This is a genomic window from Streptomyces sp. NPDC014861, assembly GCF_043081625.1.
Taxonomy (GTDB): domain Bacteria; phylum Actinomycetota; class Actinomycetes; order Streptomycetales; family Streptomycetaceae; genus Streptomyces.
Window position 1 is genome coordinate 115,343 of the sequence record NZ_JBIBWV010000009.1, and the last position, 57,671, is coordinate 173,013.

General features: G+C 72.0%; 44 protein-coding genes (1 of these 44 cut by a window edge). 15 read left to right on the forward strand and 29 right to left on the reverse strand.

The genetic code is table 11. The annotated features are described in order from the left end of the window. The 6 genes from ACF1BN_RS20525 to ACF1BN_RS20550 all read left to right on the forward strand — a co-directional run. Positions 1-882, forward strand: partial view of a hypothetical protein gene (locus tag ACF1BN_RS20525; RefSeq protein WP_392332995.1) — the 3' portion only. The gene continues 768 nt to the left of window position 1, outside the view; only the last 882 of its 1,650 coding nucleotides appear in the window; its start codon lies beyond the left edge, outside the window; the stop codon is at positions 880-882. A gap of 16 nt (positions 883-898) precedes the next feature. Continuing rightward, complete coding sequence (locus ACF1BN_RS20530) at positions 899-4,321, forward strand: right-handed parallel beta-helix repeat-containing protein (protein ID WP_392332996.1); 3,423 nt, start codon at positions 899-901, stop codon at positions 4,319-4,321. Next, a complete protein-coding gene (locus ACF1BN_RS20535) occupies positions 4,318-5,823 on the forward strand; it encodes a S8 family serine peptidase (protein ID WP_392332997.1) in 1,506 nt (501 codons plus the stop codon). Before ACF1BN_RS20530 ends, ACF1BN_RS20535 begins: the two co-directional genes overlap by 4 nt. Before the next feature lie 184 nt (positions 5,824-6,007). Continuing rightward, a complete protein-coding gene (locus ACF1BN_RS20540; RefSeq protein WP_392332998.1) occupies positions 6,008-6,601 on the forward strand; it encodes a sigma-70 family RNA polymerase sigma factor in 594 nt (197 codons plus the stop codon). Positions 6,602-7,261: 660 nt separating this feature from the next. Continuing rightward, a complete protein-coding gene (locus tag ACF1BN_RS20545; protein WP_392332999.1) occupies positions 7,262-7,993 on the forward strand; it encodes a MinD/ParA family protein in 732 nt (243 codons plus the stop codon). A 60-nt stretch (positions 7,994-8,053) separates the two neighbouring features. Next, complete coding sequence (locus ACF1BN_RS20550) at positions 8,054-8,626, forward strand: hypothetical protein (protein ID WP_392333000.1); 573 nt, start codon at positions 8,054-8,056, stop codon at positions 8,624-8,626. Between the two features lie 359 nt (positions 8,627-8,985). Here the strand turns inward: ACF1BN_RS20550 and ACF1BN_RS20555 are convergent, their stop codons facing one another. Beyond that, on the reverse strand, positions 8,986-10,344 hold the full coding sequence (locus tag ACF1BN_RS20555; RefSeq protein WP_392333001.1) for a serine/threonine-protein kinase: 1,359 nt from the start codon (positions 10,342-10,344) through the stop codon (positions 8,986-8,988). 329 nt (positions 10,345-10,673) lie between these two features. On the opposite strand from ACF1BN_RS20555, the gene ACF1BN_RS20560 reads away from it, so the two are divergent. The 4 genes from ACF1BN_RS20560 (at position 10,674) to ACF1BN_RS20575 (ending at position 13,774) form a co-directional block, all read left to right on the forward strand. Beyond that, positions 10,674-11,249: a hypothetical protein gene (locus ACF1BN_RS20560; protein ID WP_392333002.1), complete on the forward strand. Its 576-nt coding sequence runs from the start codon at positions 10,674-10,676 to the stop codon at positions 11,247-11,249. Beyond that, positions 11,246-11,374 (forward strand): hypothetical protein, encoded by a 129-nt coding sequence (locus tag ACF1BN_RS20565; RefSeq protein ID WP_392333003.1) that lies wholly within the window; start codon positions 11,246-11,248, stop codon positions 11,372-11,374. The genes ACF1BN_RS20560 and ACF1BN_RS20565 overlap by 4 nt, the downstream gene beginning before the upstream one ends. An 81-nt stretch (positions 11,375-11,455) precedes the next feature. Then, positions 11,456-11,965, forward strand: a complete 510-nt coding sequence (locus tag ACF1BN_RS20570) for a M23 family metallopeptidase (RefSeq protein WP_392333098.1) — start codon at positions 11,456-11,458, stop codon at positions 11,963-11,965. A 651-nt stretch (positions 11,966-12,616) separates the two neighbouring features. Beyond that, complete coding sequence (locus tag ACF1BN_RS20575; protein WP_392333004.1) at positions 12,617-13,774, forward strand: tyrosinase family protein; 1,158 nt, start codon at positions 12,617-12,619, stop codon at positions 13,772-13,774. Positions 13,775-14,314: 540 nt separating this feature from the next. On the opposite strand, the gene ACF1BN_RS20580 is transcribed toward ACF1BN_RS20575, so the two are convergent. After that, positions 14,315-14,584 (reverse strand): hypothetical protein, encoded by a 270-nt coding sequence (locus ACF1BN_RS20580; RefSeq protein WP_392333005.1) that lies wholly within the window; start codon positions 14,582-14,584, stop codon positions 14,315-14,317. Further along, positions 14,568-14,783 carry a hypothetical protein gene (locus tag ACF1BN_RS20585; RefSeq protein WP_392333006.1) on the reverse strand — a complete coding sequence of 72 codons (216 nt, stop codon included), beginning with the start codon at positions 14,781-14,783 and terminating at the stop codon, positions 14,568-14,570. The genes ACF1BN_RS20580 and ACF1BN_RS20585 overlap by 17 nt, the downstream gene beginning before the upstream one ends. A 442-nt stretch (positions 14,784-15,225) precedes the next feature. Here ACF1BN_RS20585 and ACF1BN_RS20590 point away from each other — a divergent pair, with 442 nt between their 5' ends. After that, complete coding sequence (locus tag ACF1BN_RS20590; protein ID WP_392333007.1) at positions 15,226-15,792, forward strand: RICIN domain-containing protein; 567 nt, start codon at positions 15,226-15,228, stop codon at positions 15,790-15,792. A 560-nt stretch (positions 15,793-16,352) separates the two neighbouring features. On the opposite strand, the gene ACF1BN_RS20595 is transcribed toward ACF1BN_RS20590, so the two are convergent. Beyond that, complete coding sequence (locus ACF1BN_RS20595; RefSeq protein ID WP_392333008.1) at positions 16,353-17,294, reverse strand: LysR substrate-binding domain-containing protein; 942 nt, start codon at positions 17,292-17,294, stop codon at positions 16,353-16,355. Positions 17,295-17,373: 79 nt separating this feature from the next. Between ACF1BN_RS20595 and ACF1BN_RS20600 the strand changes: the two genes are divergently transcribed. Then, on the forward strand, positions 17,374-18,111 hold the full coding sequence (locus ACF1BN_RS20600) for a hypothetical protein (protein ID WP_392333009.1): 738 nt from the start codon (positions 17,374-17,376) through the stop codon (positions 18,109-18,111). A gap of 516 nt (positions 18,112-18,627) precedes the next feature. Here the strand turns inward: ACF1BN_RS20600 and ACF1BN_RS20605 are convergent. Further along, complete coding sequence (locus ACF1BN_RS20605; protein ID WP_392333010.1) at positions 18,628-18,930, reverse strand: hypothetical protein; 303 nt, start codon at positions 18,928-18,930, stop codon at positions 18,628-18,630. Positions 18,931-19,623: 693 nt separating this feature from the next. Between ACF1BN_RS20605 and ACF1BN_RS20610 the strand changes: the two genes are divergently transcribed. Next, positions 19,624-20,289, forward strand: a complete 666-nt coding sequence (locus ACF1BN_RS20610) for a response regulator (protein ID WP_392333011.1) — start codon at positions 19,624-19,626, stop codon at positions 20,287-20,289. A 9-nt stretch (positions 20,290-20,298) separates the two neighbouring features. Here ACF1BN_RS20610 and ACF1BN_RS20615 read toward each other — a convergent pair whose 3' ends face one another. From ACF1BN_RS20615 to ACF1BN_RS20630, 4 genes are all read right to left on the reverse strand, one after another. After that, the gene (locus tag ACF1BN_RS20615) at positions 20,299-21,531 is read right to left on the reverse strand and encodes a sensor histidine kinase (RefSeq protein ID WP_392333012.1); all 1,233 of its coding nucleotides are present in this window, start codon (positions 21,529-21,531) and stop codon (positions 20,299-20,301) included. Between the two features lie 217 nt (positions 21,532-21,748). Then, on the reverse strand, positions 21,749-23,119 hold the full coding sequence (locus ACF1BN_RS20620) for an FtsX-like permease family protein (RefSeq protein WP_392333013.1): 1,371 nt from the start codon (positions 23,117-23,119) through the stop codon (positions 21,749-21,751). Between the two features lie 5 nt (positions 23,120-23,124). Then, positions 23,125-23,877 carry an ABC transporter ATP-binding protein gene (locus ACF1BN_RS20625; protein ID WP_392333014.1) on the reverse strand — a complete coding sequence of 251 codons (753 nt, stop codon included), beginning with the start codon at positions 23,875-23,877 and terminating at the stop codon, positions 23,125-23,127. A gap of 391 nt (positions 23,878-24,268) precedes the next feature. Beyond that, positions 24,269-25,867, reverse strand: a complete 1,599-nt coding sequence (locus ACF1BN_RS20630) for a TIGR03086 family metal-binding protein (protein WP_392333015.1) — start codon at positions 25,865-25,867, stop codon at positions 24,269-24,271. Positions 25,868-26,283: 416 nt separating this feature from the next. Here ACF1BN_RS20630 and ACF1BN_RS20635 point away from each other — a divergent pair, with 416 nt between their 5' ends. Continuing rightward, positions 26,284-26,955, forward strand: a complete 672-nt coding sequence (locus tag ACF1BN_RS20635) for a hypothetical protein (protein WP_392333016.1) — start codon at positions 26,284-26,286, stop codon at positions 26,953-26,955. A gap of 394 nt (positions 26,956-27,349) precedes the next feature. On the opposite strand, the gene ACF1BN_RS20640 is transcribed toward ACF1BN_RS20635, so the two are convergent. The 20 genes from ACF1BN_RS20640 to ACF1BN_RS20735 form a co-directional block, all read right to left on the reverse strand. After that, positions 27,350-29,491 (reverse strand): hypothetical protein, encoded by a 2,142-nt coding sequence (locus tag ACF1BN_RS20640; protein WP_392333017.1) that lies wholly within the window; start codon positions 29,489-29,491, stop codon positions 27,350-27,352. 29 nt (positions 29,492-29,520) lie between these two features. Next, positions 29,521-30,096, reverse strand: coding sequence for a hypothetical protein (locus ACF1BN_RS20645; protein ID WP_392333018.1), 576 nt, complete (start codon positions 30,094-30,096; stop codon positions 29,521-29,523). Then, positions 30,089-34,354 (reverse strand): LamG-like jellyroll fold domain-containing protein, encoded by a 4,266-nt coding sequence (locus ACF1BN_RS20650; protein WP_392333019.1) that lies wholly within the window; start codon positions 34,352-34,354, stop codon positions 30,089-30,091. The genes ACF1BN_RS20645 and ACF1BN_RS20650 overlap by 8 nt, the downstream gene beginning before the upstream one ends. Next, on the reverse strand, positions 34,351-35,676 hold the full coding sequence (locus ACF1BN_RS20655; RefSeq protein WP_392333020.1) for a baseplate J/gp47 family protein: 1,326 nt from the start codon (positions 35,674-35,676) through the stop codon (positions 34,351-34,353). The genes ACF1BN_RS20650 and ACF1BN_RS20655 overlap by 4 nt, the downstream gene beginning before the upstream one ends. Further along, a complete protein-coding gene (locus ACF1BN_RS20660) occupies positions 35,673-36,239 on the reverse strand; it encodes a hypothetical protein (protein ID WP_392333021.1) in 567 nt (188 codons plus the stop codon). The genes ACF1BN_RS20655 and ACF1BN_RS20660 overlap by 4 nt, the downstream gene beginning before the upstream one ends. Positions 36,240-36,367: 128 nt before the next feature. Further along, the gene (locus ACF1BN_RS20665; RefSeq protein WP_392333022.1) at positions 36,368-36,742 is read right to left on the reverse strand and encodes a hypothetical protein; all 375 of its coding nucleotides are present in this window, start codon (positions 36,740-36,742) and stop codon (positions 36,368-36,370) included. Beyond that, the gene (locus ACF1BN_RS20670; protein WP_392333023.1) at positions 36,742-38,490 is read right to left on the reverse strand and encodes a hypothetical protein; all 1,749 of its coding nucleotides are present in this window, start codon (positions 38,488-38,490) and stop codon (positions 36,742-36,744) included. Before ACF1BN_RS20670 ends, ACF1BN_RS20665 begins: the two co-directional genes overlap by 1 nt. Further along, positions 38,481-38,906, reverse strand: coding sequence for a hypothetical protein (locus ACF1BN_RS20675; RefSeq protein WP_392333024.1), 426 nt, complete (start codon positions 38,904-38,906; stop codon positions 38,481-38,483). The genes ACF1BN_RS20670 and ACF1BN_RS20675 overlap by 10 nt, the downstream gene beginning before the upstream one ends. Then, positions 38,903-39,412: a hypothetical protein gene (locus ACF1BN_RS20680; protein ID WP_392333025.1), complete on the reverse strand. Its 510-nt coding sequence runs from the start codon at positions 39,410-39,412 to the stop codon at positions 38,903-38,905. The genes ACF1BN_RS20675 and ACF1BN_RS20680 overlap by 4 nt, the downstream gene beginning before the upstream one ends. Positions 39,413-39,434: 22 nt before the next feature. Continuing rightward, entirely contained in the window at positions 39,435-43,739 is a 4,305-nt protein-coding gene (locus ACF1BN_RS20685) for an AHH domain-containing protein (protein ID WP_392333026.1), read from the reverse strand. Continuing rightward, positions 43,736-43,936, reverse strand: a complete 201-nt coding sequence (locus ACF1BN_RS20690; protein ID WP_392333027.1) for a hypothetical protein — start codon at positions 43,934-43,936, stop codon at positions 43,736-43,738. The genes ACF1BN_RS20685 and ACF1BN_RS20690 overlap by 4 nt, the downstream gene beginning before the upstream one ends. A 22-nt stretch (positions 43,937-43,958) precedes the next feature. Continuing rightward, positions 43,959-44,156, reverse strand: a complete 198-nt coding sequence (locus tag ACF1BN_RS20695) for a hypothetical protein (protein WP_392333028.1) — start codon at positions 44,154-44,156, stop codon at positions 43,959-43,961. Between the two features lie 18 nt (positions 44,157-44,174). Next, positions 44,175-44,573 carry a hypothetical protein gene (locus tag ACF1BN_RS20700; RefSeq protein ID WP_359533215.1) on the reverse strand — a complete coding sequence of 133 codons (399 nt, stop codon included), beginning with the start codon at positions 44,571-44,573 and terminating at the stop codon, positions 44,175-44,177. 11 nt (positions 44,574-44,584) lie between these two features. Further along, a complete protein-coding gene (locus ACF1BN_RS20705) occupies positions 44,585-45,904 on the reverse strand; it encodes a hypothetical protein (protein ID WP_392333029.1) in 1,320 nt (439 codons plus the stop codon). Positions 45,905-45,979: 75 nt separating this feature from the next. Then, complete coding sequence (locus ACF1BN_RS20710) at positions 45,980-46,741, reverse strand: hypothetical protein (protein ID WP_392333030.1); 762 nt, start codon at positions 46,739-46,741, stop codon at positions 45,980-45,982. A gap of 50 nt (positions 46,742-46,791) precedes the next feature. Further along, positions 46,792-49,569, reverse strand: coding sequence for a hypothetical protein (locus ACF1BN_RS20715; RefSeq protein ID WP_392333031.1), 2,778 nt, complete (start codon positions 49,567-49,569; stop codon positions 46,792-46,794). 71 nt (positions 49,570-49,640) lie between these two features. Next, positions 49,641-50,276 carry a hypothetical protein gene (locus ACF1BN_RS20720; RefSeq protein ID WP_392333032.1) on the reverse strand — a complete coding sequence of 212 codons (636 nt, stop codon included), beginning with the start codon at positions 50,274-50,276 and terminating at the stop codon, positions 49,641-49,643. 1,061 nt (positions 50,277-51,337) lie between these two features. Beyond that, complete coding sequence (locus tag ACF1BN_RS20725; protein ID WP_392333033.1) at positions 51,338-54,283, reverse strand: M48 family metalloprotease; 2,946 nt, start codon at positions 54,281-54,283, stop codon at positions 51,338-51,340. Continuing rightward, complete coding sequence (locus ACF1BN_RS20730) at positions 54,284-54,841, reverse strand: hypothetical protein (protein WP_392333034.1); 558 nt, start codon at positions 54,839-54,841, stop codon at positions 54,284-54,286. A gap of 274 nt (positions 54,842-55,115) precedes the next feature. Continuing rightward, positions 55,116-56,858, reverse strand: coding sequence for an RICIN domain-containing protein (locus tag ACF1BN_RS20735; protein ID WP_392333035.1), 1,743 nt, complete (start codon positions 56,856-56,858; stop codon positions 55,116-55,118). A 229-nt stretch (positions 56,859-57,087) separates the two neighbouring features. On the opposite strand from ACF1BN_RS20735, the gene ACF1BN_RS20740 reads away from it, so the two are divergent. Next, the gene (locus tag ACF1BN_RS20740) at positions 57,088-57,525 is read left to right on the forward strand and encodes a hypothetical protein (protein ID WP_392333036.1); all 438 of its coding nucleotides are present in this window, start codon (positions 57,088-57,090) and stop codon (positions 57,523-57,525) included. Positions 57,526-57,671 lie beyond the last annotated feature (146 nt).

Here is a 57,671-nt window from a genome sequence, read left to right on the forward strand (position 1 = left end):
GTCCTGCCCGGCAAGGGCCTCGCGCCGGGGACGACGAGCGCCCCCGGGAAGACGTCCCCGGTCGCCGGAAAAGCCCCCCTGGCCACGAGTGTCGCCGGGGTCGGTGTGGGGGTCGGCGCGGGCCCCGCGCCGACCTCCTCCGAGGCTCCCACCGACTCCCGGGCGCCTGCCTCCGCCGGGGCTCCCGGCTCCTCCCGGGCGCCCGCCTCCTCGCGGGCGCCCGGAGCCGGACAGAGCCCGCGCCCGACCTCCGCCGGCGGCGGATCCGCGCCCACCACGGCACCCGCCGCGCCCCGGGAGACCACCGCCCCGCCGCGGAAGCCGGCCACCCAGGCGCCCCCGCCCCCTCCGGCGAAGGAGCGGTACTCGGCCCTGGCGGGGCCGAACTGCGCCGGCGGCGGCGCGAGTTTCACGTACAGCGGCTGGTACACGGACGGCAAGGAGGGCTGGCAGAAGTACGGCTCCGGCGGCCACACGGGCGACGGCTGCGACGGCAGCTTCCTCTCGCTGCCGATGTCCGGAAAGGCGGGCTCGGACGCCGGGAACGCGCTGCGCTGGACCTTCCGCACCGGCGGCGTCACCTCCGGCACCTGCCAGGTCTCGGTGCACATCCCGAACAACGGCGACATCAAGGCGGTCGGCGGCAAGCCGGCGTACTACACGGTGCACGCGGGAGCCACGGGCAGCGATCCGATCCTGCGGTCCTTCAACGTCGACCAGCCGTCCCGGCGGGGCCAGTGGGTGAGCGCGGGCGATGTCCGCGTCACCGGCGGCGTGCTGACGGTGAAGCTGCACGACCGGGGCCTGGACTGGTCCGGTTCGCAGAAGACCTACGCCCATCACGCGGGCGACGCCGCCCGTGTCCAGTGCACCTCCGCCTGAAAGGGATCATCCACGCATGTCGCGCCATGTGCTGACCGTGAGCGCCGAGGCGCAGCACGACCGCCCGTCCGCGGACGGGCCGTACCGCACGATCGGAGCCGCCCTGGAGGCCGCGCGCAGCGGCGCGGTGATCTCGGTGCGTCCGGGCCGGTACGAGGAGAACCTGGTCGTCACGAAGATGGTGACGATCACCGCCGAGGACCCGAACGGGACTGTGCGGATCGTGCCGCCCCGGGGGACGGTGGTGCAGGTGGTGGCCGAGGCGGTGCAGCTGACGGGGCTGCTGCTCCAGGGCCTGGACGACGAGCTGCCCGTCGTGGACGTGCCGCGCGGGCAGGCGGCGCTCCAGGACTGCGAGGTGGTGGGGAACGCCTGGACGGCCCTGCTGACCCGGCAGCAGGGTTCGCTGGCGATGCGGGGGTGCCGGGTGACCAACCCGGGCGGGGCGGGGATCGTGGAGACGTCCACCGGCACCAGTGTGATCGACGGTTGCGTGGTGGAACACCTGGGGACTTCGGCGGTGGTCATCGGGGAGCGGGCCAATCCGACCTTCCGCAACTGCGTGCTGCGCGACGCCCGGGGCAACGGGGTGTGCGTGAACGGCGAGGGCCGGGGGCTGATCGAGGACTGCGAGATCTCGGCCACCGACAAGCCGGCGATCGCGCTGGAGCAGAACAGCGCCACCCGGGTGGTGCGGACCTCGGTGCGGGACTGCCTGCTCGGCGTGTACATCAGCTCCAAGGAGCGGGTGGTGCTGGAGGACTGCTCGGTGTCCGCGACGAAGGTGCACGGCATCGCGCTCGCCGAGGGCACCGATCCGGTGCTGAGCCGCTGCCGGGTCTCTCGGACCAAGGGCAACGGTGTCCATGTGACGGGGCGTTCGCGGGGCACGTTCGAGGAGTGCGAGGTCACCGCGGCCGAGGGCACCGGCATCTGGGTGGAGGAGTCCTCGGGCCCTTCGTTCAAGCGGTGCGCGGTGCGGGACGCGAAGGACGCCGGGGTCCAGCTGACCGGCGACAGCGCCCCGGATTTCGACCGGCTCACGGTGCGCGGCGGCGCGGCGGCGGGGGTGCGCGTGCTGGAGGGCGCGAACCCGATGCTGCGGCGTCTCGACGTGTCGGACGTGGCCGGGGCGGGGGTGGAGGTGACCCGGGGCGGCCGGGGCCGGCTGGAGGGTTCGGAGATCTCGGCCACCGGGCAGGCGGGTGTGCGGATCGCCGACGGCGGCGACGCGTACGTCGGCACCACCACGGTCCGGGACACCGGTGCGGCCGGCGTGTCGGTCGGCGGGGGCGGGGTGGCGACGCTGCGGGACTGCGAGATCGCCGACGCCCCGCAGGAAGGGGTGCTGGTCGAGGAGGGCGGCGAGCTGACCGCGGCCCGGACCCGGGCGCGGTCCTGCCGTCGGTACGGATTCCGGGTCGCGGCGGGCGGCCGGGCCGTGCTGAACCGCTGCGAGGCGGTGGACAACACCGGGGACGGCATCCGGGTGGACTCCACGGAGGCGGTACGCGTGCACGACTGCACGGTCTCCGGGAACGGCGGCTCGGGGCTGCGTCAGCTCGAACCGTCGACGCGGCTCGCGGTGGAGAACCTGACGAGCACGGAGAACGAGCTGCCGGACTCGTACGGGGAGTCGGCGGCCGGGGCCGGCGGGTCGGCGCCGACGGCCGACGGGCCTCGCGGGGCGGAGGCGCGCGAGGGCGCTCCGGACGGTTCCGCCCGCGAGGGCGGCCGGGCGACGGCACCCGCCGCGTCGTCGCGCAGGGGGGACGGGCCGCTGGAGGCACTGGACGCGCTGGTGGGCCTGGACGGGGTGAAGGAGCAGGTCGCCACCCTGGTCAACCTCAACAAGCTGGCCCGGCGACGGGAGCTGGCGGGGATGCCCGCGCTGCCGATGAGCCGCCACCTGATCTTCGCCGGGCCGCCCGGCACCGGCAAGACGACGGTGGCCCGGCTGTACGGTTCGATCCTCGCCGAGCTGGACGTCCTGCCGTCGGGCCATCTGGTGGAGGTGGCGCGCGCGGACCTGGTGGCGTCGATCATCGGCGGGACGGCGATCAAGACGACGGAGGTCTTCCAGCAGGCGCTGGGGGGCGTGCTGTTCATCGACGAGGCGTACACGCTGTCGCAGGGGACGGGTGGCAGCGGGCCGGACTTCGGCCGGGAGGCCATCGACACGCTGGTGAAGCTGATGGAGGACCACCGCGACGAGGTCGTGGTCATCGTCGCCGGGTACTCGGAGGAGATGCGGGGCTTCCTGGACTCCAACCCGGGCCTGGCGTCCCGGTTCAGCCGCACGGTGGAATTCGAGAACTACGCGGACGACGAGCTGACCACGATCGTGGCGATGTCCGCCGCCTCGCACGGCTACCGGCTCGCCGACGGCACCCGCGAGGCGCTGACACTGCACTTCGAGACCATGGCGAAGGGCGCCGACTTCGGCAACGGCCGGGCTGCGCGCAAGGTGTTCGAGGAGATGGTGGACCGGCAGGCGTCCCGGCTGGCCGCGCAGTCCGAGATCGGCAACGACGATCTGGCGCTGCTCACGCCCGAGGACGTGGGGGCGGAGGCGGCCCGGGCGGTCGCGGCGTCCGGCGCGCCGGCGGAGCGCAGGACGGAGCTCCTCGACGAGCTGCGGGCGATGATCGGTCTGCCCGCCGCCAAGCAGCAGGTCGAGGATCTGGTCCATCTGATCAAGCAGGTCGACCGGCGCAAGGAGGCCGGGCTCCCGACGGCCACGATCAGCCATCACGTGGTCTTCTCGGGCCCGCCGGGCACCGGAAAGACGACGGTGGCACGGCTGTACGGGCAGCTGCTCGCCGAGCTGGGCGTGCTGCCGGGCGGTCAGCTGGTGGAGACGGCGCGGGCGGATCTGGTGGGCCGGTTCGTGGGCCACACCGCGCAGCTGACGAAGGACGCCTTCGACCGGGCGCGCGGCGGCGTGCTGTTCATCGACGAGGCGTACACCCTGACGCCGCGCGGCGGCACGGGCAACGACTTCGGGCAGGAGGCGGTGGACACCCTCATGAAGCTGATGGAGGACCACCGCGACGAGGTCGTGGTCATCGTCGCCGGGTACGCCGACGAGATGCGGGGCTTCCTGGACTCCAACCCGGGCCTGGCGTCCCGCTTCTCCCGGTCTGTCGTCTTCGAGCACTACACCGACGAGGAATTGGTACGGATCGTGGAGGCGTTGTCCGACAAGGCGGGGTACGTGTGCCCGCCGGAGACGCTGGCGACGCTGGGCGAGCTGTTCGCGGCGGTACCGCGCGACCGGAACTTCGGCAACGGCCGCTTCGCCCGCCAGGTCCTGGAGACGATGATCACCCGGCAGGCGGGACGGCTCAGCCGGCTCGACGTCGACGACGTGGCCGAACTGAGCCTGCTGCTGCCCCAGGACGTGCCCGGGGACCGGGTGCCGGACGGTGTCGCGTGAGGCGGGGCACGTCGAGCGGGGCGGCGGTCCTGTCGACGGTCCTGCTGTCCGGGACCGTGGCCCTGCTGCCGGGGAGCGCGGTGGCCGTGCCGGGCCCGGACGGCGGGATCGGCGCCGGGGCGGTGCCCGGGGCGGTGAGCGCAGGGGCGGTGCCTGGGGCGGTGAGCGCAGGGGCGGTGCCCGGCGCGGTCGGCGCCGCAGTGGTGTCCGGTGCTGTCGGCGCAGAGGCGGTGTCCGGCACGGCGCGCCCCGAGGCGGTGCTCGGCACGGTCGGCACGGTCGGCACAGAGGCGGTGCCCGGCGCGGTCGGCACGGTCGGCGGAGAGGCGGTACCTGGCGCGGTCGGCGCCGATCCCGCCTCGCTGCCCGCCGTCACGCAGCGGCTCTCCGACGACTCCTGCCGCAAGGCGTCGGAGCGGAAGGTCGTCGGGCTCCCCTGGCCCCAGGCGCTGCTGCGTCCGGACATGGTCTGGCCGCTGTCCGACGGCGCCGGGGTGACGGTGGCCGTGGTGGGCTCGGGAGTGGACGACACCGCCGGGCTGCTGGGCGACCGGCTGCGGCGGACGCCGCGCCTCTTCGCCGGCGGCGGCCCGGCCGCGGACTGCGTCGGGCACGGCACCTTCACGGCCGGTCTGATCGCGGCGCCCCGCACCCCGGGCGCCGGGTTCGCGGGGATCGCGCCCGAGGCGCGGATCCTCGACGTGCCGGTCACCGACCGACGGGGGAACACCACCCCCGCGCTTCTCGCCCAGGGCATCCGGGCGGCCGTCGGCGGCGGTGCCCGGGTGATCGCCGTGGTGGCGGTGGCGGGCACGGACAGTCCGGCGCTGCGGAGCGCCGTGCGGTACGCGGTCGCCGAGGGCGCGGTCGTGATCGCTCCGGCCGCCCCGGACGGGGCGAAGGGCCCCGCGTATCCCGCGGCCCATCCGGAGGTGGTGGCGGTGGCGGCGACCGGGCCCGGCGGGAAGGCGTCGGGACAGGCCCCCGAGGGCCGGGTGGACCTCACGGCACCGGGCGAGGCCGTGATGGGCCCCGGGCCGGGCGGCCGGGGCAGTTTCACGGCCTCCGGGCCGAGCTACGCGGCCGCGCTGGTGGCCGGGACGGCCGCCCTCGTCCTGGACCGCCGACCGGAGTTGAGCGCCGAGGCCCTGGTCCACCGGCTCCGCGCCACCACCACGGAGCCGGGCCGGCCGATGCGGGACCGGACCCGGGGGTACGGCTCGGTCGACCCGATCGCCGCCGTCACCGCCGTGCTCCCCGAGGAGCGGGGCGGCGCGGCGGCCCGGGCGACCGCCCCCGGAGCGGTGATGCCGGCCGCCCCAGGTCCCTCCGCCGCCGGTTCCGCCGGATGGGTGGCGGCCGGTTGTCTGGCGGTGCTGGCAGGGGTGGCGGGGGCGGCCGCCGTGCTGCCACGGGGCCGCCGGCGGGGGTGGCGGCCTGGCGGCTATCGAGCCCCGGCGTCCGTGAGGGGCAGCGGCCCGGAGCCGCTCCCGCCTTCGTGAGGCCGTCGGGACATTAGGGGGGCGTTACCGGACGGCTCTCGATCACTCCTGAGCATTAGTCAAGCATTAGTCAAGATTGCCAAGGTCGTTCCCACCAGTCCGGCGTGCTCGGAGCCGTCGGCAGACCGGCGCCGCCGTCCGCCACGACCGAGTCGCCGACGCGCGGCAGGGAGGAACGACCGTGGTGACGACCCACGAAGACGGGGCCGACGGCGCCGTCCCCCCGGAGGCGCGGCCCCGCCCCACCATGGACCGCGACACGCTGGCGGAACTCCACCGCCTGCACGCCTCCGCCCTGTTGCGCGCACTGCTCCGCCTCACCAGCGGGGACCGGGGCAGGGCCGAGGACATGCTCCAGGAGACTTTCCTGCGCGCCTGGCAGAACCCCCAGGCGCTCGTCCGGGGTCCCGAGCACGGTCGGCCCTGGCTGTTCACCGTCGCCCGCCGGATCGCCATCGACCACTTCCGGGCGCAGTCCGCCCGGGTGAAGGAGCTGGGCGACGAGACACCGGAGGACCGTGCGGGCCCCGACGACCCCTACGAGGAGATCGTGATCGCGCACGCCGTCGGCGACGCGCTCGCCGAACTTCCCGACCACCAACGGGAGGTGCTGGTGGAACTCCACCTCAACGACCGTTCCACGGCGGACGCGGCGGCCGTGCTCGGCGTCCCGCCCGGCACCGTCAAGTCCCGCAACTTCTACGCGGTGCGGGCGCTGCGTTCCGTCCTCGAGCGGCACGGCCTCGCCCAGGCGGGCCGTCCGCTCCGCCCCGTCTGAACCGGCCGGGCCCGGCGGGCCGTTCTTCCGAGCGACCGACGAGAGGGGGCCGAGGTGGCCACCGTCGTAGCCAGGAACGACATGGACGCGCCCGACCACTGGGCGGACGCGCCGGACTACAGCCCCGGGCACTGGCGCGCGAGGCGGACCGAAGCCCCGCCGGCGGAACCGACCCTGGGGGCGGAGCCGTCACCGGAGCCGGAGTCCGCACCGACTGCCGCGCCCGCCACGGCGGAGCCCGTACCGGCAGAGCCCGCCGCAGCGGAGCCCGTACCGGGAGAGTCCGTATCGCGGGAGCTCCTACCGGCAGAGCCCGTACCGGCGAAGCCCGCCGCAGCGGAGCCTGTACCGGGGGATCCCGTACCGGGAGATCTCCTGTCGGCGGAGCCCGTACCGGCGGCAAAGACCCCGGAGCCCCCTCAGGAGCCGCAGGGGGAGCCCCTACGGGAGCAGTCGCTGGAGGCGGAGCAGATCGTGCCCCCCGCCGGCCCCGCCCCCATCCCCGTCCCTGCGGTGCCGGAGGTTCCGGCCGAGCCCGTGGCGGGGACGCGGCCGGAGCGGCGCGCGTCCCGGCCCCTCCTCCGGATCCGGAGGCGCGGGGGGTCGGGCCATGCCGCTGACGCCCTCCGGGCCCCGTTGCTGCGCAGCCATCGGATCGCGGTGATCGGTCTGAACGGCGGCGCAGGGAAGACGACCACCGCCCTGGCCCTCGGCGCGGTCCTGGCGCGGGAGCGGGCCGACCGGGTGGTCGCCGTGGACGCGAGCCCGGACTCGGGGGCCCTGGGCCGCCGTGTCCGGCGACAGTCGGGGGCCACGGTGCTCGACCTGGTGGCGGCGCTGCCCCGGCTGCGTACCTACATGGACATCCGGGCCTTCACCTCGCAGACGCCCAGCGGTCTGGAGGTCGTGGCGCACGACCCGCACCCAGCGGATCCGCGCGCTTTGGGCGAGCAGGAGTACCGGCAGGTCGTCGAGGCGCTCGCCGGCCAGTACCCGCTGGTCATCACCGATTCCGGGACCGGCATGCCGCACGACGTCCTGGGCGCGGTCCTGGACGTGTCGGACCAGCTGGTCGTCGCGGCCACACCGGGCGAGGACGGGATGAGCGGCGCCCATCTGCTCTTCGACCGACTGGCCGCCTTCGCCCACGAGGAGAAGGCGCGGGAGGCCGTGACCGTCATCTCCGGCGTGCGGTCGCCCTCGGGGCGGTCGGCCCTGGCGGACGAGGGCGTGGCCCGACTCCGGCAGCGGTGCCGGGCCGTCGTGACCGTCCCGTACGACTCCCGGCTGGCCCGGGGCGGCGAGGTGGACCCGGAGGCGATGCGGGGCCGGACCCGGGACGCGTTCCACGAACTCGCGACGCTCGTCGCAGGGAACTTCCCCCACCTCTGACACCACCCCTCCCCCGTCCTCCCTCCTCACACCCGTCCCCGAGCACACTGGAGAGCACCCATGGCCTGGTACGAGGGCCCCTGCCGGATCACCGTCATCGGCCTGGACGCCGACTGGCCGCAGCGCGCGGTGGTCACCGTGTCCGGTGCGCGCGGAGCGCGGATCGAGATCCCCGGCGAGGTGGGGACGGTCCGGCACGTGGACGCGCCGAGCTGGCACCTGGAGGTGGAGCACCTGTACGAAGGCCGGTGGCGGCCCAACGTCCGCGCGGTCAGGACTCGTTGGGAGACGGTGGACGGCGTCCGTACGCAGACGATCACCAGCAAGGACGTGGACTGGCCGGGGCGCGTCCGGCAGGAGCGCAATCTGGTGCTGCGCCTGGAGCGGCTCGGCGAGGTGGACGAGCAGCCGACCGAGGCGGGCAGGGAGGCACCGACCCGGTCGGCGACCCAGTCGACGGCGAGCACCCCGGTCCGCAGGACAGCTGCCGACCCCGTCTCGGTACGCACCGGGTCCGTCTCAGGTGGTCCCGCCCTCGGCACCCCGCCCACGACTTCCGGGGGCGCCTCCGCAGGCACTTCCCGCGGAACTTCCGGCGGCGTGACATCGACGAGCAGCAGCAGCCCCTGGTAACCCCCGGGCCACCTGGCCGGCGGCGCCCGACCCGGTCAAGTCACCGCTCGCGTCACCACGATCGCGGACACCGGCCTGATCCTCTACGCCGACAAGACGCCCGACGGCGGCACCGTCTTGCGACTGCCCTGCATCGAGCACCGCTACCAGCGGAACCCGGACAGCAGCCACTCCGTCTGAATGGCCCATCCCGACGGCGAGGCCACCCTCCCCCTCTGTCGCGGACGATCGGGGAGATCGGGCGCGGGTGAGGCGGGTGCTGGTCCGGGCGGCGCAGCCCAGCCACCGGCGTTGGACCACTTCCGCCGTGTCGTGCACGGTGCCTGTTCACCCTGCCGCACCGGTACTCCCCCCTCGGTTCAGCCGGATATTTCCGGTACGGCGCCGTCTTCGACCTGCCGCGTGTTCGCGCGTTGTCGAGTCAACAAGGCCGCGAGTACGGCCGCTTCCCCCGGCGTCAACTCCAAGTTCAGCCCCACGCGGTTTCCAGGGCGCAGTCGCAGCGGCTTGGGCTGGATCCCTGGATAGCCGGGCCGCATGGTCGCGACGAGCGACCAGGAGCCGTCGGTCGGTACGCGAGCGGCTACGGGCCTGACCAGTGCCACCCGGCTGAGTTCCTCCCACGGGTACGCGATCCGAACGAACCCGTACCGCATCTTCACGCCCCAATCGTTCACCGTGGCCTGCACAGTGATCCTCCGCAGACGGTGCAACCTCTCCATCACCCACACCGGCGGGATCATGCCGACGGCCAGAGCCGGCGGGATCAGCAGAGGCAACCCGTGGCGGAGGCAGGCGAACACGAGGAAGCCGCAGAAATAGCAGGTCAGCAGTAGGGTCAGGAGGCCGTAAGCGGGCCCCACTCGTGGATGGTGCCGACGAGTCTGGGTGAACTCCCCCGTTGCCGAGAGCAGGCTCAGAATGCCTTCAGGGGACGGCCGATTCTCAGGGGTTTTGTCCAGGCACGCCTCGATGAGGGCACGAAGACCGTCCGGGACGCCGTCCATGTCCGGAGTCTCGTAGGCCACCGCCAGCATCGCGGTGGCGCCCTCGCCGGGGAAGGCGAGATGCCCGGTCGCTGCGTAGACGAGGATGGCACCCAGGGAGAACACGTCGCTCGCCGGCGTCACCTCGAGCCCCTTCGCCTGTTCGGGCGACATGTACGCGGGGGTACCCATCGCCTGGGCCGACTTGGTGAGCACGGTGAAGTCGTTTCCCAAGGGCTTGGCGATCCCGAAGTCGATGACACGGGGGCCGACGTCGGTCATCAGGACATTGGAGGGCTTCAGATCACGGTGTATCAGGCCGACTCGGTGCAGGGAGACGAGCGCCATGGCGAGCGCGCCTGCGAGATCACGCAGGGCCAGCTCCTCCAAGGGTCCCGTACCGTCGGACACAAGCGCCTTAAGGTCCGTACCCTCCAGGTATACCGTCGCCAGCCACGGGTGCGCGGCCTCCGGGGCAGCGCCCACCACGGCAGGCGTGCAATCGCCGCTCACGGCACGCGCGGCCTGGACTTCCCGGCGGAACCGGGCCCGATAGACCGGGTCCGCGGCCAGGTCCGCCCGGATCCGCTTGACGACCACCAGGCCGTCTTGCTCGGAACTCGCCAGGAATGCCTCCCCCATCCCCCCGGCACCCAACTTCTTGATCACCTTGTAGGGCCCGATCGTCGAAGGCAGCCGCGTACCCTCGTCCCCGCCATCCGTACGATTCATCCCCCTGCACCCTCCCCGCTCGAGCGCCTCCCGTGGTCAAGCCTGCTGCTTCCGCATCCCCCGCAAACATCCTTTTGCGCATGGAGCACGAGCGCCCTTCGAGCTCCCGCCGCTCGGCGCGGTCCCGTCGACCGGCAGCCCGGCCCGTTCGTCCTCGACACTCCGCACAACCGCGTCCTCGCCGCCTGGCGGAAGGACCCTGGCGCGGGGCCGCCGCCGATCGTCGGCCTTGGACGTCAGCTCCGGCACCGGCACCGACGATGGGGTGGTATTCCCCGCGCGACCCCGCTGACGCCGTACGCGTCGCGTCAACGTACTGGAGGACTCCCGTGGACGGCCGCAGACGATTCCTCGCCGCAGGCTTCGCGCTCGGCGCCTTCACCACGCCCGTCACCCGCTGGCTCGCGAAGCCCGCCACCGCCGCCACCCCGCCCGCCTCGCCCGTCGGCTCCGACGCGGGCCGGGTGGGACGCGCGGACCTGGAGGGGCTGTGGGCCGCGTCGGAAGAGGCCCGCGTGCGGGCCGCCCGACCCGGCGGCGGTCACTGGCAGAACAGCTCGGTCACCCTCTGCGTCCAGACCCAGGCTGCCCCGATGCTCCGCGGCACCTACACCGAGACGGTGGGCCGCGAACTGTTCGCCGCCACCGCCGAACTCGCCCGCGTCGTCGGCTGGGCCGCTTTCGACGCCGGCAACCACGACGTGGGCCCAGCGCCAACCATGCTCCGGGGCTTCCCCGAACAGGCCGCCGACATGGCCGAAGGCGCCTACGAACGCGGCCGAGGCCACGCAGCACCCCGCGTCCTGGCCTTCGCCAAACTCTCGCCGGCAGTCACCTCCACACCGGCGACCTCGACCGCGGCCTCACCGCAGCCGACCACGCCCTCACCATCCTCAGCACCGTGAAGTCCGCCCGCGCCCACACCTACCTCCACGCCGTCACCGCCGACCTCCAGCGATGGCGCCGCGACCCCCGCGTGAGGGACTACGCCGCACGCATGCACGCCCAGGCCGGGTCACGGCAGGCATAGAGCCGCCTGCACCCAAAGAAGCCAATCGCCAGGTCATCGGGGAGGACTTCCGACGTCGTCGAGCCGGGCCAGATACTGCGGATCCAGAAACCCCGCGCAGCCTCCGGACCAGAGAGCACGCCACCCGTCTCGGGCACTGCCCCCGCCGCGTCGGCCGCATACACCCTCGGCTACCAAACCGGAACCGACTTCGCCGCCCCGGCCGGAACACCTGTCACGGCCGTAACCGCCGGCACTGTCGTCGAGAGCGGCGCTTCGTCCGCGTACGGAACCAACGTTCAGATCCGACACGACGACGGAACGTACACGCTCTATGCCCAACTCTCGGGCAAGACCGTCGGGGCGGGAGAGCGCGTGGCAATCGGTGGTCTCATCGGCTACGTCGGATCGACGTGTACGAGTAGCGGCCCTCATCTCCATCTGGAGGGACGCACCACCCCCACTCTCGCGGATGGCAACTTCTTCGACGTAGTGCCGTGGCTTCGTGGGCCATGGGGTGTGGGTCTGACGATGATTCACATCGTCGGTGAGTCACTCAGGAAGCCTGTACGGAACGCGTACGCGGCCACCGGTCCCGAAGCGGGTCGATGACCAGGCCGGCTTCCGAGCGAGCCGAACCGATGCGTCGGGGAGCCGGCGGACGCTTGGTGATGTCACTCATCCTACGGCGAGCCGAAGGACCCTGCTCGGCGATCTCTGGAGACAGGCATCGCTTGCCTGCCGGGCGGGAGAGATGGCGCGTCCACTGTGTCCGGAGAGGCTCAGCCTGCATGGGAGTTGGAGGGCCTGCCTGAAACGGCGGCGCGACAGCCCCGTCCGCAGACCCGGCCGGCGCATCTCTCACTCCCTCGTTCCAGGACGAAGGTGACACAACGCGGTCGGCCGAGGAGCAGCATGGAATCACGAACCAACTGGCCGGCAGCACTCCCTTTGGGTCACTGTCGCGCCTGGGCGTTGAGTGCCGGGCCTCAGCACGGGATCCGGGGCGGTCTCACCTGCGGGGAACAGACCCGGATCCGCCGCGAGATACAAGCACGCCCTTCAGCCGTCTGACTTTCCCTCAGCCAGTTCTTCCGTCGGCGGTGGGCACGCTCCGGAGCCGTCCCCCTGTCGCCGGACCGTCGGTAGCGGTCTCGGGGCAGGTTCACCCATATGGCCTACTCCGGGTGGCGCCGAGCTCGCTGCGATCCGACGTTTAGGAAGGGGCGTTCACCCATCCGGCCTAATCGATCGAGGCGCGCCATGGCTCAGCTTGTCCGCAGAAATCAGGCCCTGCTGTCCGAGGAAGAGAAGAAACAGCTCGTCGCGGCGATCTGGCAGGTGAAGTCCCGGGGCTCCTACGACGACTTCGTCAAATCTCACGTGACCGGCGCGGACGCCTACCACCACGTCCCCACCTTCCTGCCCTGGCACCGGGAGTTCACCCGGCTCTTCGAGGTGGCGCTGCCCACCTCGTCCGGCACGCAGCTCGCCCTTCCGTACTGGGACTGGACGGGCAGCGACAATCCCTGGTCCGAATCCTTCATGGGCGGCAACGGCAGGGAGGAGGACGATCGGGTGATGAGCGGCCCGTTCGCCATAGCCAACGGGTGGAACTGCGTCGATCCCAGCCGGGAGATCCCTTCGTACCTCAGGCGGCAGTTCGGTGCCGGGGCCCCTCACCTGCCCACCGCGACCGACGTGTCCACGTGCCTCGCCATGACGCCGTACGACAGCGAGCCCTGGGAGGGGGTGAGCCAGAGCTTCCGCAAGTCTATGGAAGGCGTGATCACGCCGAACATCCACAACATGGTCCATCGGTGGATCGGCGGCAACATGGATCTCGCCAGCTCGCCCAACGACCCCGTCTTCTGGCTGCATCACGCCAACGTCGACCGGCTCTGGGCCCAGTGGCAGCGGCAGCACCCGGACCAGACGTACCTCCCGCAGAGCGGCGGCCCGCCGGGACAGAACGTCGGCGACCTGATGCCGCCGTGGTCGGGCGTGCGAGTCAGCGCGGTGCTCGACCACCACCGCCTGGGCTACGTCTACGACACCGAGAACCCCACGGCCCAGGGTGACCGCATGTGTCCCGGGGACACCCTGCGCGGCGGCGACTCCATCGGCTCGGGGGACGGCCGGTACCGGCTCGTCTACGAGACCGACGGGAACCTTGTCCTGTACCAGGACGGCGAACGCACTCCGCGGTGGTCGTCGGGGACACAGCGCCGCGCACCCGGCATGTGCGTCATGCAGATGGACGGCGACCTCACCATCGACGACGCCGACGGGCAGAGGGTGTGGAGTCTGGGCACCGACGGCCACGGCAACCGACTCCGGCTCACGGAGGAGGGAGCGCTGGAGGTCAGCGGCCTGTCCGGGGAGGTCGCCTGGCGGTCCACCCATCAGGTCATGGCCTGACGGGACCGGCGACGACGAAGGAGGGCCCCGCCCACTGCGGTAGGGGCCTCCTTCCTGGGGCGGTTCGGTCCCGACCGCCGGGGCGGGCCTTCGAGGTCGAGGGGAGCTGGAACCGGCTCCGCCTCGTCCACGCCGGGTGCAGGGGCTTCCCACCCACGCCCCAGCAGCTCGCGCCGCATACCGCCTCCGACCCCGGTACGCGACCCCGCCTGCCACGGACGGACAGCGGGTGCCGGCCGGTCCGGAACGAGGATCGGCGCGCGGGGGCGTCGAGGTTCTTCGCCGCGCCCTGACAGCGGTAGACCAAGGGACGGCTCGCGTCGGCCGGCTCCGGCGGAATCCACAGCTCGGACTCGAGTGCTTCCGAGGCGACACGAGTGGGTGCCGGCCCCGATACGGGCGCCCGATGTGTACCCCGGTGAAGGACCGGTCCACGGGCACCCGCGTCACCGCCGGTTGGCCGATCCGGCCGTTCCGACCACTTGCGCAGAGCGCGAGCGTCGTCTCCCGTCGGACCGGAGGCGCGGCGCTGGGGGCGGGTCAGACCTCGAAATAGGCGACCACGACTACGGTCCCGAGGACACTGACGTGGTAGATGGTGCGGGTTCTGCCCTCGCTGTATTCGCGCAGCGGCAGTTGGCCGTGGGTGGCCGGCCGTTCGAAGCCGATGGTCGGGTCGACGGAGATGGCGACCAGAGTCCGGTCCAGGCGGACGAGTTCCGCGGGGGTCAGCTTCTCCAGGTAAGGATCGCACTCGGGGGTGAAGACCACGCGTGCGCGCCGGCCGCCGTGCTTAGGCGACACGGGCATCCCCGCCGTCCTCGGTCACGTCGATGCCGTGCCGGGCATACAGGTCGATCCGCAGGCTCTCCCAGTCCCGGGCCAGGTCCAGGCCGTTCTCGGCCATGCCGCGCAGCGAGTCGGCGAGCAGCTGTTCTCCGGCACGCGCGGCCTCGTCGGCCTGGGCCAGGACCGGGGCCTTCTCGTGCTCCTCGTAGATCAGCCGCATGGTCGTCCCTCCGTGGATAGGTGCTCCCCGTACGGTACGCCCCGCCGCATGGTGGTGTCCCACCCTTGAGGGGTCCGGGCCTTCGTCATGCCTTCACCGCGAACCAGGGGAGAGCGGAGGGCCCTCTTGCCGCGGCAAAGGCACCGCTGAGCGAGGCCAACGGCCAGTCGGCCCCCTCCCTTTGCCGCGCACCCCGGCGGACGTCCGCTACCGACATCGCCGGGGCCCTGCCGCCGGGAAGCGAGAAGGAGGCAGGCGCCCAAGGCAGGGAATTGATTCATCGACGGTGAGGGGCAGCGCAACAACCGTCCGGGCCCGAAAGCTGGGATCCGACGTCCCGCCGGCCCCTTGCTCAACGAGGGCCGGCGGCCCGTCCTGACCGTCCGGGCACTTTCGGGAATCGATCCGATTCTTCAAGGGTGCGCTCCGTAGAGGGGATGTCGTGAAAAGAACGAAGCTGAGCGGCCTGGCGGCCGCGCTCTCGCTCGGCACACTACTGACCCTAGGAATCTCTCCCGCCCACGCCATCGAGATCCCGTCACCTACCGGTGTGGGTGCGTTCACCCACGTCCAGAACGGCCGGTCGGGCCTGTGTCTCGCGGTACCCGCCGGCAGCCATGCCCCTGCGGTCCAGGTGAACCAGTTCACCTGCGGCGACTGGGACGACCACTTCTGGCAGCTGACCTATGAGTTCTCCACCGCCAACGGGGCCTACTGGTACACCATCCGGAACTTCGAGAGCCGGCAGTGCCTGTCCGTGGACGCGGCCCGCAAGGACAACAACGCACCGGTCACCCAGTATCCGTGCGGTTCACCGGCGCCCTATCTCGACCAGTACTGGCACCCCGTGGGTGTGGGGATGACGGAGAACGGCAGGCCCATCGAGGGTTTCAACCTGCGCAACTACAACAGCCGCAAGTGTCTCGGGATCCAGGGCGACAGCACGACCAACACGGCTCCCGCCGTACAGGAGGAGTGCGTCTGGGCCGGCGACCAGATCTGGAGCTGACGCCCCGCGAGCCGCCTGCCGCGGCTCCGCGATGAGCCGAGCCTGACGCGCCACGACGGGTACGCCCCCTGCGATCGGCGCAGGGGTCGTACCCGCTCCGGCCGCCCCGCCCCGTCCCGTCCCGTCCTGTCCCCCGTGGGTCGCGACGAAAGGCACTTCGGGGTCGCGGGATGCCTTCATCCGACGGCGACCGTCGTTCTTCCGCCGGGCCACTTATGCCCATGAACAAACTCGTGGCGACCTCCCGGTTGGTGAGTCCACGGCCGATGAGCCGGGCAATGTCGCATTCGCGGTTGGTCAGCTCGGAGATCCGGATTTCGGAGCCGGCGAACTGAGGTGGAGGGGGCCGCTCCGTGAGGTCCTGGCGGTAGCGCATGTGGAACGACCGGGAGCCGAAGGCCGTGCACAGGTCGCGAGCCCCGGTCTCTCCTCACGCGTGGGCGAGTCCGCCCGAGAGCCACGCCACCGCCAGACGGAGCGAGAGTGCCTCCTCGGCCAGGACTGCCATGTCCGCCAGGCCCCGAGCTGCCTCGTCAAGGTCATCACCGGTGATCAGGGCCTCAGGCCGGCGGAAGGTGCGTGGTGAGGTCCTGTCGCGCTGCTGTGCGGAGCGCCGCGATGACGGCTGCGGTCGTCGGGTTGGTCGTTTCGGTGTGGCGGGTCGCGGCGTACAGGAGGCGCTGGATCGGGTTGTCCTCGATGAGGACCGCGCGGATTCCCGGCGTGGCCGGGTCGATGGCCGTCCGGGGGACGAGCGCGGTGGCGAGTCCGGACCGGGCGAGGGTGAGCTGGGCGGCGATGTCAGCGGTGACGTAACGCGCCGTGGGGGTGAAGCCAGCCCGTCGGCAGGCTTGCAGGATGGCCTGTCCGCAGTCCGTGGTCGGCGGTGGCACGACGAGGTGGTCCGTGGCCAGTTCGCGCAGGCCGACAGGCCGTCCGTCGGATCTGCCCACGGCTCCGTCGGCAGCTCCGTCGGCGGCGGTGACGACGAGCAGCGGGTCGTCGAGGAGCGGCGAGACCGCGATGCTCTTGGGCGTGGTCTCGGGCATGTGGTGGTAGTGCTGCCCCAGCACCATGTCGACGGTGCCGAGTGCGAGTTCGCGGAGTTGTGCCTGGTCGGTGACGAGACAGGTCACGGCCAGCTGCGGATGGTCCGTGCCCAGCGCGGTGAGCGCGGGGGCCACGATCCTGGCGACGGTCGACGGCAGCGCGGCGAGCGTGGCGGTGGCGCCGACCGTGCCCTTGATCGCCGCGACGGCGCATTCGGCCTCCTCCATGGCGGCGAGGATCCGATCGGCGTGTTCGAGGAGAACGCGGCCCGCCTCCGTGAGGGCCACGGTGCGCCCGTCAGGACGCAGGAGGTCAACCCCGACGTCGTGTCTCAGCGCGGCCAGTTGCTGGGACACGGCACCGGCGGAGAGCGCCAGCGACTGGGCGGCCGCGGTGATGGAGCCACGGGCAGCGACGGTCCTGAGCATGTGCAGACGTCGGATATCCAGCATGACTAGATAGCTTAGCTAAAGGGTTCCATCAGAAATCATCCTCTTGACCTGCTGAGTCAGGGTGAGCGACCTTCTGCGTATGGAGATCTTCGACTGCATCGCCGCCGTGGCCAGACCGGTCCACGACTTCGGTGACGAGTTCATGTCCGACGAGGCGACCGCCGCCATCGGCCTGCGTGCCGGATTCTCCCCGGGGCGCGGCTTCTACTGCCGCGGCCGGTTCGGGGTGCTCGGCGAGGCGCCGGCCTCGGTGGTCCAGGCGGTGCAGGGATTCCTCGGCCCTGAACTCGTCGCCACCGGCTGGCGGGACGGCCGGCCCGTCATGCCGGCCGAGGAGGCTGCCGCCTGTTACGCGGGGGCCGTCCGGATGTGGGGGCGCGCCCACATTCCCGCGGACGCAGACGTGGAGCACTTCAACCGCCTGGCGCAGCAGCTGATCGACGCCGCCGACGCCGAAGGGCTGCCCCTGTTCGCCGGCTGGCGCGCGCAGCCCGTGCCCGGCGACGACCCGGTCGGAGCGGCGATGCAGCGCATCCACGTCCTGCGCGAACACCGTGGCGCCTGCCATCTCGCGGCGGTACGCCTGTCCGGGCTGAGCGCCCGGCAGGCGATGGTCGTCAACCTCGGCGTCGAGCAGGCGACGCTCTACGGCTGGCGCGAGCCGGGTCCGGCCGCCGCGGCCCTGATCCCCCGTCGGCAGCGCGCCGAGCGGCTCACGGACGAACTGCAGGCGCCGCTCTACGCCGCACTGACCACCCGACAGCGCGCCGAATTCGCCAAGCTGGTCGCCGCGTTGACCGACAACCGGCCCTCGTAACAGTAGATCGCAGACACCGGCAGGCATGCGAAGGAACGCCCGATCGCGGCCATGCTTCTCACTTCCGAGGGCCGTTCGCCCTCCGTTCACCCCAGGACCCATGTCGCTCCGAGCATCACGCAGTGCGGGGACGTGCGCCTGGAAGTCGCGTACCGGATGCCGTTGGGCGCTGTGCTCACCGCCGAGAACGGGCCGAACGCGTCCTGATCCATCGGTGGACGCTGTAGGTCTCCACGGACGGTGCTGTGATGACGACCATGGACGACGTCCTGCGGCAGTGCACGGGCGCTGCCGATCGCATTCTGGACGCTGAGGAGCCCGCGACCGGAGCGGGTCAGACGTCCGTTCAGATCGCGTCCCCTCCGATGGATCGAGGACAAACAATCCAGGCCCGCCGGGGCTGCCGGCCCTGGGCAGGTCGAGGACGGCAGTGAAGTGCCTGGGGTGGGGGACTCGGACTTACGGGTCGAACAGGCAGGGTTTGGGTGTGTTAGTGCAGGAGGAGTCAGGGGCCGGTCAGTCCGAATCGATGGGGCCGGTCCCGTAGTCGGCTCCTGAGTCCGAGCCGTTGCCGTGTGTCTGGCCGCTTTCCAGCTTGCGCCAGATGAGCACACTGGAGACGGCCGTCACGGCCAGACCCACCGCCCAGATGAGACCCCAGGGAAGGTCCTTGCCGGTGGTCAGCAGACTCGCGAACGCGGTGAGACAGCCCGCCACGAAACCAGCCCACGCGGACAGGAACGCAGTCGTTCCCAGCTGCTCCCCGAAACCGTCCGGCACCTCGCCCGCGCCCATGTCCCCGCCCTTCTCGCCCGCCACGGCCTGGAAGGTCCAGTCTTGTGCGCGGAAGGCCCCACGCCAACCCTCGGGAACCCGAACAGCGTCATGCGATTCCGCAGGATCCCTCCCCCCTCGTTCCTGAGCTACGAACTTCAGCTGCTCCAGGAGCGGCTCCAGGCCACGGTGCAGGCGCACCAGTCCGGACACCCGCCGGGCAAACCCCCTGCCACCGCCCCAAAGCCCGCCCGGAGGCCTCGGCGGAGAAGGTCCCCAAAGCTGCAACTGTCGGCGGGAAGACCGCTTTCGACGAGGACGGCGACTCGAAGAGGAAGCGGCCTCTACACCGAGCTGCCCGCCCGGGCGGGCCCCGGCCAGATCACCGAACCGACTGTGCCGTCCGAGGACGAACCCTCGGAAGCGCCGCCGGTGAAGGAGTCGGAGGAAGAGTCAGGCCGCGAGCAGACCTCCAGCGAGGCGGCGGCACGGGACGACGCGGCGACCGCGTTCGATGAGGTGCTGGTGCCTGTCGCCGTTCCTCAGCGTCGACCAGGTGCGCGGGTACGACGGAGCCTGCCCAGCACACGTAGACCTGGGTGGCCTCAGCGAGCGCGAGTCCGAGTGCGAGGGGCACCGGGGGAAGACGCGTGGCAGTTGCTGTTCACCGGCCGGTGATGGGGGTTCACAAAGCCTCACGGGTCCAGCACCGGTGCTGGACCGGCGGATACTGGGGTGGTGATCGACAAAGAGTTGCGTGTGGTACTGGCCGAGGACTCGGTCATTCTGCGTGAGGGCATGGTCGAGTTGCTCGGGGCTCGCGGGTGCGAGGTGGTGGCCACGGCCGGGACCGGTCCCGAGCTGTTGGACGCCGTGGCCGTGCACCGGCCGGACGTGGCCGTAGTGGATGTCCGTATGCCGCCCACCCATACCGATGAGGGCATCTGTGCCGCCCTTGAGATCCGTGCGCGGACTCCTGGGACCGGCATCCTGGTCTTTTCCCAGCACGTCGAGCACGCCTGGGCGTCCAGGCTGCTCGCGGAGGGTGCGGCGGGCATCGGTTACCTGCTGAAGGAACGCGTCGCCCGCACCTCGGAGTTCGTGGACGCATTGCACCGGGTCGCCGGTGGGGGTACCGCCCTCGATCCGGAGGTGGTCACCCAGTTGATGCGTGGTGGGCAGCGCGGCCGGGTGGATGCGTTGACGCCGCGTGAGCGCGAGGTGCTGGAGCTCATGGCGCAGGGCCACTCGAACCGTTCCGTGGCCGCCCTGCTCGTCGTGTCCGAGCGGGCGGTGGAGAAGCACGTGGCCGCGGTCTTCACCAAGTTCGACCTGCCCTCGACGGGGAGCGAGAACCGGCGGGTCAAGGCGGTCCTGGCCTATCTGTCCGAGATGGCGCGGTGATCCGGGACGTCACGGGTGCGTGGGCAGTTCGGCAGTGATCGTGGTGGGCCCGCCGGGCGGGCTGTCGATCCGCAGGGAGCCGTCGACCGCGGCGAGCCGCTCGGCCAGCCCCGCCAGGCCGGTGCCGCCGCCCGCTCTGTCCCCGGTACCGGGCGTCGCGCCGCCGCAGCCGTCGTCCCGCACGGTCAGGCGCACGCGTCCGCCGGTGGTGGCCGCCGTAAGCTCGGCCGAGCGGGCACCGCTGTGCTTGGCAATGTTGGCCAGCAGCTCGGCGGCGCAGAAGTAGAGGGCCTGTTCGACCACGGGGTGGGGACGTGGTGCCGGGTCCAGCCGCATGGTGACCGGGACGGGGCAGACGGCGGCGAGGCCCGGCAGGGCGTGGGCAAGGCCGTGGTCCAGGGCCACCGGGTGCAGGCCCTGGGTCAGTCGGCGCAGTTCGGTGATCGTCTCATCGGTCTGGCCGCGGGCCCGGCCCACCAGGGTGCGCAGCCGTCCGTGGTCCGGGGCGTCGGGTTCGAGGGCGTCGTCGGCCAGGGACAGGGTGATGGCCAGGGCGACGAGCCGCGCCTGGGCACCGTCGTGGAGATCACGCTCCAGACGGCGGAGGCGGTCGGTGTTCTCCATGAGCAGGACGGCGCGGGCGGCCTCCAGTTCCCGGACGCGTCTCTGGGCCCGGGCGGGGCTGAGCAGTTGCCGCGCGAGGTGGCGCTCTGCCCGGCTCAGCACCCGGACGGCACCAGGCACCGCGGCCAGGAGCACCGCGCCGAGTGCCACACTGCTGGGATCCAGCCAGCTGACCGGCTGCGGGCCCGTCTCCAGCAGGCGTTTCCAGAGCGGGAAACCGGCCAGCCAGCAACAGCCGAGGGGAAGGAGTACGGCGCCGGCGAAGCCGAGAACGCCGAGCGGCAACCGCAGCACCAGGTAGAGGAGTGTCCGCCACGCGACCGGGTCGGCCAGCATGGCACGACCGCGGGCGAGGACACCGCCCGTACGGGCAACCCTGGCCGGGGCCTGGACGTACTCGTCCAGCAGCCGGTCCAGGAACCACCGGTGGAGTGTGCCCCAGCCGCGTGCGCCCCGCAGCGCGAGGGCCACGAACGGCAGGCCGAGCACGGTCAGCGAGAGCAGCGCGCCCGCGTACACGACGGCGACCGCGTACACTCCGCCGAGCAGCGCGAGCGGCAGGCCGACCACGGCGAAGGCCCATTCCCCGGCCCGGACGGAGAGATACCCGCGCGGCACGGCACCAGCACCAGCCGGTCCACAGGACGCCGGGGCAGAGCCGGTATCCGCCCCGGGCCCGCACGACGCCGGGGCAGAGCCGGTATCCGTCTCGGGGCCGCAGGACTCCGGGACCGAGCCGGTATCCGCCCCGGGCCCGCAGGACTCCGCGGCCGAGCCGGTATCCGACTCGGTACCCGCCCCCGCGTGCCGCGACGACGCCGAGGTGCCGGCGCGGTCAGTCACGGCTGCCGCCCACCAGCTCCGCCGCCGGACCACGGACCGCCCACACCCCCGTGGCCAGGATGCTCGGAACGGTCAGCAGCAGCGCGCCCGCGACGATCCACGAGCAGTCGGCCGCCGGTATCTGTGGCAGCGCCGAACCGGTCACCGCCACACTGAAAGCTGCCGACGCCGCGCCCGCCACCACCGCGCCGAGCAGCACCCCGACCGCCGCGGTCAGTCCCGCCTCGGCGCTCAGCATGCGCAGCAGCTGCGCCCGCGTCGCGCCGAGGAGCCGCAGCAGTGCGAACTCGCGGCGCCGGTCGGCGGTCACAGCGACCAGGGTGTTGATGGTCGACACCGCGGCAAAGCAGGTCAGCAGCGCCAGCTCCGCCTGGCGCAGCCAGACGTCCGTGGCGGAAGCGACCCCGGTCCCCGTGTGACCCGCGGCGTGCGCGGCGGTGCTCGTCATGACGATCATGGTCCCAGAGAGCCCCACGAGCAGCGCCACAGGGACCACGGCGGAGGCCAACCGCCGTGCATGGCCTCGCAGGTTGGCATCGGCGAGCCAGCCCGCACCGGGCACCACGGCCCGTAGTGGTCCGCCCAGCGCGGCCGTCAGTGCGCGCCCGGCAAGCGGCCCGGCAAGGCCCATCGCGATGAGCAGGACCAGCGAGGCGAGCAGTGCGGCCTGCCCGGCCTTGTCCACCTGCTCAGCCGGCCGCGTCGCGGCCAGCCGCAGCAGCAGGACACCCCCGGTCAGCGCTACGGCACCGACCAGCAGACGTGCGACACCCGTACGGGCGTGCTCGGTCGAACTCGCCGTCAACGCCGCCGCAGGCGCGATCCGCGACACACGGCGGGCCGCGACGGCCGAGGCCGCCAGGCCGACGGCGAGTACGACCGCCACCGCGACCAGAGCCGGCAGGGGCGTCCCCGGCACGCGCAGGCCTGGCGCCGCCATCCCTTGGCGCTGCAAGGCGGCGAGGGCGAGCCGGCCCCCCACCGCCCCGGCAGCCCACCCCGGCAGGGCCATCAGCAGCGTGGTCGCCACCACCTGGCCGCGTACCAGCCTCCGCGCCTGGCGCGGGGTCGCGGCGACGGTCCTCAGTAGGGCCAGCTCACGCAACTGCTGGCGAATCGCGAAGCCCAACGCGTTCACCACCACGAAGAACGCGACCAGGACCGAAATCTCACCGAAGGCCCCGGCGATCACCATCACTCCCGGCCCCGCCACCTGTTCGCGCACCGCGGTGGAGGCCGTCGCCTCCGCCGCGAAGAGCCCGCCGAAGAGCGTCACGGTGGCGATGGCCAGGAACAGCGCGACCGCCAGGCCGACGAAGGAGGCCGGGCGTCGGCGCATCTGCCCGAGGGCGATCGCAGTCATCCGTCTCACCCGCCCAGCCGGCTCAGGCACTCGCTGATCCTGGCCGCGCTCGGCCGCCGCAGCTCCTCCACGAGCAGACCGTCGGCGAGCAGCAGCACCCGATCCGCGTACGCGGCGGCGACCGGATCGTGCGTCACCATCACGCAGGTACCGCCCTCACGGTCCACCCCCTCGCGGAGCAGGGCGAGGATCTCGTGTCCGGTGGCCCGGTCCAGCGCGCCCGTCGGCTCGTCGGCGAACAGCACCCGGGGCCGGGAGACCAGAGCCCGCGCGATCGCCACCCGCTGCTGCTGCCCGCCCGACAACTGACCGGGCCGGTGCCCCGCACGCCCCGCCAGCCCCACCCGCTCCAGTGCCTCCAGCACCCGGCCCCGCTCGGGTCGCTCACCGGCCAGCCGTCCGGGCAGCTCGACGTTCTGTGCCACCGTCATCGCGGGCATCAGGTTGAAGGCCTGGAACACGAACCCGACCCGGCTGCGCCTCAGCACGGCCAGCCGCCGCTCCGGGAGCCGCGACACCTCCGTACCGTCCCACCAGACCGAGCCCCGCGTGGGCCGGTCCATCCCCGCGAGACAGTGCAGCAGCGTGGTCTTGCCGGACCCCGAAGGCCCCATCACCGCCGTGAACGTCCCGGACGCCATGTCCACCGACACTCCGCGCAATGCCCGTACCACGGCGCCCCCGCGCCCGTACTCACGGTGCACGTCCTGCGCCCGGGCGGCGGTCGCCGCCCCGATCTCCGTCATCGTTTCAGCCATGCCCCCATCCTGGGAGGCCGCCGCCCGGAGATCGATGGTGCCCGCACCCGTCCTGAGGGTTCGGAAGACCGAACCCGACCGTGGACCGGGCGGATGCCTGTCGCTGTCTCGACGACGGCATGCCCCCCGTCGTCCCTTAGGGGACCCGGGCCGACGCACAGCGCCGGCCCGCGGCCTTTCACAGCTCGCGGCGGTGGCCTGCCGAAGCTCGCGGTCAGTGACGCAGCGCGCCTGGGCATCGAGGAGGAGGACCGACGCGGCTCGACCGGTTGTTCTGGTCCGACGTCGACCCGTACGGAACCTTCCGTCGCGACATGGACTCCCGGCTCGACCTGGGACTGCCGGTCAGCGTGCCGCCTCCAGGCTCCACCGAACCTACCGCCGCGGCGGCTCACCGCCCCGATCGGTGCGGGATGCGGCGGCCCAGGAATGCGGCGACCTGGTCGAGGGCCGGGGCGTGCTCGGGTACGGGCTGCGCCGAGGCGATGGATCCGCCGGCCGTACGGGGCAGGTCACCGTAGATCTCCCGGACGACCGGCAGGGCGGCACGCGCGATGTCGGGCTCCAGGTCACGGTCGCGGTCGAGCGCGGCCGCGAGGTCCCAGCCATGCACGAGCAGCTCGATGAGGAGTTGCTCGACCAGGCGACGGCCGGGGGCAGGGCCGAAGGAGCGGTCCAGCATGCCCGGTTGCCGGAAGGCGGCGCGAGCGTCGGCGGCGGCGGTCTCGAAGGCGGCGATGTGGTCATGGCCGAGGTGGTCCTCGGCGTGGCCGTCGGTGGGGGGCGTGCCCTGAGCCAGGCCGCCCCAGATGATGTTCTCCCACACCAGATGGTCGAGCAGATCCCGCACGGTCCAGTCCGTGCAGGAGGTCGGTCGGTCGAACTGGTGCGGCGCCGTTGCGCGCACGAGTGCGCCGACGGTGTCCTGGACGCGCGTGAGGGCTTCCAGCACCCCGCCCGGCCAAGGGTCGGAGTCATCCGTGTAGAGGGCTTCGAGCCGGGCGTCGCGCGCGCCGGGCGCGGGATTGGCACGCAGCGCGGTGGTTAGCCACCGTCCTTCCTCGGCGATCCCGACGGGCGCGGGGCGGCCGCCGAGGACGCACAGCAGTTGCCAGAAGCGCTCGACTGCGGGCTCGGCCGCGGCGGTGAGCTGCTCACGCAGGAGTGTGCGGGCTTCGGCGCCGTCGGCGGTCACGGCGAGGACGTTCGCGCGGCTGGGCAGCCAGGCGGCGACGACGGCCGCGACGACCTGGTCGGCAGCCGGGGAGTCCGCCGCGACGCCGGCCCGCATCGCCTCGCGTACGCGTGCGGTCCAGGTCTCGGTGAGGGCGCGCATCTCCTCCCCCGCGCCGGAGTCCTGTGGTCCCCTCTCCTGGCGGGCGGCGTACTCCGCGATCCGCTGCATGGCGGAACGCAGCTCCCCCTCGGCGATCAGCTCACCCAGCTCCAGCCACGCTTCGACCTGCTCATCGGTGGGATCTTCCGGCAGGTCGGCACCGGCCGCGAGAAGGCCCTCGCGGAAGTGGGGAACGTCCAGATCGCCGAGCGTGTCGGTGAGGAAGTCGTGGACCAGCTCGCGGCGTTCGTCGGGGGACAGCTGGGCGGTACGGGTCATCAGGGCAAGTCCTTCGTGGGTGGTGCGACGGGTGACGGTGCGCAGGACGGCCTGGTGGGTCCGCAGGCGGCGGATCTGCGCCTCCAGAGCCTCGACGTGCGCGGCCGCCACCTCCGTCAGCCCGTCCTCGCGATCCAGGGCAGCCCGAATGTCACCGAGCCCCATCCCCAGGTCACGCAGAGTGCGAGCCAGCTGCAACCGGGCCACGCCAGCGGTGTCGTAGCGCCGGTAACCTCCGGCGGTCCGGCCGACCGGTGCCACCACACCCACGTCCGACCAGTGCCTGACGACCTTCACCGGCAGCCCGGTCAGCCGCGCCACGGCCCCGATGCTCCACGTGGAGGGCGAGGAGTCGTCCATGCGCATGTGCTCCATCCTTGACTCTCCCTTCGTGGGAGAGTCAAGCAGCCTCATGGCAGCGCGGGCGGACGAGACGGACGCCGACCCAGGCCCTGGCCGAGCTCGCCCGGCCGCAGGCGCAGACCGCGCATCCGGTCCGCGCGCTGCCGGCCGAGGCTGCCGCTGTTGCGGGACCGGTCGGTGACGGCTGCCCCGCCGCCACCGATGTCGATGTGGACGGGACACCCACCCGCAGCGCGGGGCAACCTCGCGGGTCTCCTCCCCGGCCTCGACACGGACAGAAGCCCGCAACCGGATTCGCTCCCGCGCAGCGCTCTCGGCGTCGGCCGACCCACCGACCCGGGCGTATCTCACTCCCCTGTGACGGAGCCCGTGGTGAGACGCTCCGGCCGTGTGGAACCGGGCGCTCAGGGGCGCCCGTCCCCCCGTACATGCTGACCGCCCTGGGGATACTCTTCGCCGTCGCGCCCACCGTCGTCTGGGGGACGATCGCCCGGACCCGTGCCGTCGGATTCGCGGTCGGTGGCATGCTGCTCGCCGGAGCCAGTCTGCTGATCGGCGTCCAGCAGGGTTGGCTCGACGCTCCCCGACCCGACGCCCATCTCGTGTTCACGGCTCTCGCGCCCCTGCTCATCGCCTGCGGAGCGGGACTGGAGGGACGCCACGAGAACTCTCCTTCGCGTCAATGGAGGTCCCGTCGCAAGGGAGCGACCGGCTTCCTGGGGACGCAGTTCGGCCTCACTCTCGTGGCCGGCCTCCCGTACGCACTGTTGATCAGCGACGGTTCGGAGGCCCCGCCGTCCAAGGCCCTGCCCTCGTTGCCGCCGGGCCTCAGCCTGGTCGACGAGGACGTCAGCTGCGCTTCCGGCGGCTGCTGGCGCGTCGCGACGGTCGCCAGTGAGGACGGCCTGTCCCGCCCGGAGATCATCCGCCGACTGGGCCTCCAGCAGAAGAGCTGCCGTACCAACGGCTGGCTGCTCGACCGACGTGACCTGTGCGTCGGAGCCACCGACGACGGCAGGAACGTCACCATCACCGCAGGCGTGGGATACCCAGGCGCCGCTATCCGGTCGGCCACGGTGCTCCTGCACAAGGATCCGTGACGAGAGCCGCGTGCCTCACCGGTGACCATCCGGGGCTTCGACCGGCCTCCCACCCCGACTGGACCGGCTCCGCGCTTGGTTCGCCGTGGTCGGGCGAGGGGCTGGTGGAGCGCGGATGAGGCCCACTCGGCGCTCCAAGGGGGCCTCTTCCACAGGGTCGGGCTACCGGCGGACCCCGCCTTGAGCCGTCGAGACCCGCGCGGACGGACACCGGCCCGAGTCGGCCGATGACGCGTACACCGAGCTGTGCCCCGGATGACGCGGGCCCGGGCGCGGATGGCGCTGTCCGCGCTCGCCCGCGTCCGCAGGTCCGGCGCCGGAACCGTCGTGCTCGCCGAGACCGTACGTGCCTGCACGAGGGGGGAAAGAAGTCTGTCGCCAAGGGCGAACGTGGTCACTTGGATTCTCGGAAGGGCGCGGAAAGGCGGGCCGGGCCGTGGGTGGAGAGGGGCCGGTCCGCCGGCCGGCCGAGGAGTTCTGGGTGGAGGAAGCGGCCCTTCTGGGCGGGTGGCTTTTCCTCTTCGGGGGTCAGGGGGTGGGCCCTCGCCCAGTGGTCGCAGCGGACTCCGGTCACCTGCCAGCAGACCTCGAGGCCGGGGCCGCCGCCTGCGATGGCGAAGGTGTGGTCGGCGAGGGGGCGGCTGACGTGCAGTTCGGGGGCCGGGGCGCCGATCGCGGTGAGCTGGTAGCGGAAGGACTCGTTGAGCGACTCGAACCAGTCGGGCAGTTCGACGACGGCACGGCCGTCCTCGTCGAGGACGGCCGTGCCGTCGTAGACGTTCTTCAGTTCCGGGGACTCGACGGCCGCGTGGACCAGGAACCGGTTCTCGGGATCGGTCGGGTGGTCGATCCGGATGATGTTCGCGCTGTCGGACACCGTCCCCGTGATGACCACGTCACCGTCCAGGAGCGCCGCCTTCTCCGTCCCCTTCGCGTAGAGGCCGGTGGCGCCGTGGGCTTCGACGCCGTACGACTGGTCGCTGCTGCCTCTGACGCCCGGGCCCAGGGTGCACTCGCCCAGTACGCCGGCGTTCTCGCGGCCGCCCTTGCCCCGCACGCCGTGGCTGTCCGTGCTGGTGCCGAACACGCCGGGGCCGTCGCCTCCGGCGCCCTGGACGCCGGGGTGGTCTCCGCCGCCCTCGCCGGAGACCCCCGCCGCCTCCTCGCTGGTGCCCGTGACACCGACGCCCTGGGTGCTGGACGCGGAGACACCGGCCCCGCGGGTGCTCTCCGCCAGGACGCCCGCGCCGCGGTCGCTGACACCGGAGAGACCCGCTCCGTCGCCTCCGGTGCCGAGGACGCCGGGGCTGGACGCGCCGCCGGTTCCGGAGAGGCCGGGGCCGTCGACGCTGGTCCCCGACACGCCGGGGCCCGAGGCGCTGGTCCCCCGCACGCCTGGTTCGTCCCCGCCGGACTTCCCTTCGACGCCCGCGCCGTCGCCGCTGTCGCCGACGACGCCGGGCCCCTTCTCGCTGGTCCCGGAGACACCCGTTCCGTCGGTGCTCGTGCCGAGCACGCCCGCGCCGTTCGTGGCGATGCCCTCCACACCGGCGGAGTCGGCTCCGCCCGTGCCGCGGAGGCCGACGCCCCGGTCGCTGGTGCCCACGACTCCCGGGCCGGTGGCGGTCGCGTGGCCGTTGACGCCCGCGGCGTCGCCTCCGCCCTCGCCGCTGAGGCCGTCGCCGTTCACGCTGGTGCCCCGGATTCCCGGGCCGCTCGTACTCGTCCCGGTCACGCCCGGGCCGCCCGTACTCGTCCCGGCCACGCCCGGTCCGTCGACCGCCTTCCCCTCCACACCTGTGGCCGTGGTGCCGCGGGTCTCGGCGAGGACGCCCGGGCCCTGCTCGCTCGTACCGGAGACTCCGGCGCCCTCGGTGGCCTCGCCGACGACGCCGGCCCCCAGCCCTCCGCCTGTGCCGGTCACCCCGGCGCCCGCGGCGCTGGTGCCGCGGATCCCGGGGCCGGACCGGCTGTCGCCCGTGACACCCGGGCCGGAGCCTGTGCTGCTCCCGGAGACGCCGGGGCCGTCGGCGCCGGTCCCCGACACGCCGGCGCCGGGGCCTTCGGTGCTGCCGGCCACCCCCGCGTCCTGCGCGCTCGTCCCCCGCACGCCGGGGCCCGCGTCGCCGGTGCCGAGGACGCCCGGGCTCCGGGCGGCTCCCTCTCCGGCCACACCCGGACCGTCGGGGCTCGTCCCCTTCACCCCTGGGCCTCGGGTGCCGGTGCCGAGCACTCCGGGTTCGGTCCCCTTGCCGACGCCCGACACACCGACGCCCGCGAGGCTGGTGCCGAGGACTCCCGTGCCCGCGGAGACGGAGCTGCGGGAGGAGCCCAGGACTCCTACGCCGCCGCCCTTCTTGTGGATGCCGAGCACGGCGCCGACCTCCTTGGTCTCCGTGCTCGTCCTACCGCTCACTCCGACGACACCGCCGCCCGACGCGCTGTCCCCGAAGACGGCGAACTGGACGTCCTCGGCGTTGGGGTCGAAGCCGGTGCCGTCGCCTTCTTGTCCCACGACCTGTCCCAGTTCGGGCATGGCCGCCTCCTTCCGGGTGTGTGCGGATGTCACTCGTAGGCGATCTGGACACAGAACACCCGGGCCGTGCCGTTGGCGGCGCCGGTGATGCCGATCGTCAGGAAGTGGCGATGCGTCAGGTTCTCGATGCGCACGTCCCCCTGCGCGTTCACGGGAGTCCCCAGGACGTTCGACGAAACGAGGGATTCCGCTCCGATCCCCTCGTTGCCGATCTGACGTCGCTTCAGCGTGACCGTCAGAGTGCCGGCCGACTTGTTGCCGGTGGCCAGGAGGGATTTCACCCGTACTCCGTCGGGGAGGACGATGTTCATGAAGCCGTGGGCCTCCGCCGCGGGGTCGGCCTTCTCCACCATGTCCACGCCCTGGGTCCACGCCGGTTTGTCCCCGTCGGGGAACAGCGCGGGCACCAGGGTGAGGTGCCGTGTCTCGGCGGCTCCGCCCAGTGCCTCGATGATCGGGTTGATCTGGTTCCGCGCCAGGTCGGCGAACTCGGTCTCCAGCTGGTGGAAGCGGTTGTTGAGGCCGTCCTCGCCGCCCGCCTGGACGCGGTGCTGGTGGTCGATCCAGTCTTTGTGGCTGAATTTGGGGACGTAGCGCTCAGGCATCACGGCCGTCCTTGCGTAGGCGGATGAAGGGGGACGAGAAGGGGTCCGCGACGTGGTACGTCGGGAAGGTGTGCAGGCTCGGCCGCTCCCTGTCCTCGTCGTCGAGTCCGGCCAGGGTCCGCAGGCGGTCGGTGCGGCACTCGACGCCGACGGGGTGGAACCAGTTGAGGACGTTGAGGATCAGGTCGTACTGCTCCTTGGTGATCTTGGCGCCGGTCGGGGCCGTCCCCTCCTTCAGGTCGACCTCGCACTGGTACGGCAGGAGGCCCTCGGCGGTGAGGTGGGCGGCCCGGAGGAGGACGCGTCCCGGCGTGACTCCCGCGACCGTGCAGAGCGGGGCATGGGGGGTTGTCGGTTCGGCTGTGCCGGGGCCCTCCGGGGTGGTGGACCACACGAGTACCTCGCCGAGGCCGGTGCCCAGCGGTACTTCGGCGGCGAGGCGGGGCGGGGCGGGCGGCTCCGCGGCGAGCGGTGCGGGGTCGGCCAGGAGCACGGTGCCGCTGCGGCGCGGCGCCATGACGAGGCAGGGCGGGTACGGGGCGGCGGCGGGGCTCGCGGCGAGGGCGGGCCCGCCGCGGCCGGGGCTGAACACCTGGGGCAGGCGGACGTCGGCGGTGGTGTCGACGAGGAGGACCCGGCCGGCGGCGGAGGGCGAGCCGGCGGTCGCCACGTACAGCAGCCTCTCGTCGCCGCTGAGGCTCAGCGCCACGGGTTCGGTGCCGGGTGCGAAGTCGGAGAGGACGACCTTCGGGGTCGCGTCCGGCGGTCGGTAGAGCAGGACTCGGCCACCGCCCGAGGTGCCCGGGCCGGGGCTGATCAAGTACAGCTTCGTGCCGTCCGCCGTGACGGCGAGGGAGCGGGCCTTCGGATCGCCGGTGGCGACCTCCTCGCGCAGCGTCAGCGTCGCGCGTTCGACCCGGCACCATCGGCCGTCGGCGAGGAGCACGTACAGGGAGGGACTGTCGGCGGCGACGGCGAGGGACCGGGCGGCGGCGGGCAGGTTCAGCGGGGTGGCCGGCGCACCGGTCGTCAGGGCGAAGGCCCGCAGCGTCGCGTCGCCGCAGCCGACGTACAGGCGGTCGGCATCGGTGGCCAGGGCGGCCGGGCTCGGACAGAGCGGCTCCGGCGGAGCGGCGGCCGGCTCCAGGTCCACCGGATCGAGGACGGTCACGCGGCCGAGCCGTTCGTGGGCGACGAAGAGGCGGCCGCCGCCGAGGGCGAGGGCGCCGGGGAAGGGGGCGACCCTGCGGGAGGCACCCAGCGCGAGGTCGGGACAGGGCTGCCCCTCGGCCTCCGTCAGGGTGACGGAGGTGATCCGGTGCGCGCCCGGATCCGCCAGGAAGAGCAGCGACCCGTCGGCGGCGAAGCAGGCCGCGGCCGGCGCGGCGGCGGGGGCGGCCTCGAACGGGACGGTCTCGTCGACGGTGACCTCGGTGGGGCCGGTGACGGTGAGCTGCTCTCCGGGGCGCACGGCGACCCGGACGGTCTCCGGTCCGCCGGGCGTGGGCGGGTCGACCCGGATGTGGTCGAAGCCCGCCGCGAACGCCCGCGCCGCGAGGGCCGGGGCGGTCAGCGTGGAGTGACGGATCCGCAGGGCGCGGCCCTGTGCGTGCAGGGCGGTGTCGGGGTCGGGGTCCGCGGGGCCCGGGGTCGGCCGGCCGCCTTCCTGGGCGGAGTACGAGGCGAGGACGACGAGCTGTCCGTCGGTGGCGGCCAGCACGTCGAGCAGCCGGTCGAGCGCCTCGCCGGTGACCCTCTGCATCAGCCGGTTGGCGTGCCCGGGGCCGTAGTCGACCGGGCGTGGCGACCGGCTCAGGTCGTCGGTGCGCAGATGCAGCAGGCGCGGGTCGAAGTCGGGGGTGGGCGGGCCCGCCGAGGCGGTCTCCGTGGCGCCGTGGCGGCCGGTGCCGCTGATGCTTCCGCCGGCCGTCAGGGCGGTGTCGCCGAGGCCGATCCGGAGGCGGCGGGTACCGCTGCCGACGTGGCCGTGGTGCGTGACCTCGACGCGTACGGTGACGTCCCCGGCCGTGAGGGCGTGCAGGATCCCCGGTCGGCCCGGCAGGAAGGCGGCGTCTCCGGCTTCCTGGCGGAGCACGGACCAGCGGATCTCGGCGTCCGGGAGGCGGGAGGGGTCGGGCTCGACGCGGAGGGTGAGGGCGTCGCCTTCCACGACATCCGGCAGCCCCGGTCCCGCGTCCGGGCCCGTGCCCGGGTCCCTGTCCGCGTCCGCGTCCGTGTCCGGGCCGGTTCCGGGACCGCCCGTCGTGATGCGGAAGGCGTCCCCGCGCGGCTGGGCCGCGTAGACGTGGCCGTCCCTGGTGTGCTGGACCCAGCCGAAGCCGGCCGCGTGCGCGAGGGCTCCGAGTCGTGCCGCGTCCACGGCCGTCGCCTCGGTGAGGGCGAGGAGGACGGCGCGTCCGACGCCGTGCAGGCCCGTGGCGTCGGGGCCGGGGTCGTACGCCTTGAGGACGCGCAGGGGTCCGGCGTTCGGCCCGAGACGCGCGACGAGGGCGTCGAGGGCGCGGACGACGGTGAGTTGCATCCGGCGGGCGTCCCCGTCGTCGGCGAAGGCCAGACCGGACAGGTCGGGGTGGCGGACCAGCCAGGTGGGGTCGAAGTCCGGTTCGTCCTGGTCGGCGGTGCCGACGGCGGCCTCCTCGGGGGCGCCGAGCGTGCCGTCGGCGGCGATGGACTGGCTCACCGGAAGCGTCCTCGGCAGGACGCGCAGGAGTTGTCCGCCGGTGACCACGGGTTCCGTCTGCTCGCGCACGACGAAGGGGGCGGGGTCGGCCGAGCCGGCGATCGGCCCGGCCACGGCGTTCACGGCGGCCTGGAGCGCGTCGGGGGTGGGCAGGAGCCAGCGGTGGAAGATGGCGAGCCGGCGGCGGTACTGCTCGTCGGCCTCGCCGGTGACCGGGGTGAAGGTGTCCCGGGCCGTGGAGGAGAGGCGTACCTCTTCGAGCAGGCCCTGGTACTGGAGGGTGGTCGGCGTCCCGTCGGCCAGGTTCTTCTTCCCTTGGCCCAGCACGAGCTCGGCGCCGCTGCTCAGTTCGCCGAGCGGGTCGTCCGTGACGTGCCGGGCCGCTTCCCGGCCGTCGAGGTGGAGCACGGCGGTGCTGGTCGTGGCCGTGTGGGCGAGGGTACCGGCGATGTGGTGGAAGGACCCGTCGCCGAGGTCCCGGTCGGCGTAGAGGTCGACCTGCGTGCTGCCGTCGGAGAGGGAGAGGCGGAGATTGCGGTCGATGCCCCGGAAGGCGCCGACGACGAGGGCCCAGCCCTTGCTCCCCGGGTCGTCGAGCCGCCCGCGCTTGGTGGCCACGGGGCCGTAGGCGGTGGCCCGGTCCGGTCGCACGATCGCCTCGACGGTGAAGGGGGCGCCGGCGGGAAGGTCGAAGGCGCCGGCGTGCGCGATGGTGATGGCGCTCCCCGGGCCGAACGCGAAGGCGTGGGCGAAGCGGCCGGTGCGGCCGCTGTGCGCGCCCTGGTTGACCCCCTCGCGGCCGCGCGCGGCGGCGTCGACGACGGTGGCCGGCTCGGCGCCGGGAGTGGGAAGGCCTGCCTCGTCGAGGGGCGGGAGGTCGTCGAGGTGGAAGAGCGCGACGGTGTCGTCGTCGACCGTGTGCGGGCGGGGCGGGAAGCGGGGGGCGCCCAGATCGAGGCCGAGCAGGTCGAGGCTGGCGCCGTGGGCGGTCTCGGTATCCCGTTGAGCCGTCACGTCGCGGAGCCGGGCGGCGAGGGTCTCGTGCTCGGCGCCGATGACCCAGAGCAGCTTGGCCAGGTTCCCGAGGAGGGCGGTGACCTCCCAGGTGACGGTGGTGACGGGGCCGCCGGGGCCGCGGGGGGTGAGCGAGACGAGACGCAGCCGGTCGGTGACGTCGACCGCGCGGCCGGGGATCGGGATCGTGACGGCGCCGTGGGCCGGGTGTCCGGCCGGGACGCGTACCGTCACGCACTCGGCCTCCGTGCCCTCGTCCCGGACGAAGGCGACGTCGACGGCGAGCGGGTCCGAGATGTCCTGACGGGGCGTGAGCAGGTAACGGGGGGAGGCGGGCGGTCTGCCGTAGTGGCGTGTGTAGCCCTGGAAGTCGTACGCGTGGACGGGGATCGTCCCGCCGGTCCCCTGGGGGCCGAGGGGGACGGCCACGCGTTCCATCCCCCGGTCGTACGGGGCGGGGAGGGCGCCTCGCATGACGGCGAGGGCGCCGCCCGGCAGCGGTTCGCGGAAGCGGAGGCGGGCGCGGCGGGCCGTCGTGGTCATGCGATCACGGTCCGGAGGTCGGCCATGGAGGTGTCCACGGAGAAGCGGGCGATCTCGTCGGGGGCGAGGTCCAGGTTCTCCCCCACGGACAGTTCCCGGGCGCCGCCGTAGGTGGCGCCGCCGTAGTGGGTCTGGCCGAAGGCGGGGGCGAAGCGGCGCAGCCTCAGGTTCTGCACGTCGGCCACGCCGGCGGCGGTGCGGGCACTGAGGACGATGTCGGAGTAGAGCACGCCGTGGCCGAGGCGGAGCCGGTCGACGGAGGCGCGCACGGTGTCGAGGATCGCGCCCTTGACGGCTTCCTCGTCGTGGCCCGCCTCGATGACCAGGGTGGCGCGCATCCCGACGTCGACCTGGTTGGCCGCGAGGAGGGCGGGGAACACCGACACCGGCCGCCACTGCCGGACGATGTCGAGGACCTGGCCGTACAGACCGGGGAAGGACGCCTCGTCGTCGGTCCAGGGCCATCCGGGTTCGGGGGCGACGACGATGTCGAAGAAGTAAGGGGATCCGGTCTGGCGGGCGCGGGAGAAGCCGCGGCTGCCGAACCGGAAGGTGCCGAAGGTGCGCCGGGTGGCTTCGACTCCGCCGAGCGGGTCGAAGACGACAGCGTCGCGTACGCCGTTGACGTCGAGAACCTGGGCGAGCAGCGCCTCCTGGGTCCACACGGTACGGGGGACGCCGAGCAGCCGGGCCCGGTAGACGGCGTCGGGCTCGCCGAGGTCGCCGCCCTGGAAGTCCCGGGCGACGACGGCCTTGAGTACGGCGGCGCCCAGGTCGAGGTTGTGCCGGGCCCACGCGGGGTCGAGCGTCAGCTCGGTGCCGAGCAGCACGTTCCCGGCGGCGCCGCGGGCGACGGCCTCGACCTCGACCGTGGCCGACCGCCGTTCCTCGGTGAGGGTGACGGCACCTATGCTGCGGAAGGCCGGCGACGGGACCCCGGGCGACGGCGGCGTCACCAGGACGGTGCCCTGCGGGAGCACGTAGTCGCGGTCGGGGACGGCGTCGGCGAGCGTCAGGGTGACGGGGCCGTGGGCCCGCAGTTCGCGGCGGCGCAGGCCGAGGTCGCGGCCGAGCAGGTCCAGGCTGGGGCCCTGGGCGGTGCTGACGAAGTTGCCGTAGTACTGGGACTCCAGGGCCCGCCACAGCTCGTGGGTGTCGACGGCGGCGGCGTCCAGGACCTTGCGCAGGGCGCTGCCGGAGGACAGGTCGACGTCGTCGCCGAACATGGCCCGGGCGCGCTCCTGCTGGTCGGCGATGATCCGGTCGATGCCCTTGAGGACGAATCCGTCCTCGGTGACGCCGAACCGTTCCTCGGTGGTCATGAGGTCCCCCTTGCTCGGAGGGTGAGAGCGGTGCTCGCGATGGTGTCGACGACGGCGAAGACCGCGTGGACGCGGGCGGCGTGCGCGGCGGCGATCTCCCGGCGATGGGTCTCCTCGTCCAGTCCGGGCCGGAGTTCGAGGTAGCGCGGGTCGTCGTCGAAGAACACCTCGCGCACGTCGGTGACCCGCAGGTCCGAGCTGACGCAGCGGACGAGTTCCATGGTGAGGAACTCCTTGCGGGTGGGCAGGTCGTGGGCGTAGGCGCTGAGGGCGAGGCGGTCGAAACCGAACGGCGTGTTGAGCCGGTCGCTTCCGGTCTGGGTGGCGACGCCCAGCTCCAGCGCCTGGCGCAGCGCCTCGGCGCCGACGACGAGCGTCAGGTCGAGGGAGCGACCGTCGAGGACGAGGTCCCCCTCGTCGAGGGCGAGGCTGCTGCCGAGGCTGGGCGCGCCGTCGCGGGGGCTCTCGGCGGGGAGGTACGGGAGCATGGCGGCGGCCTGCTCCGAGCCGCGCGCCGCCGTAGCCGCGGCGGCGGTCGGGAACGACGCTGCGGCGTGGGGCACGGCGGCGCCAGTGCCGGGGAGCGGGACGGTGTCCGGCGGAGGCGGGGCGGGGCCAGCCCCGAGGGGGTCGCCGGGGCGGCCTCCGCTCGTGGGGTCGCCGTGTCGTCGCTGTGGCGCGTCGCCGGACATCACCGAGTCTCCAGTACGGCCTGGCCGGGGTCGGCGACCGTCCAGCGGTCGGTTCCCAGGCCGCTGACGGCGAGTCCGCCGGCTGTGGCGAGCAGGACCGGGGTGCCGCCGACGGTCAGGCTGGTCGACCAACCCTCGGGGGTGGCCGGGGACATGGTGCAGGGGTGGAATCCGCCGGCCGACGCAGGGGCCGTGCAGGGTGAGACCATGCCCGGTACGGGGGTGCTCGGCGAGCCGAACACCAGACCGCCCTCCTTGCCGGCGAGCACGACCCTCCTGCCCTTGACCGTGACCCGGGGGTCGCCGGTCAGGAGTCTCAGCCGGCCCTGGTGGTTGCATCGGACGATCGCGCCTTCGACGAGTACGAGAGGCATCAGCTGATCGCCACCTTCCCCTTGCCGATCGTGACGGTCACTCCGCCGGACGTGAGCACCACGTCGTGCGATCCGCCGTCGACGGTGACGTTCCCGTCGTCGTCGATCTTGATGGTGGTGCCCGATTTGTGGGTGAGCAGGAAGACCCCGGCGTCCCCTTCCTTCGGCCGCTCGCCGACCTCGGCGCAGAGGTCCCGGCCGATCGCGATCTTGAGGCCGATCGCCTCCACGACCCTTCGGCCGTCCGCGGCTATCAGGTCGTTGACGCCTTTGCCGGTGGGGCGCGCGGTGCCGGAGCCGCTGGTGAGGCCGGTGGGCAGACAGAGCCACCAGTCGCCCTCCTCTGCCTTGGGGCGTTCGGTCTTGGGGTCGTCGGGCCACAGGAAGCCGGTCACCACGGTGTCGTCGGTGTTGTCCCGTACCTGGTTGAGCAGGGCGCGCATGCCCTCGTACACCGGGACCGACAGGCCGACCTTGTGCCAGGCGAACGGCGAGGCGACGGGCTTGTCGCGGCGCTTCGGGTCGCCGCCGGTGATCGGCAGATCGACACTGGGCGAGGCCATCGCCTCGTTGGGCCGCTGGCCGCTCAGCACGGTCGCCACCCGCCGGGCCGGCTCGGCCCGGTCGATGACGCCGACGTCGACGGACGGGTTGACGGCGGCGTGCTCCTGGGCCTTGCCGGAGATCAGGTCGGCGATCGAGTGGGCGGTGGCCTTGCGGGCCAGCTCGCTGCGCCGGTGGTTGCCGCCCTCCATGTCGAACTCCACCGCCCGGCCGCCACAGGTGTATCCGCCGCGCGGCGAGAACGTGTGGGTGAGCTGGAGGATCCGGAAGCCGCGGAAGGGGCTCGCGTACCCCTCCACACCGGCCGCCACCATCATGCCCGCGCGGAGCGAGGGGGCACCGAGCACCGTGAAGTCGAAGGCCTCCACCTTGGCCGGGTCCTTCGGGTCGGTGTCGACGGCCTGTCTGCCGACCGTGCCCAACTGGGCGGGCCGGAACTCGGCGAGCCGGGCGACCGTCATCGTCTTCGGCACGACGAGGCACTCCTCACCGCCGATCGCGGCGGCGAGTGCGGCCACCGGGGGGATGTCGGGGAACCGTCCGGCGGGCGGGTGCACGACGTTCTTGCCGCACTGCAGGGTGCCGTCCTGGACGAGGATCTCGTACGCGTACTGGTCGGCGACCGCCCGGAGCAGCGTGAAGGCGTTCTTGCCGGTCTTGGTGATCTCGCGGAGGTAGGCGCAGGGTTCCGGCAACCCCACGACGTCGACCCCGGCGAGCCCCGCGATGTGCGTCGCCGCGTCGTGGGGGGTCGTCTCGGGCAGCGAGAAGCCGGCCCTGGGCGGATCGCTTCCCGGATCGGTGCGGGCGAGCAGCCGGTAGGCGGCCTCCTCGTAGCCGGTGAGGCGGATGGCCAGCGGGGGGTAGCGGGTCGAGGACCTGATCGCGTCGACCCGGCCGGACAGGACCGTCTCCCGACCGGAGGGGTCGTCCAGGTAGCCGAGGCGGATGTCGACGTCGATCCCGCCCTCGGGACCGGCCTTCTTCTCCCCGAGCGCCCCGGTCAGCTTCTTGTGCAGGTCGAGCGGCAGATCGGCGAAGGTGATGTCGAACGTGCCGGGTTCACCGATCTCGTACTTGACGACGATCTCGGCGTCCGCGAGCACCGACCCGCTCCGGACGTCGTTCGAGACCTTCAGCCGCAGGGTCGGGAAGTCGATCGTGTACCAGAGGATCACGCCCATCGCCGTGCCACCCCGATCACGATCTCGGAGCCGTAGTGGCCGCCGCCGTTGAGGTTGCCGCGGGCCACGACCGCCTGGACCAGCTTGAGCGCGAGCGGGCCCGCCTGGTGGACGAGGTCGGGTTCGGGCACGAGCTTGCCGAGGAAGAGCACCCGCGGCCCCCCGGAACCGGGTCCTGTCACGCGAAGCACCAGGTGACCGGGGGGCGTGGGCTGCAGTCCGGGATCCATCGGCTGCGGGACCCGGCTCCACTCGGCGAGGTCGTACAGCGTCTCCGGCGGATCGTCCTCGCCGTCCTCGAAGTTGGCGTAGAGGGCGAAGTCGAAGGCGGTGTCCCCGACCGGGCAGCGGAACACCTGGGGAAGCCCGGCGTCGGGTTCGACCGGCAGGCGGTGGAAGAGCGGTTCGACGGTCACAGCCCACCTCCCAGCTGGCGGCCCGGCGGGATCATCTCGCTCACGGCGGGGATCGCGGCGGAACCGGCGGCCAGCGCGAGGTCCAGGGCGTCCCCGAGGACGGCGGTCAGGCTGGAGCGCGGCACCTGTTCCAGGTTGATGGTGACGTCCAGGGCGTCCCGCTTCTGGTTCGACTGGGTGAATCGCAGACTGGTGATCTGCATGTCGAGGCTGACCGTCATCCCGCAGACCACCGGCAGTCCGGCCAGCTTCATCAAGGGCGCCGTGGAACCCGCCAGCGCGCGCGAGGTCAGCGCCATCGCCTCCAGGCCCTTCTTGGACAGCAGCCGGGTCCTGCCGACGAGCACGGCCTCGACGCTGATCGTCCGGGTCGTCGGCGAGACCAGCTGCGCCAGGCGGCTGCCCGCGATCCTGGCCACCTGATAGCCCTCGCTGAGGGACAGGCTGGTGACCGTGAACAGCGGTACCGCTCCGATCAGGACGGGAACGTTCACACCGGCGGGCATGGTCCGCGCCTCCGTCGCCTTGTCATCTCTCCCGCGCCTCCTTCGGTACGCTCATCCGCTTGGCGGCCGACCTCGACGGTTCCCCGACGACCTCGTCGAGCTCCTCGCCCAGGTCGACGCGTACGCGGGTGGCGGGCTCCTCGGGCGAACCGGCCGGTTCGGCGGGCACGGCCGGGGTGGCATCCTCCGTGGCCACGCGCTGCCGCACCGGGGGTTCGGGGTCAGGTTCGGGTACGGGTTCCGGCTCGCGTACGGGTACGGGTACGGGTTCCGGCTCGCGTACGGGCTCGGCCTGCGGCTCGGGTGCCGGTTCGCGTACAGGTCCCGATTCCGGCTTCTGTTGCACCGGCTCGGGCTGCGGCTGATGTTCCGCAGGTTCCGCGGGCTGCTTCGGGGCGGGCTTCGGCTTCTGCTGCTGGGGCTTCGGCTGTGCCCCGGACGCGGGCGGGGGCTTCGGTGCCGCCGCACGCGCCGCAGGTTTCGGTTTCGGCTTGGGCTTGGGCTTCGGAGCGGGCGTGAGCCCGGCGTTCGGGGCCGCCTTCCGGGGTGCCGCCGGTACCCTCCGCCTCCGCGGCGGGGCCGTCACGTTCTTGAGGGCCTCCAGCTGCTCCGCCTCCGTCAACCACTCCAGGTTGTGCCGGTTCTCGGCGAACCACTGGGCGAAGTTCTGCTTGTCCGCCCCCCGCGCGGGCCCGGGGTCCTTCCACCCTTGGTTGCTGATGAGTTCTTCCTTGATCCTGGACATCTCGTGGATGACCCCCTCCCGACCGGCCTGCTTCCTGGCCTCGACCAGACGACGGGTCATCTCCTTGTAGTAGTTGTCCGTGTGAAGCGTCTGGTGACGGGTGCCGGCCTCGGCGACGATCTTCGGGTCCATGGAGGTACGGGGCAGATAGACGCCGTTGAGAGGATCGTCGCGCGGGGTGATCCCGGCCCATTCGAGGATCTCCCGCGCCGGCCCGGCGCGCCGGTCGCTGTACGCGAAGATGTGGTGCGCGTCGTGCCCGTACGGCTGGTGCTGTCCGATCTCCTCCATGCGTGCCGCCAGATCCCGCGACGCCCGCTCGGCCTCCCCCGTCTTCGACCTGAGCTCCTCGCGTACGCCGAGCGCTTCCGGCGGCACCTCGTCCGGCTCGTGGTGCAGCGCCTTGGACTCGCGCCCCGCCTTGGCCTCGGCCTCGGCCATCAGCTCGGCGACCTGTCCTTCGACCGTGCCCTGCCTCGCGAGCCCCTCCTCGAACCGTTCCAGGTGCTCCATCGCCCGGGCGGGGTCGGTCTCGGAGATGCGCCGGATCTGCCGCAGCCCCTCCTCCATCCGCCGCCGGTTCTTGAGCCCGGCCTTCGGGAAGCGTCGGCGCAGCTCGTCGATCCGGTCCAGCACGGGGGCCCGTTCGGCGGCCGTGGCCTTGACGCGCGGCGCCCGTGGCGGCGGATCCACCCTCCGCCACGCCCCCTTCTTGCCTCGCGCGAGGTCGTCCAGGAACGTGCTGAACTCCACCGCCCTGCCGCTCGCGAGGTCCTTCTCCCGGATCTTCTGGAGCCGGGACAGCATGGCGTCGAGCGCCTCCGGACCGCCGGCGGCGCGGCCGTGCATCTCGCGGACGATGTCGATCCCGTACTGGTGGACGGCCTCCATGCGCCGGCTCTCGCCGGCGAGCGCCGCCAGGAGATCCGCCTTGACCTCGGCGTTGGCCCCGATCCGGCCGAAGCCGATGCGGTCCAGCATCCTGGTGAACCGGGCGCCCTCGCCTTCCGGGACGGCGTCGACGATCCTGCCGACCTCGGCGATCTCGAAGCCGTCCTTCCCGGCCAGTCGTCCGAAGGCGTGCGCCAGCTCGGGTGTGACACCGCCCGCCTTGGCGCCGAGCCGGTGCAGGACCGCGGCCTTGCGTTCCACGTCGGCGGTGACCGGGCCGAGGCGCGGGTGTTCGAGGAGCCAGGCCAGCGTGCTGCCCTTGGGCACGTCGACCTCGCCGAGGGCCGCTCCGAGGCGGGCTCCGTCCTCTTCCGGCAGCATCAGCAGGAGTTCTGCCAGGGCGTGTTCGTCCTTGAGCCCCTTCAGCGCGGCGCTGCCGGCGTGCAGGGCCTCGGCGACCCGGGTGAACCGGGCCGCGATCTGCTCCCCCTCCAGCGCGCGGAGCACCTTCAGGAAGCGGAGGATGGCGACGAGCCGCTCGATCTTGGCCAGCGCCTCGACGACGGCCTTGATCTCGGAGATCCAGGTCAGCGCCTCGATGATCACGGCCCACTTGATCCTCGTCACCGCGCGCGGGCCGACTCCGAGGAGCGCCGCTCCGCGCAGCCCGTCGACGAGCGCCGTCCCGATGTGGTGGACGAGCGCCTGCAACTCCTTCATCGAGGGCTGATGGCCCCAGCCCGCGAGTTCGCAGATGACGAGGAGTCGCACGAGCTGGAAGAGTCCGGAGAGGACCTTCTCGGGCTGGGTCAGCATCATCTTGAGGGCTTCGAGCGAGGACAGGACGAAGCCCGCCGCCGCGCGGGCCGCCTCCTCGAACTCGATCATCCGCTTGAGGCCGATGACGGCGGTCTCCTCCTGGTCGACCGTCCGCGCGAGCCCGGCGTCGTGCCGCAGCGACAGGCCGAGCGCCTCTTCCAGCAGCCTGACGAACTCCCGCCCGGTGAGCGGCTTGTCGTCGCCGAACCGCTTGCCGACCACCGTGAGCAGCTCCCACAGTTCGGGCCCCATGTCGGCGAAGAGTTGCTCGTACAGACCCGCCTGGATCAGCCGTCCCCGGACGGCCTGCAAGGCGTCGAGCCCTTCCAGCGAGAGCATGATCTGGATGATCGCGTGCCGTTGTTCCTCGAAGGTCCACGCCTTGATGAGGATCTCCAAGTACTTCGCCCTCGTCTCGGTGTCCGCCAGGGCGAACGTCCTGGCGTTCATGTCGCTCAGCTGGGCGGCGGCCTTCGCGGCTGACGCGTCGTCCCCGGCGAGACCGGAGTCCACCAGCCGGTCGAGTTCCTGGAAGGTGTGGACCCGCAGCTGCTCGGGCGTCAGCCACGGCTCCGTCTGCGAGGCGCTGATCCGCAGCCAGCGGCTGCCCTCCTGCTTGCTGCCGTACAGCCAGCCTCGTTCCTTGGTCCAGAGCAGGTTCACCCCGTAGCGGTGGCCGTCCAGGGTGGTGACGGTGGACAGCACGGAGATGCCCTTGAACAGGCTGATCTCCTGCCCTTCCAGTCGCGTCCTCCCCACGGCGTCGCCGATGGTCTCGTCCGTGACGGTCGGCGAGGTGGCGACGGCCCAGTGGAGGCTCTCCCGGGTGCCGAGGGGTCCTTCGAGCACGGCGAAGGAGCGTGCGCCGAACAGGTGGTCACCGAGCTGAACGGCGTGGACGAGGCTGCGCGCACGCGCGTGCCGGGTCGCCTCGCCGAGCATCACGAGCTGCGTGGCGCCGATGACCATGACGGCCCGGCCGTCGACGGGGCTCGGGCCCGGGACGACCTCGCTCGGCGAGCGTTCCTCGTTCACCACGGTCACGTCGGCATCCGCCTCGGGAACCTCCTCGGAGGCGTCCCCGGCATCCTCTGCGTCCGCTGTCCCTCCTGTATCTCCTGTGCCTCCTGTGTCCCTGATGTCCCCGGTGGTCGCCCCGGGGGCAGTCGCCCCGGAGGACGTCTCCACGGGCTCGGCCGTCGCCGGCACGGGCGCCGACCGCGGCACGGTGGAGGAGGGCGGGGCGGGGGGCGTCGGCGGAGGCGCGCCGGTGGGCGACACCGCCGGCACCGACGGCTGCGCGGCGCCCGTCCGCTGTTCGCCCCGGTCCTCCCCCGTACCGGTCTCGGGCGTGGGCTCGGGCTCGGTCCGGGGTCGGGGTTCCGGTTCGGACGCGGCTCCGACGGACCCCTCGGGTTCTCCCTCTCCCGGGTCGGGGACGGCCACCGCGAAGGTGAGGCGGCTGCGACCGTGCGACGTGGTCCCGGCCGGTGCCCCGCGCTCGCCCGGCCCGTCCTCGACGACCCCGTCCCCGGCGGTGTCGTCCGCGCTCGCCTCGCCCTCGACGGGCGCGTCGTCCTCGACGACGAGAGGCGCTTCGACGACGGCCGGCGGTGGCCGCCACGGAGGTCCGGTGGCGGTGGCCAGGTGGTTCGGCGCGTCGTTCAGCCCGCCCTCCGACCGGTCGTCCCGCTGTACCGCCGAGGCGACCGCGCGCAGCAGGAGCGCCGCCAGCCGCCCTTCGTCTGCGCGCAGCCGCGTGTCCCCGGTGAAGGTGACCGAGGTCGGCAGGTGGAGTCGCCGGTACGCCACCCCCCGCACCACCGTCCCTCCGGCGGCGGTGTCCGGTGCGGCCACCACGGGCGGGTTCACGGCGCCCTCCACGAGGAGAACGCGGCCTCGGCCGGGACGATGTCGGGGTATCCCGCTTCGGCGACCGTGGCCCGGGCCAGCCGAAGCCGTGCCGCCAGCGCCTTCTCCAGCACCGGGCCGAGGCGTTCGAGAGCGGCGGGTGTCGGGGTGCCGGTGATTCTCACGGTGATCTCGAAGTGGCAGGTGATCGTGGGCATGGGAACGCTCCTGGCCGCGCGCTCAGCTGAGGGCCTCGTGCAGGGCGTCCCAGACCTCGGCGACGAGGTCGCGGCGGGTCTCCTCGGCGATGTCCCCGGCCACCACCACCTCGATCGGGAAGTGGAAGTGGAGCTCCGCCTCGGGACCGGAGACCACGGCGGGCTCCGGTCGCCCGGCCTCGGGCGGCGTGCCCTGGGGTTCGACGTCCTGCTGCGACATGGGGGCTTCGCCTTCCGGTCAGGCGCTGGTGGGGGTGACTTCCAGGCAGACGCAGTTGAAGGTGGTCGTCGGCACGCCGTCGATGACGATCGTGCTGGCGGCGGAGGTGATGTAGCAGTCGTTGAAGACGATCTGCTGGAACGTCCAGTCGCTGCCCGAGGCCTCCTGGACCCCGATGTTGAAGCTCTTGTGCTCCAGGGCCATCTGGGTCAGCTTGGCGACGACCGGGCCGATCGCCTTCACCGCCATGGAGAAGGTGAAGGCTTTGGGCTGGACGACGTGGGCGACGTTGTCGGCCTCCAGCGAGTGCAGGGGTTGCACCGGGCTGTTGAAGGTCGGGTTGAACGAGTCGATGGGGGTGACCACGGTGGTGTCGATCATCACCGTCAGTCTGGTGTCCCACTTGACCTCGGTCATCACTGCGCTCCTTAACCCTTGAGGGCCAGCTTGACGGCGATCTGGTGGATCACGCCCGCGTAGACGACCGAGACCTCCATGTCGACCTTCCTGGTGCTGCGTCCGGTCCCGATCTGCTCGACCTCCTCGGGGCTGAGCGTGGCGGGTTCCCGCTCCAGCAGCACGAGGAGCGGGATGTGGATGACGTACTCCTCGATGACGTCCCGGCTCACCAGCGGGGAGAGCACGCTCTGGACGAGTGTGACGACCGTGCGCAGCCCCGGGCGGTCGATGCGGATGTCTCCGATGGCCTGGATCAGCGCGGCCTTGATCCGGAAGCTGATGTCGTCGAGGGTGCGCACGATGTCGACGTACTTCTTGTTCCCGGCCGGGCTGGCGGTGAGGCCCTCGCCCATGTAGAGGGCGTGGCCCGGGAGCATGACGGGGCTGGTGACCCAGTTGATGGACTTCTCGTAGTACTCCTCGACCTCGGTGGCCGAGAAGAGGCCGGACATCCCCATGTTGAGGGGCTTGAGCAGCAGGGAGACGTGCGGTTCATGGCCCGCGATCACGCCCGCGACGGCCGCGGCCACGTCGTCCGTGGATTCCTTGTGGGCGATCAGCACCATGCGGTCGGTCTTGATCGCTCCGGTGTTCCGCCCCACCTGCACGGCCTGCGTCTCGGTGGGGTCCAGCGCGGCGACGCCGATGCGTTCCTTGCCGTCCCCACCGGTGTTGGAGACCGCCACGACGTGCTTGGCGAGGAGTTCGACCGGGTGGTCGGTGGCGGGGGTCGCGTTGAGGGGGGTTCTCGCCAGGACGAGGATCTGCACCGGCAGGTCCTCGGCCTGCGTGAACGCGGCGCCCCAGTCCGGGGTGGCCGGGTCCACCTCGATGCCCCAGACGCGGGTCGGGGGCGGTGTCTGCCGGAAGGCGGTGGCGATGGCGAGGGCGACGTCGTTGGGCTTCTCCCACACCAGCGGGTCACCGCTCGGGTGCTCCTCGGCCAGGCCGGCTTCGAGGGTCCAGGTGAAGACGTTCCCTTCTGCCGGGGCGACCGACTTGACGGTGAGGAACTCGGTCTTCTCGCCCTTGCCGATCCTGACGCGGGTGCCGTCCGGGAAGCTCGCGGCCGCGGTGACAGTGGTGGCGGACTTGTCGGCCTTGGCCGTGAGCCTCGTCACTCCCTTCGGGTACGCCGTCGCGGCCTCGCCCGGATAGGTGAAGGACCGGGCGGTGGTGGCGCCCCTCCCGATGGCCCCCTTGCCGAGGACGAGGATGTCCCCGAAGGCTCTGGTGGCGGGTGCGAAGAGTTCACTGCTCGCCGTGACAGTGACGTAGTTGAACGGCATCGACTGCTCCTCACCGTGTGCGCGCCCGGCTCCACGGGGGGGGGCGGGCGGGGCGCGGCCGGTGACCGCGGGCTCTCAGGGTGCCGTCTCGAAGGCGGCGACGTATCCCTGGGTCGCCAGCAGATCTCCGACCAGTTGCTCGGTCGTCCGTGACGGTTCGTCGGTCGCGGTGGCCGGGAAGACCGCGAGCCACGCGCTGGAGGCGAGCGGGGTGCCGGCGTCCTGGGCCGCCGGACGGGGGCTCGCCGCGTCGACCGCCCGCTTGGCCTGGCCGAGCCGGCGCAGCGCGTCGGCGAGGTCGAGGCGGTCGAAGAAGAGCGCCGAGACCCGCAAGGGAAGGCTGCGGGCGGGCGCCGTCGGGTCGAAGGGGGGTGGTTCGGCGTACCGGAGCCCGTAGGGCCGCTCGTACGCGTCCTGGCGTGGCGGGGCACCTTCGGGCGTCGTCCAGGCCGCCTCCGCCTCGACGGAGGCGAGGAGGCTGTCGGCCGGGGCGGCCTTCACCACGACCACGGTCTCCAGGGCCATGTCGATCCAGTGGACCGCGGGGTTCGCCGGGATCTCGACGGTGGCGCGGGCCTGTTCGGTGAGGGGAAGGGTCTTGTCCCAGGAGCCGCGCACGGCGATCGAGGCGTGGACGGCGGTCTGGAACTCCTGGTGGACGACCTCGACGGACTCCACCGATCTGATGGCGAGGGAGGCGGGGTCGTAGACGGAGACCAGCAGGGACCGCACCCGGTCGCGCTGGGGGTCCGTGGCGGGGACGAGGAGCGACGTCACGTGGTCCGGCACCAGGTACCGGAGCATCAGGTCGTCCGTGAATCCGCTCGTCGCCGCCATCTCGCAGTCACCTCCTCCAGCCTACGCCGGTCTGCCGATCTCCGCGCGTCTCAGCCGGTGTTGGCGTCGGGGAGGCAGTAGGCGCAGCCGTTGTAGCCGTGGGCCCGCGCCTCCTCCAGCCGGGCGAAGGGGAGCCGGTGCGCGCGGGAGAGCTTCTCGAAGAAGGGGCAGGTCGCGATGTGCAGTTCGTGGCTCTTCGGGTTGCCGAAGAAGTACTCCGAGAGGTCCTTGACCGCGGTGATCTCGATCGTCATGCGTCCGGCCACTTCGTCGTCCTGGATCTGGGTGGCGACGAAGGGGTACCGCTTGAGGTGTTCGGCCTCGTGGGCGAAGTCGATGACGAGGTCGGCCACCACCTCGTCCTCGGCGCCGAGCCGGAAGCCCTCGATGAGCGCCTTGTGTCCGCCCGTCATCCGGAGCGTGGAGCGGAGTTCTCCGGACTCCGTCACAGCGATGTCGGTGAGCTCGGAGGCCTTCACGAGGCTGCTCAGCGTCCGGACGGTGATCTGGGTGTCCGGGGGCATCTCCTTGGCGTCCAGCTCCCAGGCGCCGTCCGTGTCCACCGGCGCGCCGCGGAGCGTGAGGGACAGCCGGGTCTGGCCGCCGAGGACGGACATGCGGGGGGAGACGTTGCGCTGGCCCACGTTGTTGTTCTGGCGCACGAGCTGGTCGTGTGCCAGCAGCTGGCCGGACATGGCGGCGCCGGCGGGGTCGTCCGGGCCGTGCACGATGGCGATCAGGCATTCGTGGCCTGCGGCCTCGGGGACGTAGAGGAAGGGGCCGACCCGCACCGATCCGCCGGGCGGGATCGCCTGGTGGACGACCTGCGAACCGATGGACTTGAAGTGGCTGGGCCAGGTCATGCCGGTTCCCGGCTTGCAGTGGTGGGTGTCGACGCTGAAGCGGTCGGCGCCGGCCGGGGCGGAGCCCCGGTTGTGCACCCGGACGTAGAGGTAGTTCGGCTGGTTGAGGATGGGGTCCTGGTGGCCGGCCGCCGGATCGTCGCCCTCCAGTGCGTTGCGGACCCAGATGTCGGGCGACTGCCAGGTCGGGTCGTCGCCGGTGCCGCTCGGGATGGCGCCGGTGTCTCCGGGCCGATCGGCGATGTACACGTCCACGATCGGCTTCGGCCAGAGGCCCTGGTCGGAGAAGACGTTGTTCATCAGGCTCTCGTACAGGCCGCCGTGGAGCGTGGCGTCCACGGAGATGAGGGTCTCGGCCAGGTGGACGGCGTTCTTCCTGCTGTCCCTGACGTCCTGCCCCAGGCGCGGGATCAGCCCGAGGAGCAGCTTGGTCATCCTGTCGCCGGCCTTCTTCCGCGCGGCCACCTCCTTCTTGTCGCCGCCCATGCCGAGGTAGCACCGCCACAGCCCGGAGGCCAGCATGGAGGTGCGTACGTCCGGTGTGTAGTCGTCGAAGTCGGCGTCGTCGAAGCGCTGGGTCAGGTCGAGCCGTCGTCCCTTGCTCCATTCGTCCTGGAGGTTGTTGTCGAAGGGGAACGTCTCGGTCCTGCGGTGTCCCGCGGGGTTGAACCGGTCCCGGAAGATGCCCGCCATGACGTCGCAGACGCTGTGCTCGTACTCCAGGGGGCCGGGCGGTCCCGAGCGAAGCCACTGGACGACGCCGTGCGTGTACTCGTGCACGATGATGCCGAGGTCGGCGGCGCCGGGCACGTGCTTCATGTCGAAGCGGATCCGCGGGGGCGCGGTCGTGCCGATCCACTCGCTGCGGTCGGTGGACGGAGCACCCTGGGGGTCGATCTCGACCGGGACCATGCGGGCGTTGAGGACGGGGTCGCCGAGGCCGCGGAGGTACTGGGCGAAGGTGTCGGTCCAGTAGTACGCGTTCGCGCTGAGGAACGCCTTGTCCTTGACGTGGCTGCCGAACCGGAAGAGCTTCGTGGTGGACGTCGGCTGGAGGAATCCGGAGGCGTCCCAGTCGCTGCACAGGACCCAGTCCCCCTTCAGGTGGAACTGCCCCTGCGCGTCGGCGTCCGCGATGTCCACCTGCACGTCACGGGCGAACTGCTTCAGGGTGTCGTGGGTCGAGATGGAGCTGAGCGTGCCGTCGTTCGACTGTGTCACCGGGTCGGGCATGTACACATCGAGCGTGGCCGTGACGTACCGTCCGGCGACCTCGATCCAGAGGAGCTTCCCCTCCACGGCGTCGACGACGACCCGGAAGTGCTCGAAGGGTCCGGTGGTCTCGACGATGAGGTCGTGGACGAGGTGCAGCCTGCCGTCCGGACGCCGCCTGCCCTTGCGCAGCAGCGCGAGCGGGGCGGTGGGGCGATCCGTCTCCGGCAGCGGGGGCCGGGCGGTGTCCCGCAGGTAGACGAGGTCGTCACGGACGACCTCGGCCGTCGCGTATCCCTTGCGGAACGGCGTGAGGGCGGCCTTCCCGACGAGGTCGGGATCCTGGGCCGCGCTCACGTCGGGGGCCTCGGAGACGTCGGACTCCGTGGCGTTCTCGACCTGTACGACGGCCGCCTGCCGGGTGTCGGCCACCATCTGGAGCATGGCGCCGCGGATCGGGACGTCCTGGTGATACTGCTGGTAGCGGACGTTCAGGGTCCGGGTGTCCCGGTCGGCCGCGACCTCGCGGAGGTCGGCGCGCTCGGTCCCGAGGTCGCTCGCGCGCTCCCGTACGAAGGTGTTGACGGCCCTGCGATCGGTCGGAGCGCGGAAGAGGGTGGCTCCGGGATCGAGGTAGCGTCGCAGGACGCCGTCGGCGCCTCGGTGCTCGCCGACTCCGGGAAAGAACTTCAGCGGTTCGCCGGGCACCGGGCCCGGGTCGTTCCGGAGTCTGCGCTCCTCGTTGCGGCCCATGACGTACTCCTCGGCGCACACGTGTCCAACCCCCCGGCGGCCCACCCCTCAGCGGACGACGGCGGGTTTCGTCACGGGGCCTCCGCGGGGACGCGGGACGGGAGGGTCGGCAGCACGAGGCGTCGGGGATCGGCGGCGAGGACGCGGCCGGAGCGCGCGGCCGAGAAGAGGTTCGGCAGGACGTATGGCTCGGCGGCGTCCAGGTCGACGGTGTGTCTGAGGTCCTGGAGACTCGCGACCGTCAGCCGGCTCAGGGGGTTGCCGCTGCCGTCGACGCTCGGCGACGTCAGTCCGTGGTCGGAGACGGACTCGCGCCAGCGGCTGCCCGCGCTGCCCGTCCCTCCGTCGTCGGCGACGGGGACGGGTGCGGGCGGTTCACCGACCGGGGTCGGTCCGGCCTGGCCGGGGATGTCCGGGACTTGGCCGGTGCCGTCGACCGGGACGCCCTCGGCGTCGATGCGGACGTCGTCGACGATGACGGTGTCGCTGAAGTCCCTTACGATCGCGGTCTCCAGGTCGCCGACGCTCACCCGCGTCCCCCGCTCGGCGGCCTCGGCGAAGACGGCCTTCTGGCCCGGTGTCAGCCCGCGCACGAAGCGGACCTCGATCCGGAAGGGAGAGGTCGTGGCGGCGATCTCCGACGCGCGGGCCCCGTCGGCGACCGCGGTGCACGTCTCGAAGGTCGCGTAGCTCTGCCTGCCACCCATGGCTTCCATTCCCATCGCGTGCGACCGCGTGGTATCCCCCACGACCAGCTTAGACACGTTCCTGTCGAGGGACCACCGGCCAGGGAAGCCCGAAGGCTGTTGCTCGTTCAATCGTGGCACCGGGTCCGGCCGACAGGGCGACATGCTCACAGGACCGGCGCGGAGTGCGCGGCGACCGGGTGCTGCGGCCCGTCATCGGCCGGGACATGCACGGTGGCCACACCCTCTGGGTCTGACGGCTCCGCCCGCGGCGTCCGAAGGACGGCAGCCTCTTCCGGGTGCCCTGCTGACGCGGCCTCAGGGGGACGATGCCCCGGGCCTCCCCGCCAGGTCGGTCCTGAGTCCCCGTCACGGCGGGGCCTCAGGACCGAGGGCAGCGGCCTTCCTCCGAGGGCAACAGCTCACCTCTGGCGGCAGGGGCAGCGGGAGCACCACCGCGTACCCTCGGCCGCCAACCGAGCCGGCGACGACGTCGCCCTTCCTCGTCGACCTCTGACTGTCCACACGACACCTCATGATCGACGGCGGCCTCACCTGTTGGACGCCACCGGAACCAGTAGTCCAGACCCTCGACCCGGTAGCGGGCCCCTCCATCGAACCGGATTTCGCCCCGCAGCCGCCTCGCGCCGTCCGGCGCCTGCCGACACGGCGCCAGCTGCTCGGCCAACTCGTCGTACCGGGCGTCGATCCCGCCCCGGCCCGGGTGGGTCTCCAACTCGGCGTACACGCGCTCGAAGCCGTCCGCCGTCAACCGCGCTTCGTCCCAGGTCCCAGCACCGGCACAGGCTACCGACGGGCGGCTTCGGCATCCATGATCACGATCCACGGCTGGAGTGCCGCGGCATCTGCCCGGGACCCGGATCACCGGGTGTGGGAGGGGGCGTGACGCGGACGGTGACCGTACCTCGATGGCGATGAGGTGGTAGGGCTGCGGGCGTGCAGAGTGGTCATACCGGATCCCTGGCATCGGAGAGCCGCCGTCGTGGCCACGGTGGTCGCCGACGAGGAGCGCGGCGCAGGGCATCACGCCTTCCGTGTGGAGGGCCACGCCGAAGCCGTCGTCAGGAGCTTCCGCGCGCCTGCTCCTGCCCCTTGTGGTCGCAGAAGGCCGTGGAGCCCTTCGCGGCCGGGCGGGACGTGCCCCGATAGCCGCCTTCGCGCAGGATTCCATCGATCGCGGCGTTGACCGACTCGGCGCAGAAGGCGGCCGCGCGAAGGTTCCGCAGCGCATCCAGCAGGGCCCTGGGGTCGCGTGCTTCCAGTGCCTCGGCGCAACGTCGGCTTCCGGTGGCCGCCCAGGTGGCCATCTGGTGCCAGTCGGCTCGTACAGGTGGTTCGGCGGGCACGCGGAACCACACCGTCTCGAACCAGGCGGCCATCCCCCAGTCGTCACAGACTTCCGGAAGCGACCGGTACAGCTTGTCCCACCGGTCCTTCTCGTCCTTGGCGGCCATGAGAGCGGCAGTCAGTTGCCGGTCGAACATGATCGCTACGTCGATGAGCACGTCGCCTCGAAGGCGGTACCAGGCCCTGATCTGCCTGAGTCGAGTGGCTTGTGACAGTGGCGGGTCCGGGAGCCCCCAGGCCTGCACCAAGTTGCGCTGGGATGTGACGAAGTCGGTTCTGAGGCCGAGCTGGTACCTCCGGACAGCTCCGTCCGTCGCGGTGGCCGCGACCGCCAGGGCGCACAGCAGACTCACCGCGAGGAACCGGGTGCGCGTTCCCCGGGGCCGCGCATCGGCGTGGACGGTCACGGGCGCGTTCGGCCGACGGGAGCGGAGAACACCGGCGGCCAGTCCGGTGATCACGGCGGTGAGTGCGCACAGGACCAGAGCGTTGTTCACGATGAACGTGAAGGGGAACAACGGCCGTCGCCATGCCGGGCGCCAGGCGCAGCTGTCCGACAGCACGTTGAGGGGGGTGACACAGCCGTCGATCGACGCGAGCAGCGTCATGGCGACGAGCCCCGTCAGAGCTGCTGTCTGACCGGCTATCAGGCCTGCGAGCAGGCGGTAGCGTCGGTCCGCGGTGCTCGCAACGGCGGCGGCCATGGTTGCCGGCACGCACAGTGCCAGCAGCAGGAGTGCTGTGTACCGCAGGGCGTAGAAACCGCCCCGCGCGTCCAGCGCCGGCTGTCCGGTGTGGACGTAGGCCTGGATGCCCACGACGGCCAGGCAGGCCAGCACCCCACCGACCAAGCCGGGGCGCAGGACTTTGCGCAGAGCCGCCGCGGGGTCTTCCCTCAGCGCTGTCCGAGTCGGCCCCCAGGCTGGGCTGTCCGCTGCCGGACCTTTCGCCCAGGCGAGCAGCGGCAGTACCCAGAGAAGGGTGATCACCAGGGCACACATCGGCGTTTCGGCAACGCCGCTCAGCTGGGGAAACACCACGGCGATGCCGGGAACTCCGTTCAGGTCCCCGGTCTGAACAGCGGAGGGAAGCCATTGCAGGATGTCGCTGACGACCAGACGGGTGTCGGGACTGCCTCTGTTCATGCTGATGACCCCGGCGAGCAGCCACCATGTGAGCCACGCCATCATGACGACGGAGGAAGCGGCCGCGCAGAGACCCAGCGCGGGACGCAGGGTCCGTCCGCGTGAGGTGCCGATCCAGAGACGTGCGCACTGCGTGACCCACCAACCGAAGGCTGCTCCCGCCGCCACGGGTACGAGAAGGATCAGGGCTTGCTTCGGTAGCCAGGACCAGCCCGCCCCCCAGCCGCTCAGGACCAGGCCTACCGACATGCCCGCTCCCAGCCACGCGCCGGCCCATGCCCCGGAGGGCACCCGGGAACCCGTCAGCAGGGCATACGCGACCGCCCGCCACAAGGCGACGACCATGACACCGGCCACCAGCGCGCCAGGAACGGCGACCACGATCACCATCAGGTTGTTGGTGAAATCGACGTGATACAGCGCGATCTGCCGAATCACCTGGGGTGCGGCCATGACCGGCACGGTCCCGAGGAGGAAGAGGGGGAGCACGGCTGTGCGGAACAGCGGCGCGGGGTCGGCGAAGGCTCCCTGCCGCAGGCCCCAACGCGGATGTGTGCGCCACAGTTGCAGGAACGAGTCGAGAGCGCGGCGCGCGGTACTCCGCTGCGGCACGGTGGTGAGGGACCATCCACGCGGGTCCGCGCCCCAGCGGGCTGCGGTCAGGTCGGCGTAGATCTCTCGGCTCCGTAGGGTGTCGGAGCGGACGAGATACAGCAGCGCGACCATGACGACGGCCGACGCCGCTGCCCTGTCCAGCCGCAGCGTGCCGCCGTCCGCGACGACTCCGTACGCCACATAGCCCCAGCAGAGCACGAACGGCAGCAGCACCAGCGCCAGGAAGACTCGCCACAGGGAGACCGTGAGGTAGGTCAGTGTGATGTCACGGTTGGCGATGTGGGCGAGTTCGTGCAGCAGGACGGCTCGGAACCGTTGTTGATCGCTCTCACGGACGGCGAGCAGGCCGCCGTGAAGACAGATCACGGGACGGCGGGTGCGGCCGAACACCACGGCGCTCACGGAGGTGGCCGCGGGGTCCACCACCACCCGGGGCATCGATGCCACGTCCGTCGCGGCGCACAGCTCTCGGAGTTGGGCACGGACCGTGCCGTCCGGGTCGACGGACTCCAGAGGGATGACACGGCCGCGGCGGGACTTCCAACGCGGCAGCGCGGCGAAGAGCAGCCATGCCATGACCACCAGCAGCAAGGGCCAGCCGGCCATCTGCCACCACGCCGGCGCGGGCGCCCACATGGACATGCAGGACTGAAAGGCCATGCCCTGACCGGTGATGCTGAGTGACGAGTTCCAGTAACTTCCGTCATCGGGGTCCACACCCGCGGCCAAGGTGCATCCGACGACATCCCCGTCGGCCACGACCCTGAAGACCTCCAGGATCATGGACCCACTGGCGGTCAGCATCAGAAGCAACAGGGCGACGAACCTGGGGCCCGTCCCCGCGCCCAGGACCTTCTCGTCGATCCGCAGCCGCTCTTCCGGTCCGAGCCCGGCGGACATCTAGTCCTGCCCGGTAGCCGTGCCCGTGGCGTCTGGATCGGCTGGAGGTTCTGGTGTCGGAGGAGCGGGAGCATCCGATTCGTCGGAGAGGGCCAACCGAGCCACCACCGCATCGGCGATCTCGTCGGCCCGCTCGGCACTGAACCCGCGCTGCTGAGCTGTTGCCAAGATCAGGGCACGGACGTGAACCAGCTGATCGCGGGTCAGCGCCGGGACCGCTGCCACTGAGGCCGGCCGTCGGAACAGTCGACGCGCGATTCCCTTCGCCCTGCGGGAAGTGCGGGTCACCGTCGAGGCCACCATGTGTTGCGCCACTCCATCGAGCACCAGCCACACGACGGGTGTCACCAGGGCGGCAACCTCTCCGATTCCGAACCCCAGCGGCTCGCGACGCCCCTCCTTGCGGCTTAATCGCCTGGTCACCGTGGCGTCGTCGAAGCGGCGCAGCCCGTCCACCATCGGTAGTTCCTCCGGCGCGACGGACGCCACGACCGAACGCACGAGATCCCGGACCAGCTGCGACTGACCATTTCCGGGCTTGTCGGTTTCCGCTTCCACTCGCCCCCCAGACATCCTGTAGCCTCCCTGGCCCGCAGTGACCAGCCAGCCTCTCAGAAGCACTGTGGCAGGGGAAGCGGCAGCAGTACGGCGCTTTGAGGAAGGCGGATCCTGGGGCAGGGACGGCCGGTGGGGGTGCTCAGGGACGGGGCCTGGCAACGGGGTGGACCTCCATCCGCCGGCCGCGGCCCTGGGTGTCGAGCGGGCGAGCCACCCGGCGCGTATCAGGTCCTCGCGCCGGGGGTGCCGGTACCCGGGACTCCTGCTAATCCGTTCAGTCGAGGAAGCCCTTGACGATCCACTCCTGCACGTCGCCTCGGCTGACGGTCGAGGGGTCGTCCGGATTCGGCGGGGCCTCCTTGGTCCAGAGTGTGAGCCAGACGCCGCTTTCGAAGGAGTTTCCCTTGGGCGTGATGGCCTTGCCCCATGTGTTGACGTAGCCGCCGTTGACGAACGTGAACCGTTGAATGTCACTGTTGGAGTTGCAGGTCCACAAGGTGAGCAGGGTGCCGTTGGTCGAGGCGGCGTTGCCCTGCGGCGTCATGCACTTTCCGCTCTCCTTGTGGACGAGGAGACCGTCCACATGTGCCCAGCGCTGGGATTCGGAGCCGGTGCACGGCCACACGGTGAGCGGTGTGCCGTTCGCCGTCGCACCGCCCTGGGGGGTGGCGCAGATGAATCCGGGGCGGTTGTGGTTCGACAGCCATCCCCAGCCCTGAGAATCGGTGCGGCCGGCGTAGGGCTGAAGGGAGAAGACGACGCGTCGGCCGTTGTACGCCTCGTTCATGCCCCAGAGTCGACTCGCGTGAGGGTCGTAGGAAAGGCCCTGGGTGAGATAGGGAGCCTGGGAGAGAACCTGCGTCGAGCCAGTGGTGGCGTTCTGTACGTGGATGCAGGAGTAGAGCTTGTTCTCGTACTCGCCCGTGTCCTCATTCTTGGTCCATCCCGGCCACGTACGCGGGCAGGTCCCCGAGAGGAAGTAGTTGTTTCCGTCCCGAGCGATTCCCTGGACGCCCCACACCCACGTGGAGAAGTCGAGGCTCGAGGCGATACTGGCCGGAAGCGATTTCTCGCCGAAGCCCGTCAGCGGCCAGCGCACGACCCGCGCCTCCCCGGACCCCCTGTTCTCCGCCGAGATCAGAGCCGGGCTGGAGCCGGTGCGGTCCACGCTCACGGTGCTGAGGCAGAGCGGCTTGCCCGTGGTCGCCATACCGCAGGCGCGGGGGTTGCCGATGATCGACCCGGTTGTGCTGTAACGCGCGACGAGCGGCAGCGCCCACTTGTGCCCGAAGGCGGAACTCTGGCCGGCGACCACGCCGGTGCCCGTGCTCGTGGAGGACATGCGCCAGACGTGGCGCAGGTCGTACACCTGGAGTTCGGTGCCGTTGGCCACCAGCATCCAATTGCCGTACCAAGCCACACCGTCCGCGTGGGTCCGGTGCGTGAGCTTCTTGAACCCTCCCGCGACCGGCTCCACAAGGGCCACGTGCCCGTAGTTGACCTGGCTGCCGGTGGACTCCACGAGACTCAGTCGGGCGTAGAGGTCCTTGTCGGCCTCCTCGTAGCTTGTGGCGTAGTACCAGGTGGCGGCGTAGAGCGACCGGCGACCGTTGTAGCTGCCGTCCGGGGAGGACGCGTGGGCACCGGCGAAGCCCTGTGGCGTCCATCCCCCTCCGGGGAGCGAGGGCTTGGTCAGATCATCGTTGTTGTCCCAGCAGAAGCCGTCGTACTTGAGCGCGCCGTTCAGACCGTGCCCGTGGCAGAGTCCGGGGCTGCCGTTCCGCTCCGAAAGAACGGCTGTGTAGTCGACCCGCTGGACGACCTGATTGTTCTCGAGGTCGGCTATGAGGCCGGCGTTGCTCGTCGCGACTTGGTTCAGCTCGTACGTCCCGGCCGCCATGGGCTTGGCGTCGAGTTCGGTGGAAGTGCTTTCGACAGGCGCTAGGAGGGCGGTGGCCGCGAGGGCTCCGCCGCACAGGACGCCGAGGAGGCGTCTGGAGAAAGATGCGGTCTTCACCTGCGCATCCTAAGGAGTGCTCGAGGACCGCCTTGCTGTCGCCGGCGGACGCGGGCCGGAACGGCCGGGCAGCGCTGCTCAGGCCGCGTCCTCCTGGTCAGCGCGGCCCCCGCGCCATTCCGCCCGCGCCGGGTCGTCAAGGGGCGGCTCAGGGTCGGGAACGCCCGCGCGGTCGCGGAAGACGCCCCCCTCGGGGCCTGAAGTCCTCAGCGGGCGGCATGATCAGCCCATGTCCAAGGGATGGATCCTCGCAGTCGTCGCCTACGCCGTGCTCACCCTGCTGTGCGCGGCAGCGACAACAGGGACGGTGTTCACCGGCATCGCACGGCTGAACCTGTTGGGGAACGCCGTGGAGGTGCGGCTCGCAGAGTGCCACCGTGAGGACGGAACACGGGGCACCACCCGCACCGCCTGCAGCGGCCCGTCACAGAACACGACGAACGCGCGCACCATAGAGGTCACGTACGACGGCCAACGAGGCGAGACCATCCGAGCGGCACAGAAGCCCTGGGGAAGCTACGAAGCGGTCGACACAGGCTTCGTTTCCTGGGGGATCGCGGTATTGCTGCCTCTTCTGCCGCTCGGGGCGACAGCGGCTACCGGGGCTCTGGCCATCAGAGAGGTCCGCCGAGCGACGCAACCGGACTCCTCCGGCAGAGCCACGTGACCTCAGCCTGCGCGAGGAACATGCGGCCAGGAGCTGCCCGCGCGGGAGGGTCGCCGCCCGGCACCGGTCTCCCCCACGTTCCGCGCCCGTACGGGAGCGGGCAGGGCCGCATCGACTTTCCGATGGCGGGCACGGGTCGTGGCGGG

Bases quoted from the DNA above. Each gene is read 5' to 3' on its own strand.
- ACF1BN_RS20700 (WP_359533215.1), bottom strand. From the start codon at position 44,573: ATGACCGAGGTCAAGTGGGACACCAGACTGACGGTGATGATCGACACC.
- ACF1BN_RS20705 (WP_392333029.1), bottom strand. From the start codon at position 45,904: ATGCCGTTCAACTACGTCACTGTCACGGCGAGCAGTGAACTCTTCGCA.
- ACF1BN_RS20600 (WP_392333009.1), top strand. From the start codon at position 17,374: ATGGAGATCTTCGACTGCATCGCCGCCGTGGCCAGACCGGTCCACGAC.
- ACF1BN_RS20530 (WP_392332996.1), top strand. From the start codon at position 899: ATGTCGCGCCATGTGCTGACCGTGAGCGCCGAGGCGCAGCACGACCGC.
- ACF1BN_RS20580 (WP_392333005.1), bottom strand. From the start codon at position 14,584: ATGCCCGTGTCGCCTAAGCACGGCGGCCGGCGCGCACGCGTGGTCTTC.
- ACF1BN_RS20650 (WP_392333019.1), bottom strand. From the start codon at position 34,354: ATGACCACGACGGCCCGCCGCGCCCGCCTCCGCTTCCGCGAACCGCTG.
- ACF1BN_RS20575 (WP_392333004.1), top strand. From the start codon at position 12,617: ATGGCTCAGCTTGTCCGCAGAAATCAGGCCCTGCTGTCCGAGGAAGAG.
- ACF1BN_RS20695 (WP_392333028.1), bottom strand. From the start codon at position 44,156: ATGTCGCAGCAGGACGTCGAACCCCAGGGCACGCCGCCCGAGGCCGGG.
- ACF1BN_RS20555 (WP_392333001.1), bottom strand. From the start codon at position 10,344: ATGAATCGTACGGATGGCGGGGACGAGGGTACGCGGCTGCCTTCGACG.
- ACF1BN_RS20680 (WP_392333025.1), bottom strand. From the start codon at position 39,412: ATGCCCGCCGGTGTGAACGTTCCCGTCCTGATCGGAGCGGTACCGCTG.
- ACF1BN_RS20645 (WP_392333018.1), bottom strand. From the start codon at position 30,096: ATGCCTGAGCGCTACGTCCCCAAATTCAGCCACAAAGACTGGATCGAC.
- ACF1BN_RS20620 (WP_392333013.1), bottom strand. From the start codon at position 23,119: ATGACTGCGATCGCCCTCGGGCAGATGCGCCGACGCCCGGCCTCCTTC.
- ACF1BN_RS20740 (WP_392333036.1), top strand. From the start codon at position 57,088: ATGTCCAAGGGATGGATCCTCGCAGTCGTCGCCTACGCCGTGCTCACC.
- ACF1BN_RS20690 (WP_392333027.1), bottom strand. From the start codon at position 43,936: ATGCCCACGATCACCTGCCACTTCGAGATCACCGTGAGAATCACCGGC.
- ACF1BN_RS20715 (WP_392333031.1), bottom strand. From the start codon at position 49,569: ATGGGCCGCAACGAGGAGCGCAGACTCCGGAACGACCCGGGCCCGGTG.
- ACF1BN_RS20710 (WP_392333030.1), bottom strand. From the start codon at position 46,741: ATGGCGGCGACGAGCGGATTCACGGACGACCTGATGCTCCGGTACCTG.
- ACF1BN_RS20630 (WP_392333015.1), bottom strand. From the start codon at position 25,867: ATGGAGCACATGCGCATGGACGACTCCTCGCCCTCCACGTGGAGCATC.
- ACF1BN_RS20635 (WP_392333016.1), top strand. From the start codon at position 26,284: ATGCTGACCGCCCTGGGGATACTCTTCGCCGTCGCGCCCACCGTCGTC.
- ACF1BN_RS20655 (WP_392333020.1), bottom strand. From the start codon at position 35,676: ATGACCACCGAGGAACGGTTCGGCGTCACCGAGGACGGATTCGTCCTC.
- ACF1BN_RS20640 (WP_392333017.1), bottom strand. From the start codon at position 29,491: ATGCCCGAACTGGGACAGGTCGTGGGACAAGAAGGCGACGGCACCGGC.
- ACF1BN_RS20550 (WP_392333000.1), top strand. From the start codon at position 8,054: ATGGCCTGGTACGAGGGCCCCTGCCGGATCACCGTCATCGGCCTGGAC.
- ACF1BN_RS20720 (WP_392333032.1), bottom strand. From the start codon at position 50,276: ATGGGTGGCAGGCAGAGCTACGCGACCTTCGAGACGTGCACCGCGGTC.
- ACF1BN_RS20665 (WP_392333022.1), bottom strand. From the start codon at position 36,742: ATGCCTCTCGTACTCGTCGAAGGCGCGATCGTCCGATGCAACCACCAG.
- ACF1BN_RS20725 (WP_392333033.1), bottom strand. From the start codon at position 54,283: ATGTCCGCCGGGCTCGGACCGGAAGAGCGGCTGCGGATCGACGAGAAG.
- ACF1BN_RS20670 (WP_392333023.1), bottom strand. From the start codon at position 38,490: ATGGGCGTGATCCTCTGGTACACGATCGACTTCCCGACCCTGCGGCTG.
- ACF1BN_RS20625 (WP_392333014.1), bottom strand. From the start codon at position 23,877: ATGGCTGAAACGATGACGGAGATCGGGGCGGCGACCGCCGCCCGGGCG.
- ACF1BN_RS20595 (WP_392333008.1), bottom strand. From the start codon at position 17,294: ATGCTGGATATCCGACGTCTGCACATGCTCAGGACCGTCGCTGCCCGT.
- ACF1BN_RS20585 (WP_392333006.1), bottom strand. From the start codon at position 14,783: ATGCGGCTGATCTACGAGGAGCACGAGAAGGCCCCGGTCCTGGCCCAG.